General features: G+C 68.3%; 58 protein-coding genes (1 of these 58 only partly in view). 27 read left to right on the forward strand and 31 right to left on the reverse strand.

All coding sequences use genetic code 11. The annotated features are described in order from the left end of the window. Positions 1-6 precede the first annotated feature (6 nt). Positions 7-912: a haloalkane dehalogenase gene (locus MTAB308_RS27155; RefSeq protein WP_077103828.1), complete on the reverse strand. Its 906-nt coding sequence runs from the start codon at positions 910-912 to the stop codon at positions 7-9. Positions 913-1020: 108 nt separating this feature from the next. Between MTAB308_RS27155 and MTAB308_RS27160 the strand changes: the two genes are divergently transcribed. Then, a complete protein-coding gene (locus MTAB308_RS27160; protein ID WP_077103830.1) occupies positions 1021-1746 on the forward strand; it encodes a DUF2652 domain-containing protein in 726 nt (241 codons plus the stop codon). A 52-nt stretch (positions 1747-1798) separates the two neighbouring features. On the opposite strand, the gene MTAB308_RS27165 is transcribed toward MTAB308_RS27160, so the two are convergent. Both MTAB308_RS27165 and MTAB308_RS27170 read right to left on the reverse strand, forming a co-directional pair. Further along, on the reverse strand, positions 1799-2956 hold the full coding sequence (locus tag MTAB308_RS27165) for a MalY/PatB family protein (protein WP_425436360.1): 1158 nt from the start codon (positions 2954-2956) through the stop codon (positions 1799-1801). Between the two features lie 66 nt (positions 2957-3022). Continuing rightward, positions 3023-4117 (reverse strand): NAD(P)H-dependent amine dehydrogenase family protein, encoded by a 1095-nt coding sequence (locus MTAB308_RS27170; RefSeq protein ID WP_077103834.1) that lies wholly within the window; start codon positions 4115-4117, stop codon positions 3023-3025. Between the two features lie 159 nt (positions 4118-4276). On the opposite strand from MTAB308_RS27170, the gene MTAB308_RS27175 reads away from it, so the two are divergent. The 5 genes from MTAB308_RS27175 (at position 4277) to MTAB308_RS27195 (ending at position 9928) form a co-directional block, all read left to right on the forward strand. Beyond that, on the forward strand, positions 4277-5251 hold the full coding sequence (locus MTAB308_RS27175) for an LLM class flavin-dependent oxidoreductase (protein ID WP_077104870.1): 975 nt from the start codon (positions 4277-4279) through the stop codon (positions 5249-5251). A 9-nt stretch (positions 5252-5260) separates the two neighbouring features. Then, a complete protein-coding gene (locus MTAB308_RS27180) occupies positions 5261-6325 on the forward strand; it encodes an NAD(P)H-dependent amine dehydrogenase family protein (protein ID WP_077103836.1) in 1065 nt (354 codons plus the stop codon). A gap of 68 nt (positions 6326-6393) precedes the next feature. After that, complete coding sequence (locus MTAB308_RS27185) at positions 6394-7386, forward strand: LLM class flavin-dependent oxidoreductase (RefSeq protein WP_077103838.1); 993 nt, start codon at positions 6394-6396, stop codon at positions 7384-7386. Beyond that, on the forward strand, positions 7383-8576 hold the full coding sequence (locus tag MTAB308_RS27190; RefSeq protein ID WP_077103840.1) for a cytochrome P450: 1194 nt from the start codon (positions 7383-7385) through the stop codon (positions 8574-8576). The genes MTAB308_RS27185 and MTAB308_RS27190 overlap by 4 nt, the downstream gene beginning before the upstream one ends. Positions 8577-8659: 83 nt before the next feature. Further along, positions 8660-9928 carry an IS30 family transposase gene (locus MTAB308_RS27195; RefSeq protein WP_077099686.1) on the forward strand — a complete coding sequence of 423 codons (1269 nt, stop codon included), beginning with the start codon at positions 8660-8662 and terminating at the stop codon, positions 9926-9928. A 44-nt stretch (positions 9929-9972) separates the two neighbouring features. Here the strand turns inward: MTAB308_RS27195 and MTAB308_RS27200 are convergent, their stop codons facing one another. Beyond that, entirely contained in the window at positions 9973-10758 is a 786-nt protein-coding gene (locus MTAB308_RS27200) for a spirocyclase AveC family protein (protein WP_077103842.1), read from the reverse strand. A gap of 174 nt (positions 10759-10932) precedes the next feature. On the opposite strand from MTAB308_RS27200, the gene MTAB308_RS27205 reads away from it, so the two are divergent. Further along, a complete protein-coding gene (locus tag MTAB308_RS27205) occupies positions 10933-11571 on the forward strand; it encodes a TetR/AcrR family transcriptional regulator (RefSeq protein WP_245831507.1) in 639 nt (212 codons plus the stop codon). Positions 11572-11579: 8 nt separating this feature from the next. Then, on the forward strand, positions 11580-12776 hold the full coding sequence (locus MTAB308_RS27210; protein ID WP_077103847.1) for a cytochrome P450: 1197 nt from the start codon (positions 11580-11582) through the stop codon (positions 12774-12776). Here the strand turns inward: MTAB308_RS27210 and MTAB308_RS27215 are convergent. Then, on the reverse strand, positions 12766-13296 hold the full coding sequence (locus tag MTAB308_RS27215; protein WP_077103849.1) for an AhpC/TSA family protein: 531 nt from the start codon (positions 13294-13296) through the stop codon (positions 12766-12768). The genes MTAB308_RS27210 and MTAB308_RS27215 overlap by 11 nt on opposite strands. A gap of 161 nt (positions 13297-13457) precedes the next feature. Here MTAB308_RS27215 and MTAB308_RS27220 point away from each other — a divergent pair, with 161 nt between their 5' ends. Continuing rightward, the gene (locus MTAB308_RS27220; RefSeq protein WP_077103851.1) at positions 13458-14096 is read left to right on the forward strand and encodes a TetR/AcrR family transcriptional regulator; all 639 of its coding nucleotides are present in this window, start codon (positions 13458-13460) and stop codon (positions 14094-14096) included. Positions 14097-14140: 44 nt separating this feature from the next. Here the strand turns inward: MTAB308_RS27220 and MTAB308_RS27225 are convergent, their stop codons facing one another. The 7 genes from MTAB308_RS27225 to MTAB308_RS27255 form a co-directional block, all read right to left on the reverse strand. Then, the gene (locus MTAB308_RS27225) at positions 14141-15130 is read right to left on the reverse strand and encodes an alpha/beta fold hydrolase (protein WP_077103852.1); all 990 of its coding nucleotides are present in this window, start codon (positions 15128-15130) and stop codon (positions 14141-14143) included. Positions 15131-15265: 135 nt separating this feature from the next. Then, the gene (locus MTAB308_RS27230) at positions 15266-15754 is read right to left on the reverse strand and encodes a lipoprotein LpqH (protein WP_077103854.1); all 489 of its coding nucleotides are present in this window, start codon (positions 15752-15754) and stop codon (positions 15266-15268) included. Positions 15755-15794: 40 nt separating this feature from the next. Next, a complete protein-coding gene (locus tag MTAB308_RS27235; RefSeq protein ID WP_077103856.1) occupies positions 15795-16529 on the reverse strand; it encodes a hypothetical protein in 735 nt (244 codons plus the stop codon). Then, a complete protein-coding gene (locus tag MTAB308_RS27240) occupies positions 16529-16954 on the reverse strand; it encodes a hypothetical protein (protein ID WP_077103858.1) in 426 nt (141 codons plus the stop codon). The genes MTAB308_RS27235 and MTAB308_RS27240 overlap by 1 nt, the downstream gene beginning before the upstream one ends. Before the next feature lie 11 nt (positions 16955-16965). Next, the gene (locus MTAB308_RS27245; RefSeq protein WP_077103860.1) at positions 16966-17826 is read right to left on the reverse strand and encodes an LLM class F420-dependent oxidoreductase; all 861 of its coding nucleotides are present in this window, start codon (positions 17824-17826) and stop codon (positions 16966-16968) included. Next, positions 17823-18605 carry an SDR family NAD(P)-dependent oxidoreductase gene (locus tag MTAB308_RS27250; protein ID WP_077103863.1) on the reverse strand — a complete coding sequence of 261 codons (783 nt, stop codon included), beginning with the start codon at positions 18603-18605 and terminating at the stop codon, positions 17823-17825. Before MTAB308_RS27250 ends, MTAB308_RS27245 begins: the two co-directional genes overlap by 4 nt. Further along, positions 18602-19408 carry an alpha/beta hydrolase gene (locus MTAB308_RS27255; RefSeq protein WP_077103865.1) on the reverse strand — a complete coding sequence of 269 codons (807 nt, stop codon included), beginning with the start codon at positions 19406-19408 and terminating at the stop codon, positions 18602-18604. The genes MTAB308_RS27250 and MTAB308_RS27255 overlap by 4 nt, the downstream gene beginning before the upstream one ends. Positions 19409-19505: 97 nt before the next feature. Between MTAB308_RS27255 and MTAB308_RS27260 the strand changes: the two genes are divergently transcribed. Next, positions 19506-20402, forward strand: coding sequence for a 5'-methylthioadenosine/S-adenosylhomocysteine nucleosidase family protein (locus MTAB308_RS27260; protein WP_245831508.1), 897 nt, complete (start codon positions 19506-19508; stop codon positions 20400-20402). 18 nt (positions 20403-20420) lie between these two features. Here the strand turns inward: MTAB308_RS27260 and MTAB308_RS27265 are convergent, their stop codons facing one another. After that, entirely contained in the window at positions 20421-21263 is an 843-nt protein-coding gene (locus MTAB308_RS27265; protein ID WP_077104872.1) for a sulfurtransferase, read from the reverse strand. Positions 21264-21521: 258 nt separating this feature from the next. On the opposite strand from MTAB308_RS27265, the gene MTAB308_RS27270 reads away from it, so the two are divergent. The 4 genes from MTAB308_RS27270 to MTAB308_RS27285 all read left to right on the forward strand — a co-directional run bounded on the left by MTAB308_RS27270 (position 21522) and on the right by MTAB308_RS27285 (position 23945). Then, complete coding sequence (locus MTAB308_RS27270; RefSeq protein WP_077103869.1) at positions 21522-21851, forward strand: DUF732 domain-containing protein; 330 nt, start codon at positions 21522-21524, stop codon at positions 21849-21851. An 87-nt stretch (positions 21852-21938) separates the two neighbouring features. Next, entirely contained in the window at positions 21939-22391 is a 453-nt protein-coding gene (locus tag MTAB308_RS27275) for a hypothetical protein (protein WP_077104874.1), read from the forward strand. Beyond that, the gene (locus tag MTAB308_RS27280) at positions 22375-23094 is read left to right on the forward strand and encodes a TetR/AcrR family transcriptional regulator (protein ID WP_077103871.1); all 720 of its coding nucleotides are present in this window, start codon (positions 22375-22377) and stop codon (positions 23092-23094) included. Before MTAB308_RS27275 ends, MTAB308_RS27280 begins: the two co-directional genes overlap by 17 nt. Next, positions 23091-23945: a class I SAM-dependent methyltransferase gene (locus MTAB308_RS27285; protein ID WP_077103873.1), complete on the forward strand. Its 855-nt coding sequence runs from the start codon at positions 23091-23093 to the stop codon at positions 23943-23945. The genes MTAB308_RS27280 and MTAB308_RS27285 overlap by 4 nt, the downstream gene beginning before the upstream one ends. On the opposite strand, the gene MTAB308_RS27290 is transcribed toward MTAB308_RS27285, so the two are convergent. Next, positions 23924-25051 (reverse strand): glycosyltransferase, encoded by a 1128-nt coding sequence (locus MTAB308_RS27290; protein WP_077103874.1) that lies wholly within the window; start codon positions 25049-25051, stop codon positions 23924-23926. The two genes, MTAB308_RS27285 and MTAB308_RS27290, sit on opposite strands and share 22 nt — an antisense overlap. A 174-nt stretch (positions 25052-25225) precedes the next feature. Between MTAB308_RS27290 and MTAB308_RS29135 the strand changes: the two genes are divergently transcribed. Then, on the forward strand, positions 25226-25486 hold the full coding sequence (locus MTAB308_RS29135; protein ID WP_157901028.1) for a hypothetical protein: 261 nt from the start codon (positions 25226-25228) through the stop codon (positions 25484-25486). On the opposite strand, the gene budA is transcribed toward MTAB308_RS29135, so the two are convergent. The 8 genes from budA to MTAB308_RS27335 form a co-directional block, all read right to left on the reverse strand. Then, positions 25477-26268 (reverse strand): acetolactate decarboxylase, encoded by a 792-nt coding sequence (budA, locus tag MTAB308_RS27300; RefSeq protein WP_245831510.1) that lies wholly within the window; start codon positions 26266-26268, stop codon positions 25477-25479. The two genes, MTAB308_RS29135 and budA, sit on opposite strands and share 10 nt — an antisense overlap. 10 nt (positions 26269-26278) lie before the next feature. Then, positions 26279-27970, reverse strand: coding sequence for an acetolactate synthase AlsS (gene alsS / locus MTAB308_RS27305; protein ID WP_077103876.1), 1692 nt, complete (start codon positions 27968-27970; stop codon positions 26279-26281). A 26-nt stretch (positions 27971-27996) separates the two neighbouring features. Then, positions 27997-29532: an FAD-dependent monooxygenase gene (locus tag MTAB308_RS27310; protein ID WP_077103878.1), complete on the reverse strand. Its 1536-nt coding sequence runs from the start codon at positions 29530-29532 to the stop codon at positions 27997-27999. Further along, positions 29523-30164 (reverse strand): TetR/AcrR family transcriptional regulator, encoded by a 642-nt coding sequence (locus MTAB308_RS27315; RefSeq protein WP_077103880.1) that lies wholly within the window; start codon positions 30162-30164, stop codon positions 29523-29525. The genes MTAB308_RS27310 and MTAB308_RS27315 overlap by 10 nt, the downstream gene beginning before the upstream one ends. Before the next feature lie 160 nt (positions 30165-30324). Further along, positions 30325-31482 (reverse strand): AAA family ATPase, encoded by a 1158-nt coding sequence (locus tag MTAB308_RS27320; RefSeq protein ID WP_077103882.1) that lies wholly within the window; start codon positions 31480-31482, stop codon positions 30325-30327. Positions 31483-31490: 8 nt separating this feature from the next. Continuing rightward, positions 31491-33083, reverse strand: a complete 1593-nt coding sequence (locus tag MTAB308_RS27325; RefSeq protein WP_077103884.1) for a Na+/H+ antiporter — start codon at positions 33081-33083, stop codon at positions 31491-31493. A gap of 151 nt (positions 33084-33234) precedes the next feature. Then, a complete protein-coding gene (locus MTAB308_RS27330) occupies positions 33235-34284 on the reverse strand; it encodes a DUF5685 family protein (RefSeq protein ID WP_077103887.1) in 1050 nt (349 codons plus the stop codon). A gap of 49 nt (positions 34285-34333) precedes the next feature. Further along, a complete protein-coding gene (locus tag MTAB308_RS27335; RefSeq protein WP_077103889.1) occupies positions 34334-35791 on the reverse strand; it encodes a MauE/DoxX family redox-associated membrane protein in 1458 nt (485 codons plus the stop codon). Between the two features lie 37 nt (positions 35792-35828). Here MTAB308_RS27335 and MTAB308_RS27340 point away from each other — a divergent pair, with 37 nt between their 5' ends. From MTAB308_RS27340 to MTAB308_RS27360, 5 genes are all read left to right on the forward strand, one after another. After that, positions 35829-36737 carry an RNA polymerase sigma-70 factor gene (locus MTAB308_RS27340; protein WP_077103891.1) on the forward strand — a complete coding sequence of 303 codons (909 nt, stop codon included), beginning with the start codon at positions 35829-35831 and terminating at the stop codon, positions 36735-36737. A gap of 4 nt (positions 36738-36741) precedes the next feature. Continuing rightward, on the forward strand, positions 36742-37548 hold the full coding sequence (locus MTAB308_RS27345; protein WP_077103893.1) for an SDR family oxidoreductase: 807 nt from the start codon (positions 36742-36744) through the stop codon (positions 37546-37548). Between the two features lie 71 nt (positions 37549-37619). Further along, positions 37620-38054 (forward strand): protease inhibitor I42 family protein, encoded by a 435-nt coding sequence (locus tag MTAB308_RS27350; RefSeq protein WP_077104878.1) that lies wholly within the window; start codon positions 37620-37622, stop codon positions 38052-38054. 39 nt (positions 38055-38093) lie between these two features. Further along, positions 38094-38573 (forward strand): hypothetical protein, encoded by a 480-nt coding sequence (locus tag MTAB308_RS27355; RefSeq protein ID WP_077103895.1) that lies wholly within the window; start codon positions 38094-38096, stop codon positions 38571-38573. A 49-nt stretch (positions 38574-38622) separates the two neighbouring features. Continuing rightward, a complete protein-coding gene (locus MTAB308_RS27360; protein ID WP_077103897.1) occupies positions 38623-39420 on the forward strand; it encodes a lysophospholipid acyltransferase family protein in 798 nt (265 codons plus the stop codon). Here the strand turns inward: MTAB308_RS27360 and MTAB308_RS27365 are convergent. Beyond that, positions 39417-40181: an SDR family NAD(P)-dependent oxidoreductase gene (locus MTAB308_RS27365; protein WP_077103899.1), complete on the reverse strand. Its 765-nt coding sequence runs from the start codon at positions 40179-40181 to the stop codon at positions 39417-39419. The two genes, MTAB308_RS27360 and MTAB308_RS27365, sit on opposite strands and share 4 nt — an antisense overlap. A gap of 2 nt (positions 40182-40183) precedes the next feature. After that, positions 40184-40594 (reverse strand): DUF1707 domain-containing protein, encoded by a 411-nt coding sequence (locus MTAB308_RS27370; RefSeq protein ID WP_077103901.1) that lies wholly within the window; start codon positions 40592-40594, stop codon positions 40184-40186. A gap of 74 nt (positions 40595-40668) precedes the next feature. Here MTAB308_RS27370 and MTAB308_RS27375 point away from each other — a divergent pair, with 74 nt between their 5' ends. Next, positions 40669-41262 (forward strand): TetR/AcrR family transcriptional regulator, encoded by a 594-nt coding sequence (locus MTAB308_RS27375; protein ID WP_077103903.1) that lies wholly within the window; start codon positions 40669-40671, stop codon positions 41260-41262. On the opposite strand, the gene MTAB308_RS27380 is transcribed toward MTAB308_RS27375, so the two are convergent. Next, complete coding sequence (locus tag MTAB308_RS27380; RefSeq protein WP_077103905.1) at positions 41259-42533, reverse strand: alpha/beta hydrolase; 1275 nt, start codon at positions 42531-42533, stop codon at positions 41259-41261. The two genes, MTAB308_RS27375 and MTAB308_RS27380, sit on opposite strands and share 4 nt — an antisense overlap. A 41-nt stretch (positions 42534-42574) precedes the next feature. On the opposite strand from MTAB308_RS27380, the gene MTAB308_RS27385 reads away from it, so the two are divergent. Beyond that, positions 42575-43003, forward strand: a complete 429-nt coding sequence (locus MTAB308_RS27385) for a hypothetical protein (RefSeq protein ID WP_077103907.1) — start codon at positions 42575-42577, stop codon at positions 43001-43003. A gap of 6 nt (positions 43004-43009) precedes the next feature. Here MTAB308_RS27385 and MTAB308_RS27390 read toward each other — a convergent pair whose 3' ends face one another. Together MTAB308_RS27390 and MTAB308_RS27395 are read right to left on the reverse strand one after the other, a co-directional pair. After that, positions 43010-44083, reverse strand: a complete 1074-nt coding sequence (locus tag MTAB308_RS27390; RefSeq protein ID WP_077103909.1) for a PPE family protein — start codon at positions 44081-44083, stop codon at positions 43010-43012. A gap of 13 nt (positions 44084-44096) precedes the next feature. Beyond that, positions 44097-44906, reverse strand: a complete 810-nt coding sequence (locus MTAB308_RS27395; protein ID WP_077103911.1) for a PE family protein — start codon at positions 44904-44906, stop codon at positions 44097-44099. 179 nt (positions 44907-45085) lie between these two features. Here MTAB308_RS27395 and MTAB308_RS27400 point away from each other — a divergent pair, with 179 nt between their 5' ends. After that, positions 45086-45730, forward strand: a complete 645-nt coding sequence (locus tag MTAB308_RS27400) for a TIGR03085 family metal-binding protein (RefSeq protein WP_077103913.1) — start codon at positions 45086-45088, stop codon at positions 45728-45730. 102 nt (positions 45731-45832) lie between these two features. Beyond that, positions 45833-47314 (forward strand): serine/threonine-protein kinase, encoded by a 1482-nt coding sequence (locus MTAB308_RS27405; protein ID WP_077103915.1) that lies wholly within the window; start codon positions 45833-45835, stop codon positions 47312-47314. On the opposite strand, the gene MTAB308_RS27410 is transcribed toward MTAB308_RS27405, so the two are convergent. Both MTAB308_RS27410 and MTAB308_RS27415 read right to left on the reverse strand, forming a co-directional pair. Further along, the gene (locus tag MTAB308_RS27410; RefSeq protein WP_077103917.1) at positions 47311-48690 is read right to left on the reverse strand and encodes an FAD-binding oxidoreductase; all 1380 of its coding nucleotides are present in this window, start codon (positions 48688-48690) and stop codon (positions 47311-47313) included. The genes MTAB308_RS27405 and MTAB308_RS27410 overlap by 4 nt on opposite strands. Further along, on the reverse strand, positions 48687-49541 hold the full coding sequence (locus MTAB308_RS27415) for a phytanoyl-CoA dioxygenase family protein (protein ID WP_077103919.1): 855 nt from the start codon (positions 49539-49541) through the stop codon (positions 48687-48689). Before MTAB308_RS27415 ends, MTAB308_RS27410 begins: the two co-directional genes overlap by 4 nt. Positions 49542-49662: 121 nt before the next feature. On the opposite strand from MTAB308_RS27415, the gene MTAB308_RS27420 reads away from it, so the two are divergent. Further along, entirely contained in the window at positions 49663-51060 is a 1398-nt protein-coding gene (locus MTAB308_RS27420) for a CehA/McbA family metallohydrolase (protein ID WP_077103921.1), read from the forward strand. A gap of 288 nt (positions 51061-51348) precedes the next feature. Then, positions 51349-52362: a restriction endonuclease gene (locus tag MTAB308_RS27425; protein WP_077103923.1), complete on the forward strand. Its 1014-nt coding sequence runs from the start codon at positions 51349-51351 to the stop codon at positions 52360-52362. A 52-nt stretch (positions 52363-52414) separates the two neighbouring features. Here the strand turns inward: MTAB308_RS27425 and MTAB308_RS27430 are convergent, their stop codons facing one another. Next, complete coding sequence (locus MTAB308_RS27430) at positions 52415-53695, reverse strand: cytochrome P450 (RefSeq protein WP_077103925.1); 1281 nt, start codon at positions 53693-53695, stop codon at positions 52415-52417. Between the two features lie 86 nt (positions 53696-53781). On the opposite strand from MTAB308_RS27430, the gene MTAB308_RS27435 reads away from it, so the two are divergent. After that, entirely contained in the window at positions 53782-54240 is a 459-nt protein-coding gene (locus tag MTAB308_RS27435; protein WP_077103927.1) for a VOC family protein, read from the forward strand. 265 nt (positions 54241-54505) lie between these two features. On the opposite strand, the gene MTAB308_RS27440 is transcribed toward MTAB308_RS27435, so the two are convergent. After that, positions 54506-55445, reverse strand: partial view of a UvrD-helicase domain-containing protein gene (locus MTAB308_RS27440; protein ID WP_077103929.1) — the 3' portion only. 932 nt of this gene lie beyond the right edge of the window; only the last 940 of its 1872 coding nucleotides appear in the window; the start codon falls outside the window, past its right edge — the gene reads right to left on this strand; its stop codon occupies positions 54506-54508.

Below are 55445 nucleotides of genomic sequence, written 5' to 3' on the forward strand. Positions count from 1 at the left end.
GGGCGGTCAGCGCAGGGCCTGCTGCCAGGACACAATGCGGTCGGCCAGTTCCGGTCCCGCGTCCTCCTGGATGAAGTGGCTGGCGTTGATGCGCGCGTGCGGCTGGCCCGCCGCGCCGGGGATGTGCTTGATCAAGGGCCGGTCCGCGCGCCCGAGGATGGGGTCGCGGGAGCCGAAGATGGCCAGGCAGGGCTTTTCCCAGCGGCTCAGGGCCTTCCAGGCCGCCCGGTTGGCCGGGATCGCGGGGTCGTACGGCGAGGTCGGCACCAGCTGAGGGAACACCCGCGCCCCGGCCTGGTAGGTCTTGTCCGGAAAGGGGGCGTCGTAGCCGGCCCGGACCTTGGAGGGCACGTGGCGGACGGTCCCGACGGCGACGATGCGACCGGCGGGAAGCACGGGGGAGTAGCGCGCGAAGGCCCGCCACAGGTAGAAGGCCGGCGGCGTGGGTCGCTCGGCCGTGGGCAGGAAACCGTTCGCCACCACCAGCCGCGCGATCCGGTCGCCCTGCTCGGCGGCGATGCGCAGCCCGATGAGCGAACCCCAGTCCTGCACGAACAGCGTGACGTCCTTGAGGTTGAGGCGCTCGAACCAGGCGGTCACCCACTCGACATGCCGCTGGTAGGTGTAGTCCTCGGGTTGGCTGGGCTTGTCGGAGCGACCGAAGCCGATCAGGTCGGGTGCCAGCACGCGGTACCCGGCGTCGGCCAGCGGCGGAATCATCGTGCGGTACAGGTAGCTCCACGTGGGCTCGCCGTGCAGCAGCACGATGGGCGGGCCATCGGCCGGCCCCTCATCGAGGAAGTGCATGCGCAGCGGCTGAGTGTCGCTCGCCGCCACGTCGAGATAATTCGCTACGAACGGATAGCCCTCCAGGTTTTCGAATCGGGAGTCTGGGGTTCGCAGCACTCGCATACTCGGCTCCTCCGGGGTGGACCCCTGCAAGCCTCTCGCGGCGCGGCGATTTCGTCCAGTGGGAGATTCATTGAGGCGGCAACCGGCAACCACTAAACTTCGCACATCATGGCCATCCGGCGCGCCGTCCTGCTCATCGCCGACATCGGCGGGTACACGCATTACATGAATTGGAACCGGACCCACCTGGCGCACGCTCAGCTAACGGTCGCCGGATTGTTGGAAGCCGTCATCGACGCCGGCAAGGGCCTGAAACTCGCGAAGCTGGAGGGCGACGCGGCCTTCTTCTGGGAGCCGGACGGCAACGCCAAAGTGCTCGTGTGCGAGCGGCTGTCACGGATGCGCGCGGCGTTCCTCGCGCAGCGGGAACGGTTCAAGGCGGACATCGCCTGCGAGTGCGCGAGCTGCGGGCAGCTCGACAATCTCTCGCTGAAGTTCGTCGTCCACCAGGGCGAGGTCGCCGAGCAAAAGGTGAAGCGCCACGTCGAACTCGCCGGGGTGGACGTCATCCTGGTGCACCGGATGCTGAAAAACTCGGTGCCAGTGGTCGAATACGTGCTGATGACCGATCCGGTTGCCGCGTGCCTCGACGACCCGATGCGCGGCCTGTGCAGGCCGCTCGTTCACCACTTCGAAGGAATCGGGGACACGTCGACGCATTACATCGACCTCGCCACGTCGGAGGTGCCGGAAGCGCCGCCGCGGCGCAGCGGCCTCGGCCGATTCTCCAAGACGGTGAAGTTCGAGATCATCTCGCTGCCGTTCCTGCTGGGCATCAAGAAACCCGCGGAAGGTTTCCGCAACCTCGACCCCGCCGAGGACATTCCCGCGTAGCCGTTTTCGGCGAGATCGACGCTGGCGCGAAGAAGTGCGAGTGGGTTGCGCACTAACGTCGATCTCGGCGCCCCCTAGCCTCGAGTGCCCGGCCCATTCGCGAGAGCGCCTCACCGAGAATGGCTTTCGAGGTGGCGAAGTTCAGCCGCACGTGCCCGGTGCCACCGGTTCCGAAGACGTGGCCCGAGCTGAGCGCGACGCGGGCGTGGTCGAGAAACCAGCGCGCCGGCCCGGCCAGATCGGCGACCACCGCCGGCCCGTCGCTGGCCTCCTCGGCAAAACCGAGCTCTCGGCAATCGAGCCAGGCGAGGTAAGTGCCCTGCGGCCATTGATATCTCACGCCGGGAAGGTGTTCGGCGACCAGCTCGCCCAGCAACGTCCGGTTCGCGTCCAGGCCGGCCAGCAGGGCGTCGAGCCAACCGCCGCCGCTGCGGAACGCCTCCGCGTGGGCGATGATCCCGAAGTGGCTCGGGCCGTGGCTGACCTCCTCGGGCATGCGGCGCAGGTCCGCTGCGGCCTCCGGCCCGGCGATCGCCAACGCGGCCTTCAGCCCGGAGAGGTTCCACGCCTTGGAGGCGGACGTCACGGCCAGGGCGTTCTCCGCGCCCGGCACGGTCAGATACGGCACGAAGCGCGCCCCCGACAGGATCACCGGCGCGTGGATCTCGTCGGAGACCACCCGGACATCAAAGCGTCGGGCGAGCTCGGCGACCCGGCGCAGTTCGTCGGCGGTGTGCACCGACCCCGTCGGGTTGTGCGGGTTGCACAGCAAGTAGGCAACCTTGGCGCCCGGAGCGCCGGCGCGCGCGAACGCGTCCTCCAAGGAGCCCAAGTCGATTCGGCCGTCGGCGTCCAGCGGCGCCTCGAGCACCCGGCGGCCGTCGTGCGCGACGAACGCGTAGAACGGGGCGTAGACCGGCGGGTTGACGACGACTGCGTCGCCGCGGTCGGTGACCAGGCGCAGCGTTTCGACGATGCCGAGCATGACGTCGGGAACGATCGCGGTGCGGCCGACCGCCAGGTCATGCCATTGCCAACGGCGCGAGGCGAATTCGCTGACGGCCTCGGCAAGCGCGGTGCCGCAGGGGTATCCGGTGTCGCCGATGTCGATGGCCCGGCGCAGCGCGTCGGCCACCGTCGGCGGCAGGGGGACGTCCATCTCCGCGACCCACAGCGGCAACACATCGTCGGGGTGCGCGCGCCACTTCATGCTGGTGCGCAGCCGCAGTTGGGGCAGCGTGAGTTCCTCGAGTGGGTTAAAGCTCACCCCGGCAGACTAGGTGGCGAACGCGTGCTTTGGAATCGTCAGCGGTAGGTCGACCGAACTCAGCAGCCCCGGTTCCGCGGCAACGACATACGGCACGGCGTTGACGACGCGCATCGCGGTGGCGACCATCGCGCCCGCGCCGGAGGTCATGCCCGCGACCCCGGCCCTGCGGGGGTCCTTCAGCGTGGCCGCCAGGGTGCAGTCGATGTCGGGGTCGCCGGAGATCGTGACGCGGTAGGACAGATCGCCGATCCCGGTCGGCCAGTCCGGGGCGACGTCGTGCGCGAGCCTGGTGACGTGCTCGATGACGATGGCCTCGCGGCCGTCGACCACGCCGATCGCCCGCATGCGCAGCGCCCCGCACGTCCCGGCCTCGACGGTGCCCATCGCCACCTCCAGCGTCCGGTTGGTGACCGCGCGGTCGAAGAATTCGCGGACTTCCTGGACTTCGACGCCGAGCGCGTCGGCGACCAACCGAATCTGGCCCTGCCATTCGCCGGCGATCGCCCCCGGGAAGCCGATCCAGGGCTGGTAGTCGAGCGGCCGGCCGAAACCCAAGGCGTCGCTCATGATGTCGGGGACGCCGTAATCGTCGTACAGGCCGATCTCGAACGCGTGGATCTTCTCGATCGACGACGACTGGGTGGACAGCACCAGCGGCAGGTAGTCGGCGGCGAAGCCCGGTTCGATACCCGACGCGTACAGCGACACCTGACCCTGCTTGGCCGCGGCGGCCAACTGTTCGCGCCACTGCGCGGGCTCGTAGGCGTGCGGATTGACCAGCCGGGTGGTGCTGGTCGTGACGACGTTGATCCCGGCCTCGAGCAGCCTGACGTAATCCGGGACGGCCAGCGCGTCGCGCTCGGGACCGCTGGCCGCGTAGATCACGCAGTCGGGCTTGAGCGCGATCAGCGCGTCCGCGTCGGTGGTGGCGGCCAGCCCGATCGGCTCGCCGTTGGCGAGTTCGCCGGCGTCCCGGCCATCCTTCTCCGGCGAGTGCACCCACACCCCGACCAGGTCCAAGTTGGGTCGGCGTTGAATGGCGCGAATCGCGATCGATCCGATGCCGCCGGTCGCCCACACCACCACGCGGTGAGTCGTCATTTTGTTTCTCCTCAGGGGGCGTGCGCGTCGCGGACACGACGAAAGCCGGGGCGGCCGTTGCTGTTACGTCGCAAGCTAACAGCCGCGGGTCAGCGCGGTCAAGAGTTTAAGAAAGCAGGCACTATCTTAACGAACAAATCTTAGGTTATGGTGCAGCTAGTGTTCACGCTCAGGTTCGACATGCGCGGCCCCGGCCGGGCGGCGCCGGCCGCCGACCTCTACGCCGCGGCGATCGACATGTGCGCGTGGGCGGAGACCCGGGGCGCCGTGTTGGCGGTTCTCTCCGAGCATCACGGTGCCGACGACGGCCACCTGCCCGCGCCGCTCACGTTGGCTTCGGCGATCGCGGCGCGGACGCACACGCTGGCGATCCTCCTTGCCGCGGTGCCGATTCCGATGTGGGATCCCGTCCGGCTTGCCGAGGAGATGAGCGTGCTCGACCTGATCAGCCGGGGCCGGGTGTCCTATGCGTTCGGGGTGGGGCATCGACGCGAGGAATACGAGCACTTCGGCATCGACATGTCCACGCGCGGCCGGGTGGCCGACGAGATCCTGGCGGTGCTGGGCCCGCTGGTGCGTGGCGAACCCGTCGAATACCGGGGCCGAACGGTCCGAGTCACGCCCCCGTGCGCGTCACCCGCTGGGCCGACGATGCTGATCGCCGGCGGCAGCAGGGCCGCGGCCCGGCGCGCCGGCGCTCTGGGCCTGGGGTTCGTCGCCCAGACCGACCTGCCGGGCCTCAAGGAGTTCTACGACGAGCAGTGCCGCGCCCACGGCCACGAGCCCGGAATGATCCAGTTCCCCGTCCGGGGCGCTCCGACAGCGGTTTTCGTCGCTGACGACGTCGACGAGGCGTGGGACACGCTGGGGCCGTACCTGTTGCACGACGCGGTGATGGCGGCATCGTACCGCCCCGGCGACAACTCGGTGGCCAGCATCACCCGCGCCGACAGCGTGGCCGCGCTTCGCGCGGAGAACGGCCCCTACCGCATCCTCACCCCCGGCGAGGCGACCGGGTACGTGCGCGGCGGGCGGTCCCTGCCGCTGCACCCGCTGTGCGGCGGCGTGCCACCCGAGGTGGCCTGGCCCCACCTCGAACGCGCCGCGGCCGCGGCCGCCCGGGCCCACGAGTAAGGAGCGCTTGTGACACGAGTCGTAGTGTGGTCCACCGGCGGGGTCGGGTCGATCGCGATCGACGCCATCCACCGCCGGCCAGACCTGGAACTCGTTGGCGTATGGGTGCATTCGCCCGACAAGGTCGGCAGGGACGCCGGCGAGCTGGCGGGCATCGGGCCGCTGGGGGTGACGGCCACCCACGACGCTGAAGCCCTGATCGCCCTGGCGCCCGACGCCGTGGTGTACGCGGCGAGCGGCCCCGAGCGCGACGGCGCCGCCGTGCCGGACTACCTGCGGCTGCTGTCGGCGGGCATCAACGTCGTGTCGACGTCGTCGACGAGCCTGGTGCATCCGCCGTCGTACTTCGCCCCGGAGTGGCGCGACCAACTCGAGGCGGCGGCCACGTCGGGCGGCGTCTCGTTCTACGCCTCGGGCATTTTCCCCGGTTTCGCCTCCGACCAGCTGGCGTTGCTCATGACGACGCAGTCCAAGAACATCCGCACCATCACGGCCAGCGAGGTCGCGCTCAACGACCATTACCCGGTGGCCGACGTGATGATGGACGGGATGGGCTTCGGCCGTCCGCTGGATTTCGAGCCCATGCTCAAGACACCCGGGTTCATCGAAATGGCTTGGAAAGCACCGATATACCTGATCGCCGGCGGGCTGGGGGTCGACGTCGAGCGCATCAACGGTTCCCTCGACCGCGAGCTGACCGATCGCGACATCGAGGTGGCGTTCGGCACCATCAAGGCGGGCAGCTGCGGCGCGGTGCGCACCCGGGCCGCGGGGGTGATCAACGGACGGGAGGCGATCGTGATCGAGCACGTCATCCGGATGGCCCGCGACGTCGCCCCCGACTGGCCGACGTCGGACTGCGACGCGACCTATCGCGTCGACATCGAAGGGGATCCGGACATTCACTGCGCGATGACGCTCGGGGCGGCCGAGGGCCACGGCGCCGGGCGCGCCGCGATGGCGGCGACGGCCATGCGGGTGGTCAACGCGATCCCGTACGTGGTCGACGCGCCGCCCGGCTTGCTCAGCTCGCTGGATATCCCGACGACTTTGCCGCGGCACGTGTTTGCCTAGGCGTTGACGCGGCTCTCGGCCGCACCGTAGCGTACGTGGACAAATATTAGGTTGGCTAGGAGTTGGGTGTGTTCACGCTGCGCTTCGACATGCGCGCCCCGTCGTGGGGCGCGCCGAAAGTGGCGCTGTACGCCGCCGTGCCCGAAATGTGTGCGTGGGCCGAGGATCATGGCGGCCTGGCCGCGGTGTTCTGCGAGCACCACGGATCCGAGGACGGCTATCTGCCGTCGCCCCTCTTGCTGGCGTCGTCGGTGGCCGCGCGAACCGAGCGGCTGGCGCTGAGCCTGATCCTGATCCTGCCGTTCTACGACCCGGTGCGCCTCGCCGAGGACATGGCGGTCCTCGACATCATCAGCAACGGGCGGGCGTCGTACATCCTGGCGCTGGGGTATCGACCCGAGGAGTTCGAGCATTTCGGTGTTGCGCTGAAGGGACGCGGCCGGCTCGCCGACGAGAAGCTCGAACTGCTGCGCTCGCTGCTCTCCGACGAAACGGTCAGCCGGGATGGACGACGGATCATGGTGACGCCGCGCCCGGAGACCGCCGGTGGCCCCGGGCTCATGTGGGGCGGTGGCAGCGTGGCGGCGGCGCGCCGGGCCGGCAGGTATGGCCTGGGCATGCTGGGCAACGCCAACGCACCCGGCATGCGGGAGGCCTACGAGGAGGCGTGCCGCGAGCACGGTCATACGCCCGGCCCAACGATGTTTCCCAGCCGCGACACCCCGTCAGTCGTGTTCGTCGCCGACGACGTGGACCAGGCGTGGGACGAGCTAGGCGAGCATCTGTTGCACGACGTGCGAACCTATGCCGCGTGGAATCCCGGGGACGAGACGACCGCGGGTTTCTCGCACGTGAGCACCGTCGAGGAGCTGCGCGCCGCGCCAGCGTCGCACGTGATCATCTCGGTGCCGGAAGCGATTTCGCGGGTGCGCGCCGGCCAGATACTCAACCTGTCGCCGCTGTGCGGCGGGCTGCCGCCGGAGGTCGCGTGGCCGTACCTCAAGCGCGTGGGCGACGTCGTGCTGCCGGAGGCCCTGTCGGAGAGAAAGACGGCACTATGACCGGAGCCAGCACCGCCGAGGTTTATTACGACCCGTTCGATTTCGACATCGACGACGATCCGTACCCGATCTGGAGGAGGCTGCGCGACGAGGCTCCGCTGTACCGCAACGACAGGTACAACTTCTACGCGCTGAGCCGCTACGACGACGTCTCCCGCGAGCTGATGAACTTCGACGTCTTCCGCTCGGGTCGCGGCACCACCATGGACATCATCATGAGCGGCATCGAGCTGCCGCCCGGCGTCATCCTCTTCGAGGACCCGCCGATCCACGACGTCCACCGCCACGTGCTCTCCAAGGTTTTCACGCCGCGCCGGATGGAGGCGATCGAGCCGCTCACCCGGGCATTCTGCGTGCGCGCGCTCGACCCGCTGGTGGGCTCGGGCAGGTTCGACTTCGTCGAGAACCTGGGCGCGATGGTCCCGATGCGCACGATCGGCTACCTGCTGGGCATCCCCGAAACCGATCAGGAAGCGATCCGCGACAAGGGCGGCAGCCAGCTCACGCTGAAAAAGGGCACGTTCCGGGCGGTTCCACAGGACTTCCTGGAACACAGCCACGAGATGTTCGCGAACTACATCGATTGGCGGGTGGACCATCCCTCCGATGACCTGATGACGCAGCTGATCAACGCCGAGGTCGAGGACGCCGACGGAACCCGGCGGCTCACCCGGTCCGAGGTGCTGCTCTACACCAGCATGATCGCCGGTGCGGGTAACGAAACGACCACGCGCCTCATCGGTTTCATCGGCCAGCTGCTGGCCGAGCACCCCGAACAGCGTCGCCAGATCGTCGCCGACCCGTCGCTGATTCCCATGGCGATCGAGGAGGTCCTGCGCTACGAAGCGCCCTCGCCCGTGCAGGCGCGCCACGTCGCCCGCGACGTCGAATTACACGGCACGACGGTGCCCGAGGGCTCGATCATGTTGCTGATCAACGGGTCCGCCAACCGGGACGAACGCCGGTTCCCCGACGCCGAGGAATTTGACATCCATCGCGGCGCCACTCATCTGAGTTTCGGTCACGGACTGCACTTCTGCATGGGCTCGGCCCTGGCGCGCATGCAGGCGCGGGTGGCGTTGGAGGAGGTCATCAAGCGGTGGCCGGAGTGGGAAGTCGACTACGCCAACGCGACCAAGGCGCACACCTCCAGCGTGCGGGGCTGGTCGAAGCTGCCCGTCTTCATTTGATCCGCCCAACGTGGAGTTGTGGCGTGGCAAGCGCCCTTAGCTTCAAGGGATGGATGCAACACATCTGATTGAGGAGTGTTGCTGTGCCGCGTCCGCCGTTGAGGTTTGTTGTCCGTCAGTTCTGGGCTCACATCGGTAATGGCTGTAGTGCCGCGGAGGCCGGTGTCGCCGTCGGCGTGTCGGAACGTTCTGGCTATGGCTGGTTTGCTGATGCTGGCGGCGTGAAACCACGGCTATGTGAACCGAAAAGCGTTGGCCCGCGGCCGAGGCTGACCTTCGAAGACCGGGTCGAGATCGAAATTGGTGTCAGGACGAACGAATCGTTGCACTCGATCGGCAACCGGCTGGGCCGGCCGGCGTCGACGATCAAACGCGAGATCGACGCCAACGGGGTGGACAACAGCTACGACGGGCGCAAATCCGGTTATCGGCGCAAGGAAGCCTTCGGGGCGCGCCAGAGCGGCAAAACCGCGCACGTTCAGTATCGGGCCCTCAGGGCCCAAGCACGCTCCGATGAACGTGCCCGGCGTCCCAAGCAGAGCACGCTGGCGGCAAATGACCGATTGCGTCAGGAGGTGCAGACTCGGTTAGACGACTTCCATAGTCCCGGCCAGATCGCGGTGGGGCTGCGGCGGGATTTTCCTGACGATGCGGAGATGTGGGTGTCACACGAAGCCATCTATCAGGCGATTTACGTGCAAGGCCGCGGCCACTTGCGCCGCGATATCCACCGCTGCCTGCGCACCGGGCGGGCGTTGCGCAAACCGCGCAGCATCCCCGGTGAGCGCCGGGGTCGTATCCCCAACATGGTCAACATCAGCGAGCGTCCACCGGAGGTGGCCGACCGCGCGGTGCCTGGCCACTGGGAAGGCGACCTCATGTTGGGCAGCACCGAATCGGGCTCGGCGATCGGCACCCTCGTCGAGCGCAGCACCCGATTCGTCATGCTGTTGCACCTGCCCGACAACCACGGCGCGCTGGCCGTCCAGGACGCGATCGTGGCCAAGATGGCCCAGCTGCCGGCGATGCTGCGCCGCACGTTGACCTGGGACCAAGGCAAGGAAATGGCCAACCACATCGCCATCGCCGCAGCCACCGACTTGGATATCTACTTTTGTGATCCGCACTCCCCGTGGCAGCGCGGCAGCAACGAAAACACCAACGGGCTACTGCGCCAGTGGTTTGCTAAAGGCACTGACCTGTCGGTGTTTCCGGCCGACTATCTGGACTACGTCGCGGCCAAACTCAACAATCGGCCACGCCAAACACTGGACTGGAAAACCCCCGCCGAAGCCCTCGACGAACTACTGTCCAACCCGACCAAACCACCCACTGTTGCATCCATCGCCTGAAAGCGCCGCCCAATTTCCCGCAACAAGTCGACGCTCGGCCCGGATCACTTGGGTTGATTCGGCACGCCCGGGAACAACTGGCCCGTCGGGCCCGCGGTCACCCAACCGCCCAGCTTCGTCACCAAATGCGGCGCGAAAACCGCTCCGTAGAGCAGGTTTCCGATCACAATGACGGCAGCGATCGACAGGAGCGACGACTGCAGACGGCCCGACGACCGTTTATCGGCCCACACCTCGATGACGTTGCGCCCCCGCGAATCGGTGCGTCCCAGCAGGTACGTGAAGACCATCATCTGAATGCCCATCGCGAGCGAGTCGTAGAGCGGGTATTGATGAATGGTTCCCTCGCGGATCGCCAAGCCGGGGATCACCAGGCCGTAATAGAAGACGCCGAGCTTGGCTCCCAGGAACCCGTTGAAGAGGAGCGCCCAGCAGAAGCCGACGACGAGGCCGACGATCAGCAGCGATATCGGCCTGCGCCACTGGAACTTCGCGCTGACCCATTTCCCCAGCGCCGCGCCGGTCACCGCCGGAAACACGAAATAGGAGATGTAGCCGATGGGCACGAACGAGGGCAATCCACCCCACGTCACGTTCAGCGGCCACCAGGACGGCATTCGCGGAATGGCGGGCGGGAACTGGGCGTACATCGCCCAGTCGTAGGGCGCCTCGATCCACGAGAACGAGATCGCCGAGATGCAGACGAGCAGCAGTGGGTGTATCCGGCGCCGGCGAATGCTCAGGTAGACGCCGATCGCGGTGAAGGTGATACCACCGGCCAGGGCGAAGCCGCTGGCCGCCTGCATCAACGGCGTCATCCCGGCGCTCATCGATCGCCCTCGCGTCCGGGGGAGCGGCGCGCTTCGGGGTCGAAGCGCAGCACCAGTCCGAAGATCAGGACGATCAGCCCGAACAGCGTGCCGAGCATGATGACTGCGCCCACGTCCGCGCCCCTTCCCGTATCGGGTTCGGTCCTCAAGATAGTGCATGCTATCTTAAAAGTTGTGCCCCAGCGACCAGCAGCCACCGCGGCCACGCGCCGGCCCCGCGGCGCGCCGCGCAAACTGCTGCTCGAGGCCGCGCGGGGCCTCTTCGCGCGCCAGGACTATCGCAGCACCACCACGCGCGAAATCGCCCAGGCCGCAGGCGTTACCGAGCATTTATTGTTCCGTCACTTCGGTTCGAAGGCGGCGCTGTTCCGCGAGGCCCTCGTGCTGCCCTTCACCACCTTCGTCGACGAATTCGGCCAGACGTGGCAGTCGGTCATCCCCGAGGAGACCAAGGAGGAGGAGCTCGCCGGTCACTTCGTCGGGCAGCTCTATGACGTGTTCGTCGAGCACCAGGGGCTGCTCTTGACGCTGATGGCATCGGAGGCCCTGACCGAGGAGGAGATGGCCGACGCCGGCATCGCCGACGTCAGGCGGGCGCTGACGGTGCTCGGCCGGATCAGCGCCGAGGGCATGCACCTGCGGGGCCTGCGGTCGGATCATCCGGACCTGCCGGCGCACTCCACGGTGGCGATGATCGCCGGCATGGCCGCGTTGCGTTCCACCTACTTCGGGACCAAACAGCCGTCGCGCGAGGTGATCGTCGAGGAGCTCGTCCAGGCGATCCTCCACGGTTTCCTGCACCGAAACGATTGAGGGGCAATATGTTACGTTCGGCCGAGCTGTATTACGACCCATACGACGTCGAGATCGACGACGACCCGTACCCGGTGTGGAAGCGCATGCGCGAAGAGGCGCCGCTGTACTACAACGAGAAATTCAACTTCTACGCGCTGAGTCGGTACGAGGACGTGGCACGCGAACTGCCGAACTGGGAGACCTACCGCTCGGGTCGGGGGACCACCGCCGACATCTTGTTCAACAACATCGAAGTGCCGCCGGGCATCCTGTTGTTCGAGGATCCGCCGCTGCACGACTTGCACCGCCGCCTGCTGTCGCGAGTCTTCACGCCCCGGCGCATGCTGGCCGTGGAGTCCATGGTGCGCGGATTCTGCGTTCGCGAACTCGACCCGCTCATCGGTGCCGGCGGCTTCGACTTCATCGCGGACCTCGGGGCGATGATGCCGATGCGCACCATCGGCTACCTGTTGGGCATCCCCGAGGAGGACCAGGCGAAGATCCGGGATCGCAACGGGGCCTTCATCGAAATGGCCGAGGGGCGCAAGCCCGGTGAGGTCAACCCGAATCTGTTCGCGGACACCATCGCGATGTTCGCCGAGTACATCGAATGGCGGGCCAGCCATCCGTCCGATGACCTGATGACCGATCTGCTGCGCGCGGAGATCGACGAGCCCGACGGCACGCGGCGCCCCCTGTCACGCACCGAGGTGCTGGCCTACACCGCCATGATCGCCGGCGCAGGCAACGAAACCACGGCCCGGCTCATCGGTTTCATGGGACAACTGCTGTCCGACCATCCGGATCAGCGCCGCGAACTCGTCGCCGATCCGTCGCTGATCCCGGGCGCGGTTGAGGAGACGCTGCGCTACGAACCGCCGTCGCCGGTGCAGGCTCGTTACGTCGCCCGCGATGCCGAGCACTACGGCCGCGTCGTCCCGGAGGGATCGTTCATGTTGCTGCTGAACGCGTCCGCCAACCGGGACGAACGCCGATTCGCCGATCCCGACCGCTTTGACATCCACCGCGAGGGCGGCCACCTCAGCTTCGGGCAGGGCCTGCATTTCTGCCTCGGCTCGGCGCTGGCCCGGATGGAGGCCCGGGTGGCGATGAAAGAGGTCCTCAAACGCTGGCCCGATTGGGACGTCGATTACGCCAACGCCGAACGGGCGCACACCGCGAGCGTGCGCGGGTGGGCGCGCCTGCCCGTCGTCACCGGGTGACTCGCGGCGCCATGGCGAGCAAATCGTCGACCGACCACTGGTCGTACGCGTGCTTGCCGTATTTCACCGCGACCACGCGCCCCTCGGCGTCGATCAGCACGTCGGCGGGCAGGCCCAGGTTGCCGTTGGTCGGGTTGGCCGGCATCGGGGCTCGGCGCCTGCTGATCGCGGTGCGGAGGGCATGCCACCATCCCCTGGGCAGCGCGCGCCACGCGCCGGGATTGAGTATCGCCATGGCCGACGCCTCGACGCCGAAGCGGCGGTAGAGCTTCCGGCCGGGATCGCCGATGACCGGGAAGGGCAGGTCTTTCTCGTACTTGCGCAGTTCGGCCGGGCTGGAATGGAATATGACAACCTCCCGGATGCCGGCGGCGCTGATCTCGTCGAGCCGCGCGGTGATTGAGCGCAGGTGCAGGTTACAGATCGGGCAGCCCGCAAACCGCCGAAATTGCAGATGGGTCAACGCGCCTGCGGGATCGGGGACCGCGATCGGTTCGTCGAGGATGCCGGTCAGTTCCAGGTGCGGAAATGGTCACCGGCGCTGAGGCGGGTCATTCCGGACCTGATGGGCTTAGCGGACATGGTAGCTTCCTCTCCGATATTCGTCGTACTATCAGTATGCTCAATATGCGTCTGGTCCGATTAATTCCCGAATCGGGGGTAGGGCATACTGAGAGTCCGATGAATTCCTCCCTCAGCCCGTACCGGTCCCGGTTGCGCGCCGAACAGGCCGCCGCCACGCGCCGGCTGGTGCTGGACGCCGCCACGCGGCTTTTCGTGGAGCGCGGTTACGGCGGCACGTCCATCGACGCGATCGCCGAGGCGGCCGGAGTCGGGCGTTCGACCGTGTTCGCCGCCGCGGGAGGCAAGCCCTGGCTGCTGAAAGCCGCCTGCGACCGGGCCATCGTCGGCGACGACGAGCAGGTGCCGTTCCATCAACGTCCCGAGGCGCGCAAGCTATTCGCCATGGCCGACCCCACGGAGATCGTCGCGGGATATGCCGGCCTGCTCAGCGACGCCCAACGGCGGGTGTCCGCCATCTACGAGGTGGCGCGCTCGGCCGCCGGAGTCGAACCCGAAGTCGGCGAACTGTGGACCGAACTCAGTCGGCAGCGCCTGGCCGGGGCGAAGGAGCTGGCGACCCTGCTGAGCCGCAAAGGGGGGCTGCGCTCAGGCCTGTCCGTCGCGCAAGCCCGCGACATCATCTGGATCTACAACGACCCCGGCCTGCACCACGCGCTGGTCGGTACCCGCGGATGGAGCCAAACGAAATACCGCGACTGGCTGGCCGGGACCCTCAAGAGCCAGCTCCTGGGGTAGCAGCCGTCGGGTACGCCAGCCGCACGCTCGGCAGACGGGAACGTCTAGGACGCGCCTTCGTCCACCAGGACGGCGCCGTCGGGCCGGTTCCCGAGCGTCTGAAGCGGGATCTGTTCACCCTGAGCCGTGAGGCGAACGATCTGGGCCAGCTGCCCGGGAGCGTCGCATTGCAGGTAATGATCGGCGCCGGGCACCAGCCAGTATCGGTTCTTGCCGGGCTTGGTCTTCAGATAGGTCTGCCAGATGTAGTTGGGGACCCGTACGGGCGAGACGTTGTCGTGCAGGCCCCACACCACCGTGGTGTTGACGTGGCTCTTGGAAAGCGCTTCCAGCCAACTGGTTTCGCCCGCGGCGCGCTCGTTGAGGTACTGGATTGTGTCCGGCAGCACGCGGATTCCGTCGTTGTGGGCGAAACACTTTGCCAGCGCCGCGATCTCCGGGTCGTCCGGCGTCCGCCGTGGCATGAAGGTGCTCAGGCCCAAGCCCGCGGCGAGCATCTCCGGCGTGGTCGCCGCCGCGGTGTCGCGCCCCGTCGCGGGGTCGAGCAGGGCGGTCTGGAACGCGGTGAGATTCGACAGCGGGAGATAGATGTTGGCGTTCGTCAGGATGAGGTCGACGGGCACGACGGGTGGCTCTTGGGCCGCCAACATCTCCAGCGCGATCATGCCGACGCTGCTGCCGCGATCGTGGGTGAGCATGCGGAATTCGGACAGCTTCCACACCTGGGTGATCGCGTAGACCAGCAGTCGCGCGTCGTCGTACAGCGAGTAGGCGTGCGGCGCCGGGGGTTTCTCGGACATTCCGTAGCCGGGAAAGTCCAGCACGAACATGTCGAAGTCGTTGCCCAGTTCGCGGGTGAGGGCGAAATAGTCGATGCTCGACGTCGGAAAGCCGTGCACCAGCACCAGCGCGGGGGCGCCGGGTGTGCCGCAGCGGCGGACGAACACGGTGAGTTCCTGCCCGTCGTTGGCGGCGGTGGTCGATCGCCACCGAAGTTCGGTCCCGCCGCTTTGCCACTCCGCGAAGATGTCCAAGCCGCCAGCATGTCAGAGGGGATCGGGGTTCGACAACCGCTTGTCGCTCGGAGGTGGGCAAAACCTCACGTCCCTTCCCCCGGGGTGACGCACGTGACACATGGGGAAACACCCACGACGGCAACGTGTTCGGGCCTATGGGCAGCTGAGGTGAATCCCGAACGTCACCTGGTGGACGTCACCCTGATTCGGCGACGCCCCCTGGCCCGTCCCGGTGATCGTGTAACTCTTCCCGTCCTTGGTGGCCTGCACCTGGGTCGCGGACTGGGGCGCCTGCCAGGGCAGCTGATACTGCCCGGATCCCGTCTTGAGCGAAATGGAGAACCCGTCGACGCTCGGCGGCTTCTCGTCCGACAAGGACAGCGTTACCGACGCCGAATCGTCGCGAACGCTGACGTGGGTGGTCAGATCGCCCGACTCGGCCGGCGGCACCGCCGCGGAGTTGGTGCACTCGACGGCGGCGGTCATGGTGTGCTTGTTGCCGTCCATCATGACGGTCGTGGTTGGCGGGACCGCACTCGAACTCGCGGCCGAAGGCTGACCACCCTTGCTCGAGCAGGCCGGCAGGCCAGCCGCCACCACGAGCAGCGCGGCGGCGGCGCGCACGAGCCGTCGATTGGTCATCTCACTTCTTTCGCTAGGTCGTCAGCAAGGACTATAGGGCTCACTTGCTCGGCCACGCTTCCCAAGTGACCATGGTGCGTAACGGCCCGGCGAATACCGGTCGAACTGCCCCGGACCGCCACCTTGCCTCGATGAGGGGGGCCAGCGCATCGGCGGTGGTGAGCGGGTCGGCGTCGAGGTACACGACGGTGATGTATTGGTGGTCCGTCCGCCATCCGCCGGGCAGGTGGCTCCAACCGGTGCTCGAACCGAAAGTCCAGGCGCCGGCCGCGCCGGGCGTGGCGAGCAGCGCCGGGTAGTGCTCGGCGTGCAGCCATTGCAGCCACTCGTCCGGGCGGCCCGCATCGGGTTCCTCGACGATCAGCACGATCCCGCGGTGCGGCCGAAACGGCACCACCTCGGCGGAGATGAGCGCGCGCGGGGCGGCGTGCCATTGCAGCAGGCGTAATCCGGCGACTTGCAGCGACGGGCGCGTGACGGGGAAGCGGCCGTTTTCCCGCAGCGCGCGGCCGAGCGCGACGAAGTCGTCGAAGGTCTTCTCGACGGGGTCACCGATCAGGTAGTGCACCGCGTTGCCGACCTGTCCCAACGGTCCGTCGGCCGCCAGGCGGCGCTCGAGGTAGTCGCCTTCCGCGATCCAGCGCAACCCGTGGACGATGCCCGGCAGTTGGTATTGCTCGGGCATGTGATCCAGCAGGTGCCAGCGCAGGTAACTGCCGTCGTCGTCGGGCGGGGCGGGCGCGGTGAGGCTGAAAAAGCCTGCCTTGACTCGCATCACGCGTCGGGCCCGGCCACATAGCAGCGGCCACCGCCCGTGGTGAGCAACACCTCTTGAACGGCGGACTTGTCGACGGCCGGGAATTCGAAGCGGTGCACCTGCTGACCCGCGTCGATGTTGGCGTCCTGGGACTCGTTGGTGCCGTCCTTCTTTCGCACCAGCGCCGTGACCTTGTCGGCCTTCGAAATGCTCTGCGGCTCATGGAAGTACCACACCTCGATCCCGCCGCCCGACGCGTCGCGCCAGCCGTCGGCGTAATAGCACCCCGGGTTGCCTTCGGTGTCCGGCGGAGGCGGCGGGCAAACGGATAACCCGACGCATGCCGGCGCGCCGGTGGCCCTGACCGGGGCAGCGGCCGCGCCAACCACCACGCCTCCACAACACATCGCGATGATGGCCAGCGCTCGAATCGCTTTCGACATGAGGGCCCTCTCTAGGCGGACGGGTGCAACTCGGCCAGTGCCTGCAGATTCTCCAGGTAATGCTGCAGCGAGGTATGGGTGAAGATCGCGCTGACGATGGTGGCCCCGTGCGCGGCGATGTCGGCGAGGGTTTCGCGGGTTCGGTCCGGCTCGTTGATCGGGTCCAGGGGCCTCGGGGGCGGTAGGACGACCTCGAAGCCGGGCTTAAGGTCGAAGCGGCCCAACCACTCTCGGACCTGTCGCAGGCTCACGTTGAAGGGGGCCCAGCCGTCGGCCAGGGTCGCCGCCCGGCGCAGCGACCGCAGGGTGCGTCCTCCGACCCAGATCGGGACACGCTGCTGGACGGCGCAGGGATCGACGACCATGCCGCCGAACGAATAGAACTCGCCGTGGTAGGAAGGCTCGGGCACCGACAGCGAGGCGCGAAGCGCCCGCAGGGCGTCGTCGCCGCGCGCCCCGCGGTCGTCGAAGGGCACGCCGAGGAGGTCGAACTCCTCCTTGAGGCTGCCGACGCCGACGCCGACGATGAGCCTGCCGTTGCTGACTTTGTCGAGTGTGCCGTAGCGCTTGGCGATCTCGAGCGGATGGTGATACCCGAGCACCAGCACGTTGGTGGCCAACCCAATCCGTCGCGTGCGCGCCGCGAGATAACCCAGGGTGGCCAGCGGATCCCAATAGCGGGCTCCGCGGCGCTGTTGTTCGGCGGCGGGCAACGCGATGTGCTCGCTGCAGGTCAGGTGGTGGTAGCCGAGTCGGTCTGCGGCTTCGGCGATCTGGGCCAGGTCGTCGATGGACGCCTCTTTCTCCCACTCGCCGCTGATCTGCGGCAACATCGTCACCACCGGGGTGGATATCGACAGACGAGTGCTCATCCCTGCATGTACCCGCCGGCGTCCACGGGTATCGATTGCCCGGTGATGGTTCGGCTCTCGTCGCTGGCCAGGAACAGCGCCAGGTTGGCGACGTCCTCGGGGGAGGAGATGTCTTGCAATGCCACGCCTTTGAGGGACCTGGCGCGCTGGGTCGCGAAGTCGACACCCTGCTCGTCGGCGGTGCGTTGCACCCAGTTGCGAAACAGCTCGGTGTCGATGGCGCCGGGCACAATGCAATTGCACCGAATGCCGTACGGGCCGACCTCGAGCGCGACGGCCTTGGTGAACGCCCGTAGCGACGCCTTGGCGGCGACGTAGTGGGTCTTGCGGACCAGGGCAGAGTAGCTCGCGGTGGAGGAGAAGTTGAGAATGACCCCGCGGCGGCGTTGCAGCATGGACTGATTGAGCACTTCGCGCGTGCACAGCATGGCCGCGGTGACGTCGATGGCGAAGGTGGCGTTCCAGTTGTCCAGCGTCTGCTCCCAGATCCAGCGGTCCTGCCCGGGCGCGGCGGCGTTGTTGCACAGGATGTCGATGTGGCCGAACTCGTCGACCGCCCTCGCCACCATGGCCGCCACGTCGTCCTCGTTGGTCACGTCCGCACGCATCGCGACGGCTCCCGGGCCGGCCGCGAGGGCGGCGTCGCGGACCAACTCTTCGCGCCGCGCGGCGAGCAGCACGCGGGCGCCTTCGGCGACGAACAGCGAGCCCATCACCGGCCCCAGCCCGCTGCTGGCACCGGTGATGATCGCGGCCTTGCCGTCGAGACGGCCCGTCATCGCGGCAACGTTGTGGGACAGCGGGTTTGGAGCCACGCGTGGATCCGCTCGGCCACCGCCTCCCACCCGGGCTCGAGCATCATGTCGTGGGCCATCGCCGGGAAGATCTCCGCCTCGGTGCGGTAGGCGGCCGCGGTCGCGCGGACTTCGCGCTGCGTGAAGACGATGTCGTCTTCGGCGCCCAGGACCAACAGCGGGGCGCTGACCAGGCGGGGCCTGGGCAGATTGAGCACCAGCATCTCGAGCACGAAGCGTGACACGTACTCCTCGTTGAGTTGCGCGGCGTAGCGCGCCACGTCGGCGTGGGGAATCGCCTCGCACAAGAAAGTCTCGCGGGCCAATTCCGGCGTGCCGCCCACGCTCGGCAATGACTTGCCCAGGGCCAGGCTTCGCGCGGTCAGCCACGGGTGCCGTTGGAACCGGTGCAGGAAGAACCGGGCGATCCCGCTGGGCGGCACCGAGGCGAGCAGCGCGGCGGCCGGAGCGTCGTGGGTCTCCAGGTACTTCTGCACCACGAAGCCGCCCATGGAATGCCCGATCACCACGGGCCGCCGGGGCAGGCCGTCGGCGACGGAGGCGACATCGTCGACGAAGTCGGCCATCGAACACAAGCGCATGCTGCCCGGTGCGGGACTGTTTCCGTGGCCGCGCAGGCTCACCGCCACCGATCGATAGCCCCTCGCCGCGAAGAAGTCCAGGAAATGCTCGTCCCAACACCAGGCGCCGTGCCAGGCGCCGTGGACGAAGAGCAGCGGCGTTTTCTGGGAATCGCCGACGGGCCCCTTGTCGATCACTTCCAGCACGCCGCTGAGACTAGCGCGAATAACGACGCGAAATTGCTAAACAAAAAGAACGGTATTGGATATTCGGCCGCGCCCGATGCGCCAAAATCAAGCATTTATGACCGATAGAGAACCGGAGGAACAGCGCACGCTGGTGCTGTCCGCCTTCCCGGCCGAGGCCGATGCGGTTCTCTCGCATACCGTGCTGGACCACGACCCGGTGGTGCGGGCCGAACGCCGGCACTTTTACCTCGGCTCGATCGGCGGCAAGAAGGTGATCGTGGCGATGACCGGCATCGGCATGGTGAACGCGACCGAGACCGCCCGCACCGCCTTCGCCCGCTTCGCCGGCGAGTCAGCGATTGATGCGGTGCTGTTCGCGGGTGTCGCCGGTGGCGGGGCGCGCGTCAACGTCGGGGACGTGACCGTACCGGCCCGCTGGACCCTGGACGGCGGCGCAACATTTCTCCCGGTCGACGCCGGCCTGCTGGCCGCGGCGCGAGCACTCAGCGTCGACCTGCAAACCGTTAATTACCTGCGCCACAACACCCCCCGAGTCAAGCTGGTCGATCTGAAGCGCCGGCCACGGCTGGTGGTTGGCGGCGACGGGTCCAGCTTCGACAACAACAACGGCCAGGCGTTCCCGTGTATCCCGAACGGCGGCGGCGTTTTCGGCTGTCAGCCGCGCAGCGCGCCAGATCGCTCACTTCGCTACACCGGCAACTTCTTTCGGGCGGCCGGGCCCTGGCTGCGAAAGGCTTTCGTCACCAACCTGAACGTCGCCTGGGTTGCTGACCCGGCCTTCGACGCGACGGATAACGAGACGGCGGCGGTTCGAGCGGTCGCCGGCGCGCAGGGGGTCCCATTCCTCGGAATCCGTGGGATTTCGGACGGGGCCGGCGACCCGCTGCGCCTGCCGGGCTTCCCGTTCCAGTTCTTCTTCTACAAGCAGATCGCGGCGGAGAACGCCGCCCGGGTGGCCGCGGCCCTCCTGCAGACCCGGGCCGGGACCTGAATTGACCTCGCCCGCGGGCTATTCGGGCCCGCGACCGACGGGCCGGGCCGGATCCGAACACCATTCCGACCACGACCCGGGATACAGCGCGGCTTGTCGGCCCGTCGCGGCGAGCGCGGCGATCGTGATGGCCGCGGTGACACCCGAGCCGCAGTAGACACCGACGCGGCCATCGATGCCGCGGTCGGACAACAACCGATCGAGCGCGCCTGGCCCGATGAACGTTCCGGCCTCCGACAGGACGGCGCCGCTGGGCAAGTTCTTGGCGCCGGGGATGTGCCCGGCGACCGGGTCCAGGGGTTCGACGTCGCCGCGGAAGCGCTCGGGTGCGCGGGCGTCGAGCAGTGTCACCTCGCCGGTCTGCTCCGCCGTCAGCGTGGGGCGATCACCGTTGTACAGATCATCCTGTGGCACAGTCACATTCCCCGGAGCCGGGTTGACCGGTTCGGTCTCGATTCTGTGTCCGGCCGAGCGCCACGCGGACAGGCCGCCGTCGAGAATGCGCACGTTCCGCAGGCCGGCCGCGGTCAGCACCCACCACGCTCGCGCCGAACCGGCGCGATTCCAGTCGTCGTACACGACGATCGCGTCGTCGTGCCGGATTCCCCACCGGCGCGCGGCCGCCTCCACGCTGCGCCCGGACGGCAGCGGATGACGGCCGCGACCGGCGACGGTGTGGTCGCTGAGTTCGTCTTCGAGCGACACGTACACCGCGCCCGGTAGGTGACCGTCCAGGTAGGCGGCCCTGCCGTCGGGCTCGTCGAGCCGCCAACGCACGTCGAGGATCGCCGGCGGGTCGCCGGTCTCGATCAGGCGTGCCAGCTCCGCGGCCGTGATCAGCACCTCGTCCCGCGCCTGCACGGGCATACCTCCTTGCCGTTTACGGCGAGCCTAGCCGCGGCCCGCTAGGTGAACGCCATCGGAACTCGCGGTGAACTCTTGTTTCGGAAACGAGGTCGCCCCTGCGCCCGCAATTAAACTCATTCAGAACTAAAACTGAACGGCGGATTGAACTTTGGCTTGCGAGGGCCGATAGCGCCTACGGGCTATTGACCACCGACCCGCTCGCGCGCGACGATTCGTTACATTGGGCGTCGATGCTTTGAAAGTGATGGGGAAATGAAGAAGAAAATCTCCGCGTGCGCGTTTGGCGCTCTGCTGGCCGTCGCGTGGGTCCCGGCGGCCGTCGCGCACGCCGACCAGAACGACCAGGAATTCGCCGAGTACCTCTCGTCGCACGGCATCAACCTCGGTTCGCCAGCCCAGGCCGTGAACATGGCGCGCGTGATGTGCCAGGACCTCGATGCGGGCTACACGCAAAAGGACGAGATCGACCAGCTGACCGGATCGCACAAGCTGACCCAGGCGCAGGCCGAGACGTTCATCGGGGCGGCCACCGCGGACTACTGCCCGGCCAAGCACAGCCCCAGCAAGCCCAGCGGCGGGTAAACGCCCGGGGTCCTACCGACCGCCGGTCTGGTATACCGACCACCGGTCTGCTTATACTTCCTGGGCGACCAGGAGGTAGAACGAACGATGAGCGGCTCAGAGTTGTCAAAGGTCCGGACCCGGATGTTCGCGCGGGTGATGGGCCCGTACCTCACCATCGTGCCGAGCACCGTCGCGGTGCGCGGGCATGACATGGAGGTGTTGTTCAACGAATTCAAGGCGAACCCGATGTGGTCGTGGCTCTACGGCGCCATTCTTTTGGCGGGCGGCCTTTTCATCATCGCGTTTCACCAGTATTGGCGCAGCCCCGCGGCGATCATGGTCTCGGTCGTCGGCTGGTTCTTCCTGATCCGCGGCCTGCTGCTGCTGACCGTTCCCCGGGTTTACGACGCGGGCGGCAACGCCATCTACAGTTCGGGTGCGTCGGCGGTGATCTGGGTGTTGTTCGCCTGCCTGGCCTCGGCCGGTCTATACCTGACCTACGTCGGCTGGAAGCCGGAACGCCCGACCGACGATCGAGCGCATGCCGCGGGTAGTTAAGCATCCCGACATCCGGCGAGCGGAACTGCTCGACCGGGCGGCCTTGTTATTCGTGCGCGACGGTTACGACAACGTCAGCCTCAACGACCTCATCGCCGACGCCGGGGTCTCGAAAGGCGCTTTCTACCACTGGTTTCCGTCCAAGGACGCGCTGATCACCGCGTTGGCCGAGCGCAGCGCGAGCGACGCGTTCGCCGCCGTTGAGGACGCCGTCGCCGCCTGTGGGGGCGACGCATTGGCCCGGCTCAACGCGAGCTTGCGCGCGGGTTTCGACGTGAACATGAAAACGGGCGGACCGGAGCAATTGGCCGCGATGGTGTCGCTGCTGCGCCCTGACAATGCGCACCTGTACGCGCGAATCCTGGCGGTCGAGGAAGCGTTGGTCCTTCCGTTGCTGACGCGGCTGATATCCGACGGAGTCGCCGACGGCGTCTTCGATACGTTTGACCCCGAGGGTGTCGCCGACATGATCTACGGCCTTGCGGCGCGCACGAACTCGAACGTCATCGAGGTGTTACAGGCCGCCGACGAATCCGCGCGAGAGGTGGCAATCGACCGCCTGACAACGCGATTCAGGCTGCACGGGCTTGCCATCGACCGCGTCCTCGGGTTGGCGGACGGGAGCGTCACGACACTCACCCGCACGCAGGTCGAGGCGTTGGTCGCGGCGCTGCCGCGAAGCTGGGCGGGAGACGCGCCGTGAGCTTGGCGCTTCCGTCCTTCACCCCCGCGCAGGAGAGCTTGTTTCTCACGCTGGGCGGCAGGGCGCTGGACAGCCGCTTACCGCGACCGTTCCTGGGTGACACCATGGCCGACGAGATCCTGACCAAGGTCGGCTACGACCTTGCCCGGTTTCCCGCGCTGACAACCAAATTCCTCGACGCTCGATCTCGGGTCTTCGACATTGCGGTGCGGGCCAAGACACTTGACGATCTCGTGCGTCGTTTCATCTCCGAGCACCCGGACGCGGTGGTGCTGGATCTGGGCGCCGGCCTGGACACCCGGGTCTTTCGGATTGACCCGCCGCCCACCGTGGCGTGGTACGACATCGATTTCCCCGAGGTCATTGCGGTGCGCTCTCGCGTTGTTTCCCAACGCGCGAACGCTCACAGCATCGGTGCGGATCTCACCGATCCGGACTGGCTCAACGAAGTCCCCGGTTCACGGCCCGCCATGATCGTCGGCGACGGTTTGATCGCTTTCCTCACGCAGGCCGGCTTCGTTGCGCTGCTGAATCGACTCGTCCATCACTTCCCGAGCGGGGAGTTGGCATTCAATCTCTACACCCGCTACGCCATCTGGGCGGTGAGGCACGCTCCGGGCATGTCCGTGATTGCGGGCGGCGTCGTCAATCCCGGATTCAACGATCCCCGTCAGCCCGAGCGCTGGGTCGACGGCGTCAAACTCGTCGACGAAATCTTCCTCACCAGGGCGCCCGAGGTCGACGGGCTTTCGCCCGCGATGCGCGCCACGGCCCGCCTGGCGGCCCCCAGCGCGCGCATGTCCCGGCTGGTAGGCACGGTCGTGGTCCGCTACCGCTTTAAATCCGGCTGAGCGCAGGTCCTCAGCGACGCCAGCATTCCGGCAGCGGCGCGTTCCCAGGTGAAAGTCTCCGCGCGGCGCCGGGCGGAGCTGCGGCGGTGGTGTTCGGGCCGGCCGACCACCGCGCCGACCGCCCAGGCGATGGCGAACGGGTCGTTGTCGGCCAGGGCTCCGCTGTCCGGGGTGACGATCTCGGTCAGCGCCGACGTGCGCGACACCACCGCGGGCGTCCCGCAGGCCAGCGATTCGAGCGCGGCCAGCCCGAAGGTTTCGTGCGGGCCTGGCGCCAGCGTCACGTCGGCGGTGGCCAGCAGACCCGCGACGGTGTGCCGGTCGTTGATGAAGCCGGTGAAGTCGATCGGCAGCCGGGAGGCCTGCCGTTCCAGCCGGGCCCGAAGCGGGCCCTCGCCCACCACCACCAGCCGGGCGTCGACGCCGGCATGGCACAGCGCGCCGAGCGCGTCGATGCTGCGGTCGACGCGCTTTTCCACCGAGAGCCGGCCGCAATGCACCAGCAGGATCTGATGCGGGGCGGCCCAGCGCCGCCGCACCAGGTGCGAATGCCGGCGCGGGTGAAACGTCTGTAGGTCCACGCCCAACGGGACGGTGACGGTGTTCGTCGCGCCGATCCGGTCGAATTCCTCGCGGGCGAACGCCGTCGTGCACACCACGGTGTCGTAGTTGGCGGCCGTGCGCCGATTGGCGAAGTCCGCGAACCGCTCGGCGCTGCGGCGCGGAAGTATCTGGCCCACAAGGCGATCCAGCCGCTCGTGGGAGATCATCACCGTCTTGGCGCCGTAGTCGCGCCCCCACGGCCCCAGCGACCGCAGGGTGAGCCGGTCGGAGACCTCCAGCGCTTCGGGCCGCAGCGCCTTCAACAGCGCCTTGACGGGCCCCGGCATCACCGCCCGGTAGCCCCCGGTGAAGGGAATCAAACGGGCGGGCATCGTGATTCGCACGACGCCCGTGGGCAGCTGCGTACGCTGTGGGCTGCTACCGGGGACGACCAGGTACACCTCGTGCCCGGTGGCGCAGTATTCGGCGCCGAGCCTGTCTATCGCGGTGCGCAGTCCGCCGGAGCGAGGGCCGTAGAAGTTGGCCACCTGAACAACGCGCATACCGTGAGGACACGCGGCGCGCGTGTGCAGTCATCGATGTGGAACCGACGTGTGCCTGAACAGTCCGTGAATTCGTCAACCCCTCGGACGGGTCAGCGTGCGTGACGGCGGGCGAGAATCGCGGCGGTCCCCCGGTCGGCGGGCAGGAAAGCCTCGAGGCGGAGTTCGGACACGGTGACATCCAGCGCGGTGACGAACGTCGAGATCGTTGCGACAAGCCGCACGTCACCGTCGGCGTTCGATTTCGCGCTCGGCGCGTTGCTGCGCGATGACTCTGCGGCGGCGAACCCGGCCGTTGCCCGGTTGTTGGGTGTCTCCGCGGACCAATTCGAGCAGCGAACCGGTATGGCGGCGCACGACTTTCTGCTCGCCGCCACCGGCCGGTCCGATCCGGCCCGCCTGGGGCCGCCCGACGTCGTGAACATCTACCGCTGAGGGGAATCTCCGCCTTTGGGGCCTTCGGCTTTGCCGATCCGCTCGGCGAGGTCGTCTCCGGACAGCTGCGCGCCGAGGAACGCACCGGAGGTGGGCAGGCTCAGGTGCAATTGCGAGGCGCCGCTGACCGCGAGCGTTCCGTGCTCGAGGCTAAAGTCGAGGACATGCCCGCCGGCGGTGCGCTCCTCGTTGAGGAAGTGCAGGTGGTATCCGGCCACGGAGATGCCCTGTTCGAAGTCGGGGGTGCGGAACCCGACCACCGTGCCCGAAACGTCGGTGAACACCGTCTCGGTCTGTTCCTCGGTCGCCTCGGTCAACGGGGGATAGGGCTGTTTCTGCGCCATCACCGTTCGGGTGTGCAGTTCGTCGAAGCGCCCGGTGATCTTGATCGCGTAAATCAGGTTGGCGCTTTGGATTTGGCGATCGATCGCCGCGGTCAGTTCGGCGCGCCCGGTGCGGGTCTGAACCGGGATCTCGAAGTCGCCGTGGAACCGCGTGACCGCAGCGAACGGGGTGCGGTCGGTCGGCGCCGCCCGGGTGGCGGTGCCGTCGGCGCGTAGCCGGTAGCAGACGCCGTCCAGGATGACCATTTCGCCGTCGAGGTGGTTGAAGGTGCCCAGGCCGAAGTCGCCGTGCCGCAGGATGTCGGCGACGGTGGCATCGCCGTCGTAGACGCCGTCGAGCAGGGCGCTGATCGTGGAGAACTGGTACACCTCGTCGTCATGGTGGTGGCCGAGAATGCTTGTGGCCCAATGGCGGAACCGCTCGTAGGGGTTGCTCATCTTTCCCATCTCACTCGAAGGGGTCGTCGTGCAGATGCCCGGCGAGCTCGGTGTTGCGGCTGTAGTCCACCGGGACGTCGATCAGGGTAGGACCTTCCTCGGCCAGCGCCTGGCGCAGGGTGGCGCCGAACTCGTCCAAGGTCGTGACCCGGTAACCGCGGGCGCCGAAAGCCGCCGCGTAGCTGACGATGTCGTAGTCGGCGAGTTGCACGCCGGACTTGCGCCCGTATTTCAGGACCTCCTGGAAGCCGACCATGTCGTAGGTGTTGTCCCGAAAGATGATGTGGGTGAACGTCAGGCCCAGATGGGCCGCGGTCGACAGTTCCTGGGCGGAGAACAGGAATCCGCCGTCCCCGGACACCGACACGACGGGGGTGCCGGGCCGCAGCAGGCAGGCGGCCATCGCCCAGGGCAGGGCGACCCCCAGGGTCTGTTGACCGTTGGAAAACAGCAGGCGCCTGGGTTCGTAGACTCGGAAGTGGCGCGCCATGTAGATGTAGACCGAGCCGATGTCGCAGGCGATCGTGGCGGTGTCGTCGAGTTCCTCACGCAGGCGCAGCACGACCGCGACGGGATTCAGCCCGGGCCCGCTCGGCACGTCGTCGCGCGCGGCGTTGTCGATGTCGGCCAACGCTTTTCGCTGGGTGTCGATCTGGCCACGGTACTCGGCGCTGAGCGTGAGGCCGGCCAGGTTGCCGGTCAGGTCGGCGACGGTGGCCGCGACGTTGCCGAGCAGCTCCAGCGTCGGCTGATAGTGGTTGTCGATGTCGGCGGGCACCGAGTCGAGGTGGATGATGGTGCGCCCCTCCAGCTGGGGGTCGTTGTTCCACTGCACCGGGTCGTATTCGACGGAGTCGTAGCCGATGGTGACGAGCACATCGGCGTGGCCGAGGATGACGTCGCCGGGCTGGTTGCGGAACAGGCCCACCCGGCCCAGGAAGTGATCCTCGAGGGTGCGGGAGATCACCCCCGCGGCCTGAAAGGTCTCCACGACGGGCAGCCCGGTCGCGGCGACCAGGGCGCGCAGCGCCGCGCAGCCGTCCGGGTCGGCGCCGCGGATCCCGACCAGCAGCGCCGGCCGTTGCGCGGCGCGGATCAGTTCGGCCGCCCGGGTGACGGCGTGCGGCGGGGCGGCGCCCAGAGGCGGGATCGGGAGGCGGGCCGTGATGCCCTCAGTCGTGGGGGCGGCCAGCACGTCGGCGGGCAGCACGACGGCGGCGGCCCCGCGCGGCTCGCTGGCCGCGGCGCGAAAGGCACCGATGGTCGCCTCGACGGCATTGTCCGGGTCGTTGATCTCGCCGGTGAACTTGGTGACCGTGCGCAGCATCGCGGCGGCGTCCATCGACTGGTGGGTGCGCTTGAGCCGGTCCTCGCGGCGAACCGCGCCACACAGCGCGACCACCGGATCCTGTTCGGTGGTCGCGGTGAGCAGGCCCGTCGCCAGGTTGGTGGTGCCGGGACCGGACGTCACCAGCACGACCCCCGGGTTGCCGGTGAGCCGGCCGATCGCCCCGGCCATGAACGCCGCATTTTGTTCGTGCCGGCACACCACCAGCTTTAGGCCGCCGTCGACAAGGGCGTCGTAGACGGCGTCGATCTTGGCTCCGGGCACGCCGAAGATGTACTCGACGCCCTGCGCGGACAGGACGTCAACGATCTTCTGCGCGCTGCGCACCGGTGTACCGGGATTCGTGGGGGCCATGCCGCCCAGTCTGGTCGCTGGCGCGGCTATCCGCTCGACTCGGGTCCGAACCAGCGCCGCAGCGCGGCGCGCAGCCGCGCCTCCTCATCCGCCCCGAACGCGTCGGCCGCCCAGGCGACGTAGCCGTCTGGCCGGAGCAGCAGCGCCGCGGCGGGCCGCTCGCCTGTGGTCGCTTCGACGACCTCGACCCGATCGGCCCACCCGCGCGCGGTGGCGCCTGCGCCGCCGCCGAAATCGAGCAGGACCGGGCGCGCGTCGTGCAGCAGTTCTTCGACTCGCCGGCCGTCGGCGAGGGTTAGCGGGGGCACGGGCCGGCCGGACAGCGGGTGGTCGTCGCCGACGTCGTACCGGACGTCATTGCCGGCCAGCAGTTTCGCCATGTGCCGGGCGACGTCGGGAAGGGCAAACAGTTCGCCCATGAGCGTTCGGAGCGCGCCGACTTCCGGGCCCGGCGCCATCAGGGCGGTCTGCGACAGCGAGTGCATCATGACGCGCTCACCCACGGGGTGACGCTCGGACTCGTAGGTATCGAGCAATCCCGCGGGCGCCCAGCCGTTGAGATGGGCCGCGAGCTTCCAGCCCAGGTTCATGGCGTCCTGCAGTCCCAGGTTGAGGCCGGGGCCGCCCATGGCGCTGTGGACGTGGGCGGCGTCGCCGAGCAACAGGACCCGCCCGTCGCGGTAGTGCTCCGCGTGGCGCGTGTTCTGCCCGTTGATCCGGCGCAGGGCGTGCGGCCCCGGGCCTTTCGGTTCCTCGAACGGTAGATCGACGCCGAGGACGCGACGCGCGCTCTCGCGCAGCTCGGCCAGGCTCATCGGTGTGTCCTCGACCGGCGGCCCGAACTCGATGGTGCCGAACAGCGAGCGGCCGGGTTCGAACTCAGCGTAGATCAGCCCACCGCGATCCAACCGCGTGTGGCCGAACGCAATCCGGCCGAACCCGGGCACGTCGATGCCGCCGTCGGCGCGGCGGAGCCCGTCGGGGATGTGCACGTGGGCCAGCCGCCCGACGGTACGCGACGTATAGCCGGGGAAGTCGATGCCCACGGTTTTGCGGACCAGGCTGCGCCCGCCGTCGGCGCCCACGAGATACCCGGCGGCGATGCGGTACTCGCGCTCCGGTGAGGACACCGTCAGCTCAACGGAATTCGGCTCCTGCCGCAGACCGGTGAGCTCGTGCCCCCAGCGCAGGTCCACTCCGAGGTCGCGCGCCCGCTTCTCCAGCAGCCGCACCACCCGGGGTTGCTGGATGGGCAGCGCGTACATCGGGTTGTCGGGCACGCCGAGGAAGTTCAGCGTCATGGCCGCGAAGATCCACCCGTAGACGGGTTGCGGGGGATTGGGGTCGCCGGTGAACTCCTGGTAGAGGCCGCGCATGTCGAGCATCCGAACCACCTGTCCGACAAGGCCGTTGGCCTTGGGCTCCGAGCTGGGTCCGGGCAAGCCGTCCAGCACGACGGGCCTGACGCCGGCCAGCGCCAGCTCGCAGGCCAGCATCAGCCCGTTGGGTCCGGCGCCGGCGATGACGATGTCGGCGCGTTCTTGGTCTTTGTTCAAAGCCATGGTTTTACATCCTTGGGTTCCGGCAGTCCCGCGCGGACGGCGGCGAAGCAGTCGCGGATCAGGTCGGTGATGGCGACCGGCGGGTCGGCCCGCACGTACGCCTCGGCCGCCGCGTCGCCGACCGCGCGCACGACGGCCACCACCAGTCGCGGGTACAGGTCGTGCTCCGGGTCGGTGCCGGTGCGCTCGGCGATCACCTCGAGCCACTCGTCGAAAAGCCGCTGCGGCAAGGCGTTTCGCACCTGCGGGTTCATCAGCAGCCTTCGCACCTCGATGAGCTCTCCGTGGCTCGGCACTTGATTCTCGTCACCGTAGAAATCGCCGAAATCCTCTTCCAGCGGTTCGAGCACCGCGTGCTCGAGCGCCGTCCACAGCGGTTCGTCGGCGGGGCGCTCGCGAAGTGCCGCGATACCGCGGCGCATCCGCTCGGTCTGCCGGTAGGCCAGCGCCTCGTACTTGCCGCTGAAGTAGTTGTTGAAGGTGCGCAGCGACACCCCGGCCAGGCTGGCGATCTCGTCGCGAGTCACGTTATCCAGCCCGCGCTCGAAAGCCAGGTTCAGCGCGGCGTCGCTGAGCGCGCGCCGGGTGTCGGCCTTCTTGCGCTCGCGCAGTCCGGTCGGTTGGTCGGGCATGGGCACCAACCTACGCCAAACGTGCACGGCGGGCAAGATTGCCTGGCAGGCAATCTTTGACTGTGAGGCCACGTCGACGACACGCCGACAAACGGCGCCGTGAGCTCACACCAAAAGCCCTCGGCGCACACTCAACGGCGATGGTGCGGCCTCGCGCGGATTAGCGTTTGCCCCAGTCCCAGCGCGGCGTCGTCAGCAGGTCCTGCCCGGCGATGCGGGTCTCGCCCCACTCCTTGTACAGCTCGATCTCCACCGTGTCGTCGCCCGCGGCTGCCAGCAGCGCGCGGGAATGGGTGACGACGACGACCTGGGTCTGGGCGGCGGCGGTGCGGATCAGCGACGCGAGCGGGCGCACCAGGTCTGGGTGCAGGGAGGTTTCGGGCTCGTTGAGCACCATCAGCGACGGCGCTTGCGGGCTGAGCAACGCGGCGGCCCAGAGCAGGAATCGCAGTGTGCCGTCGGACAATTCGGCAGCCCGCAGCGGGCGCAGCATGCCCCGCTGTTTTAGCTGCAGGTCGAACACTCCATCATGCTCGGCGACCGAGACCGTGGCACCGTCGAAGGCGTCGGCGACGGTGCGGGCCAGGTCGTCGAAGCCCGCCTCGATGATGGTCTGGATCGCGGCGGCCAGGTCGTGGCCGTCGTCGGAAAGCACCGGCGTGCGGGTGCCGACCTGCGGCTGCCGCGCGGGCGCGCCCGGATCGACGCGAAAGGCGTCGTAGAAGCGCCAGCCGCGCAATCGCTCACGCACGGCGGCCAATTCGGGTAGCGCGTGCGGATGGGCGTACTCGGCCAGCACGCTGCGATACGACGGCAGGGACCGGCTCAACTCCTCGAAGCCCCGGCCCGATTCCGCGCTCACCTCGGCGAAATCCCGGGTCCGGCGCACCAGTGTCGTGCCGGCACGCAGCACCGGGCCGGCGAACACCGCCTCCCGCTTGATCTCGGGATCGCGCGCGAAGGCGGACTTGATCCCCGCCATCTGCGGGATTCCGAGGTCGACGAGATAGCCGAAATCGTCTGCCGCGAAACCCATTTCGAGCGACACGGGCCGGGTGCGCACCGTGCCCTGGGCCCTGCCGGTGCGACGGGCGCCGCCGAGCTGCTCGGGGCCCGCCCACAGCACCGACTGCAGCCCGCCCTCGCGGGCCAGCGAGCCGATCACCTCGCCACGGCCGCAGTCGGCCAGCAGCCGCAGCGCGCGGTACAGCGATGACTTGCCGGCGCCGTTGGCCCCGGTGACGATCGACAGCCGCCCCAGCGGCGCGATCACCTCCCGCAGCGAGCGATACCCGCGGATGGCGACCGTCTGCAACACCGGTCGCCCTACTCGTCGTCGGCAGCGTCGAGGAGTTGCACTTCCTCGAGGTCCATCTCGTTTTGCAACTCGCGCAGCACGATGTCGTCGATGAGGTTCTGGTTACGCATGGCGGTGATTTCGCGCCGCTTGTGCTCGAGCACGCCCAGGCGCACCTGTCGCACCTTCTCCTTCTTATTGATGAGATGGCTGTTCGCCGAACCGCCCTCGGTCGCCAGCGTGAGCGCGGCCTTTTCTTCGTATTCCTTTTCCAGCCGTCGCCGCAGTTCGTCGCTGATGCCGACCTCGTCGGCGACGGTCGGCAGCGCGGCGAGGGCGGCTTGGCTGCCCCGGCATCGAGCCAGTTCCAACTCCTGGACGTAGGTGAGATCGTCGGGCATCTTGGCCCACCGGACGACGGCCGGCAGCGTGATCCCTTGAACGAGGACGGTCACCAGGATGACGAAGGTGACGATGAAGATGATCAGGTTGCGGTCGGGGAAGGGCGTGCCGTTCAGTGTGGTGGCCGGGACGGCCAGCGCCGCGGCGAGCGACACGGCCCCGCGGAATCCCGCCCAGGCGATCACGAAACGCTGACGCCAGGGGGCGCGGCGCTCACGCTGAGCCGGCCGGCGGTCGATGAGGCGAATCAGGCCGGTGGTGATCTCGCCCCACACGATGCGCGAAACGATCACCACGCCGGTGACGGCCAGGGCGATGTAGGCGGCGTGGCGAAGGCCTCCGTCGACGTGGGCGATGCCGTGCAGCGCGCCCGGGATCTGCACGCCGACGAACACCCACAGCGAGCCGTTGAGCAGGAAGGTCGCGATGTCCCAGAATCCGAAGGCCGCCAGGCGGGAACGGGCCCGGATCACCAACGGCCCGGCGTAGGCCAGGACCAGCGCCGCCACCATGACCGCGACCACGCCGCTGCAATCGAACGCCTGGGCCAGCAGAAACGCCGCGAACGGCGTCAGCAGGCTCATGGCGCCTTCCTCTTGCGGCGCGTCGATTCGCTTGCGCGCCAGCACCACCAACCCGCCGACCAGCAGGCCGGCGGCGATGCCGCCGAGGTAGGAGAGGACGAACCGGCCGCTCACTTCGAGCGGGCTGATGGCGGACCCGCCGATGGCCACCGTGACACTGCCGGCGAACAGCACCAGGGCGGTGCCGTCGTTGATGAGGCTCTCGGCCTTCAGCACGGTCAGCTGCCGGCGCGGCAGCTTTTTCGCCAGGCCGGCCACGGCGGCGGCGTCGGTGGGGGACAGCACGGCGCCCAGGACGCCCGCCGCGTGGGGGTCCATGCCCAGCGATCGCGCCGTCCACGACACCGCCGCCGCGGTGGCGATCACCAGGGCGATGCTGAGCAGGACGATGACGCGCGCGTTGGCGCGGATCTCGCGGAAGCTGGTGTTCATGCCCTCCCAGTAGAGGATTGCGGGCAGGAACAACAGCAGCACGACCTCGCCGTCGACGTGCACGTGAGCGAAACTCGGGATCAGGCCGAGCAGCGCGCCGAGCGAGATGAGCAGCACCGGGGGACCCACGCGGTAGCGCCGGCCGATGACCGTCCCCACGATGACGGTGGAGACGAGCGCGACGATCAGGACGAGGCCAAACACCTGCCCATCCTGCCGGACGGGTACGACTTGCGCGGCTTGGGGCTTAAGTCACATCCGTCCCATGGGCACCTTCAGGGGAAGGGCAGGTGAACTTCAAACGGATAGCGCGGGCGCTATCAGATTTCGGAATCATGTGGGTGGGCCACGAGGTCTAACAATCGCAGCAGCAGTCGTCGCAGCACTCGCAGCCCTCGCAGCAGCACCAGCGGCCCGTGCCGTCGCCGCCCTTCTTGCGCTTCCCGGGATCGGGGGTCTCGCCCTCGTCCGCGGGCGCACCCGGGCCGGGCTGGCCGCCGAAGTTGATCGGCTCCTGCTGGCCGCGCGGCGTCCCGCTTTGCGCGGTGAAACCGGTCTGGGCGAACGTGCGTTTCACCGCGCGGCGCACCTCGCCGGTCAGCAACCGGTGGGCCAGGCGCCCGTCGGTGAACTCGACGTCGGCCAACGCCAACTCGATGCCCAAGACGGCGTCGTCGCACAGGGTGCGCACCGCTTCGACGGGAGTTGCGGTGGCCGCCAACGGGTTCCACTTCCCGCGCGCCACGTCGTCGCGGTAGTCCTCGACCGCGTCGAGCAGGTGCGCCACCCGGCCGAACAGCTGCCCGACCTCGCGCAGGGGCGCGGCGTTGTCGGGGCGGCCGGCCAGCACGGCGGTGTGGGCGAAGGCCTCGGCGACCGCGGTCTCGGTGGGCTCGGTCACCAGCAGCAGGGGGCTGCCCGGCACCGCGGCCGCTTCGAGCGCGGCCTGGCGGTCCATCGCGGCGACGAGCACGCCGGTGTCGAAGCTCAGGGTGCGGCCGGTGTCGGTGCCCTGGCGCACCCAGCGCTCGGCGATGCGGCGCGCCGCGGGCCGCACTCCGGCCGCGCCGACGATGCCGTCGCGGTCGTCGAGGTGGTCGCGCACCCGCGCGGCGGCCAGCGCCAGCGACACCACCGCCGCCAGCCGCACGCAATCTCCGGTGGCCACGTCGGCGCGCCGCATCCCGCGCAGCGGGCAGCGCCCGGCGTTGCGGCGGGTCGGCCGCCCCCCCGACTGCGCCTCGACCAGCAGGGAGACCACCAACCCGTCGTAGTTGGTGGCGATCCGCGCGAGTTGGCCGTAGTCGTCGCGCAGCGCCAGGCACAACCCGCACAATTGGGCCCGCCAGGCCGCCGCCAGCTCGCCCCCGAGCCGATTACGGCACGGCCGGATGATGCCAAACATGCACAGAAGCCACCCGACGTTCAGCAAACGCGCGCCCCAAACCGCCGAGCTAGGGATGCGACCCGGGACAGGTCCTCGGAAAGTTAACTGGCTGACCGATCTGGTTCATCCCCTTGCGGTATTGGGCCGTCGCCGGCAGGTCCGGAGTGGCGGCCGACCAGATGGTCGACGTGCAGGTGGCGGTCTCGCAGCCGCCGGCAAAGGTCCGCGACTCGCCGGTCGTGACCGTCAGGCATTGGCACTTGGACACGGCGGGATTGGTCGGATCGATCTCGCACTCGACGTCGAGGCAGTTGGCCCACGGCACCCCCGACGGGCAGGTCAGCACACCGAAATTCGCGTTCACGTTGACCGTGGAGAACGCCGAGCGCACCTTGTTGCCCGACTGGGCGCGGTCGCTGCAGTTCCGGAATCCGACCGAGTAACCGTTGACGACGACGCAGTCGCACACCGAGATGCCCGGGTCGGTTTTCGACGGCACGCACGGCGCGGTGGTGCACAGTGCGAAGGTTTGGTTGCACAACCAGGCGCCGTCGACCTCGAAGGCGTCGATGTTGCTCGGCAGGCTGGTTTTGCGGCCCCCATCACAGGCGGCCGCGGTGGCCGCGACGGCGGGAAGCAAGCCCACCGATGCTCCCCGCAGCAGGCCGCGCCGGGTCAGCCCGGGCCGCTGCGCCGCGCGGTCGACGAGCTCGGCGATGGCGCCCGCGCCGCGAGCCGCGTCCACCCTGCGGCCCCCGTCGATGAGCACCGCGCTCGGCGTGGCGGTGATGCCGTAGGCCGCAAACGAGGCCCGCGACTCGTCGACGAGCTCGAGCGGCACGCGGTGGCCGGCGGGGCCGCCGTTGATCAGGGCGACGGTCACGTGCCCGCTCAGGTCGTCTTGCCAGCGGGCCACCTCGGGAAGCAGCGCGTCGCACGCGCCGCAGCCGGGTTGGCTGAAGACCAGGACGAGCGGCCGGCGGTTGTGCTGCAGCTCGTCGAGGGTCCAGACGCGGCCCGCCCGGTCGGGCAGCTCCAACGCGGCCGCGCCGCCGTTGCGTGAGTTCCAGCGCCGGCGCGCGCCGGGCCCGAGCCACAGGATGAGCATGGTCGCCGCGAACGCCGTTGGCGCCCAACCGAAGCGACCGCCCAGGGCGACGGACGCGGCCAGCGCCGCGAAGCATCCGTTCCTGGCCAGCGTCGGCCAGCCCAGCGGGGCGGAGGAAAACCGGCCAAAGCAGTGGCACTCGACCGCGCGGCCGCGGGCGAGGCTGACCAGCGCGGCGACGCTGAATCCCGTGAGGGCGAGCAACGCGGCCCCCGCGCCCGTGCGCGGCTCGGCCACCAGGAGCGCCGCGATGCCGAATTCGCTCGCGATCAGCGCCGGTCCCGCGAATGCCGCAGCCGCCCTTGGCACTCCGAATGCCGTCATCGCCCGACGCGCGCCGCCGCGATCCGACAGCTTCGTCAGCGCGGCGACCGCGAACATTCCCGCCAGGAGCAGTCGCGCCGCCAAGATCGTCATCTGCGGATCGTAGACACTGGCATGGCAGTCTGGGAGGGTGAGCGATCTCGCGGAGGCGTTCGAGTCCCAGCGTCCGCGCCTGTTCTGGTTGGCGTACCGGATGCTCGGGTCGGCGAGCGAGGCCGAAGACGCGGTGCAGGATGCCTACCTGCGACTGCACGGGGCGGATACCGAGGCGATCGAGTCGCTGCCGGCGTGGCTGACCAGGGCCGTCACCAACCTGTGTTTGAACCGACTCACGTCGGCGCGGGCCCGGCGCGAGGTGTACCCCGGCCCCTGGCTGCCGGAGCCGGTCCTCACCGAAGACCGCGCGCTCGGCCCTCTCGAGACCGCGGAGCAACGCGAGTCGGTGTCGATCGCGCTGCTGGGCCTGATGGAGCGGCTCAACCCCACCGAGCGTGCGGCGTTCGTCCTGCGAGAAGCGTTCGCCTACAGCCACTTTGAGATCGCCGAGATCCTGCAAACGTCGGAAGCCAACGCCCGCCAACTGAATCGGCGCGCGCGGCAGCGACTCGGCGAACCCCGGCGGCGGGTTGAAGCCGACCGGGCGCAATGGCGGCGCCTCGTCGACCGATTCCTCGACGCCGCCCGCTCCGGCGACGTGGGTGGACTCGTCGAGCTGTTGACCGCCAACGTGACCTCCACCGCGGACGGCGGCGGCAAGGTGGCGGCCGCGCGCCGCCCGATCTCGGGCCGCGACCGGGCGGCGCGCTACCTGGCGGCCGTCTTCGGCAAGGTGGTGCCGCGGGCGCGGCTGCGGCTGGACGTCGCCGAGGTCAACGGCGAGCCCGCGCTGATGGCCTTCGACGGCGACCGGCTCGCCGGTGTGATGTGCTTCGAGATCGTGGGCGAGCAGATCGCGGCCCTGCGCATCCAGGCGAATCCGGACAAATTGCGGTTTCTTGCCGGGCAGCTGTCACATCCGGCGGGGCTGCGCGGTCCATAAGGGTATGGCGAACCGAGTACTGATCACTGGCGGCACGGGCACCGTGGGTCGCGTCGTCGTCGACCGGCTGACGGCCGCGGGTGCCGGCGTGCGCGTTCTGAGCCGCGGACGGCGCCCGCACCAGCGCGCCGACGTCGAGCACGTCGTGGGCGACGTGGGCAGCGGCGCCGGGCTCGACGCGGCGCTGGACGGCGTCGAGACGATCGTGCACTGCGTCTATCCCACCGAGCACCTGGTGGCGGCGGCGAAACGGGCGGGCTCGCCGCACCTGGTATACGTCTCCATCGTCGGCATCGACCGCATCCCGTTCGCCCTGTACCGGACCATGCTCGCCAACGAGCGCGCGATCGCCGAGTCGGGGCTGCCCTGGACGGTGCTGCGGGCCACCCAGTTTCACGATCTGATCGCGTTCCTCCTGCGCATGCTCGCGAAACCGCCGATCATGGCGCTGCCGGCGGGGCTGAGGTTCCAACCGGTCGACGTGCGCGACGTGGGTGGGCGGCTGGCCCAGTTGGCGCTCGGCGAGCCGGTCGGGCGGGCGCCGGACTTCGGCGGCCCGCAGGCGCGTCCGCTCGACGACCTCGCCCGCAGCTACCAGGCGGTCGCCGGCAAGCGCCGGCCCATTGTGCCGATCCGCCTGCCCGGCAAGGTCTTTGGTGGGATCCGCGCCGGCGGCCTGCTCGCCCCCGGCCACGCGGCCGGCACGATCACCTTCGAGCAGTACCTCCGCGAACAGCTCGGTGCGGGCCGGCTGCCGTACCGCGACGCGATCCGCGCCTACTTGCCGCGTCGCCCGGGGCGTGGTTCCTGACATTCGCGGTGGTGGCGGGCTCGTCGCGAACCTCTTCCAGGCCGCAAGCCATAATGGGGGCGATGACTGTCGTGAAGATCAGGCTTTTGGTGACCGTCGCGATGCTCGTTTCGGCGATCTTGGCGGGGTGCCATTTCGGGTCCAGGAACCCGCCGAACAGCCAGACCCTCGAGGTCCCCATGGACGACGTGCTGAGGCAGGGTGCCATCACGCAGAACGTCACGCTGGCGGTCGGCAACACGCTGACGGTGAAGCTGGGCTCCAATTACTCCACTCCCTACCGGTGGGCGATCGACACGAAGATCGGCGATTCGACGGTCGTCAAACAAACCAGCCACGAGTTCGTGCATCCCTCCTCCGACGCGCTGGGGGCGCCGGGCACGCAGGTGTGGACGTTCACGGCGCTGAAACCGGGGAAGACGACGATCACCACCGCGTACGCGAGCATCGTGGGCAAGAACCCGCAACCGGTGTGCGTTTACACCGCGAACGTGACGGTGCAGTAAACGCTGCGCGCGGGCGGCGCGTCAGGCTACGGTCTGGGTGTGTTTGGCTTTCTTCGCAATTGGTCCGAGATCGGGAAGCTGCCACCAGAGCTGCGCGAAGAACTCGAGGCCGAGGGGGTGATCTTCACCGCCGGCAAGGTCGGCGTGGTCCGGCACTTCAGCGGCCACGTGCCCGGCGTCCATTCGGCGTCGGGCGTTTCGCGCTACAGCGGCGGGTTCGGCTTCAGCGCGGCGCGGATCGTCGCGACCTTTCCCGCGCGCGGCGACGCCAAGCTGCGCTCCATCGATTGCTCGTGGGACACCGACCAGGGTCCGGCGCGGGCGACCATCACAGACAAGGGCCTGCAGATCGAAATCGACTTGCACGGAGTCGATCCCGCCTTTTCCGGCTCGATGAGGCTGAATTACAAAAAGAAGATCCCCGACGACGTGTTGGAAAAGTTGCCGACGACGGCGCTGCGGTTTCGGGTGGAGCCGGTGTTCGTCTATCGCGCGGCGGGCGTTCGTCCCAAGCCTTAGCTGACCAAATGCCCTATTGGCCGCTGGGGAGGCGGCTGAAAATCGGGGCATGAGCGACGTCGACAAATGGGATCGAGGCCTGACCGAGCACGTCGTCGCGCTGAGTCGGCCCATCGTCAAGCGCTATTTCCGTTCCGAAGTCCGCGGGCTGGACAACCTCCCGCCCGGCGCGTCGCTGGTGGTGTCGAACCATTCCGGCGGCTTCACGTCGTTCGACCTGTCGGTGTTCGCCGTCGACTATTACGACACCTACGGCTACGAGCGGCCGCTGTTTGCGCTGGGGTTCGACACCATATTTGCCGGACCGGCCGGTGAATTCCTCAACCGCACCGGGGTGATCCGCGCGACGCGCGACAACGCCGCGAAGGCATTGGCGTCCGGGGCGGTCGTGTTGGTCTTTCCGGGCGGGGACTTCGACGTCTACCGGCCGAGCATGCGGGAGAACGTCATCGACTTCGGTGGGCGCACCGGCTACGTGACCACGGCGATCGAGGCCGGGGTGCCGATCGTGCCCGCGGTGTCCATCGGCGGCCAGGAAGGCCAGCTGTACCTGAGCCGCGGCGCGTGGCTGTCGCGTCTGCTACGGCTCACCAAGTTCGAGCGCAAGTTCTTCCGAACCGACATCCTGCCAATCACTTTCGGGTGGCCGTTCGGGCTGAGCGTGCTGGCGCCGGTCAACGTGCCGCTGCCCACCAAGATCGTCACCGAGGTGCTGAAGCCGATCCACATCGCCGACGAATTCGGCGAGGGCCCCGACGTCGAGCACCTCGACGCGCTCGTGCGCGGGCTGATGCAAAAGGGTCTCGACGAGCTGGCGCGCAAGCGGCGCTTCCCGATACTGGGCTAGGCGTTGGCGGGCCGCAGCATCCGCCCCGCGACGCGCGCCGACAGCCAACCGGGCGCGAGGCGAGCGAATGTGGACGTGAACCGGTTGCGCCACCCGGATACGACGACGGCTTTGCCGCGGTCGAGGGCTCTCAGCCCGGCGGCGACGACGGGTTCGGGCGCGGCGAGGCGCCGATAGATCGCGGTGTGCGAGACGTCTTCTCCCAGCGCGTCGACGAACCCGGTGCGGGTGGGCCCGGGGCACAGCGCCGTCACGGTGACCCCGGTGCCGCGGGTCTCGGCCCAGAGCGCCTGGCTCAGCGACAGCACGAACGCCTTAGAGGCTCCGTACGTTGCCTGGTAGGGGCCGGGCTGAAATGCGATGGTGGAGGCCACATTCAGGATGCCGCCCCGCCCGCGGGCCAGCATGCCCGGAAGCACCGCGTGGGTCAGCCGCACCAGCGCGTCGACGTTGACGGCGACCAGCTCGTGCTCGCGCCGGGCGTCGACCTCCGCGAATGGGCCGTAGGTGCCGAACCCGGCGTTGTTGACGAGCACGTCGACGTCCCGGTCGCCGAGGTGGGCGATGAGGTCGTCGATGCCTTCATCGGTGCCGAGGTCGCCGACGACCAGTTCGGCGTTCTGGTTGATTCGGTGCGCCACCGCCTTGAGTCGGGTTTCGTCACGCCCGGCGAGCACCAGGCTGTGCCCGCGTTGGGCGAGTTGGTCGGCGAAGATGGCGCCCAGCCCGGAGCTCGCTCCGGTGATGACTGCGATAGACATTGCTAGAACCCCGTTTTCGTGAGCGGGCGGACGGCAAGGGCGTGGCTGACGAGCCCGACCGCCGTACCGAGGATGGGCCAGATCGGCCAGAAGTACGTTACGCCGGTGGCGGCCCAGGTGCTGAGAACGGCGACATTCACGGCGAGGAAGGCGGCGACGTGGATGCGCACGCCGTTGCGGGCCGCGGCGGCCTTGGCAGCGCGGTGGCGCGGGTCGGCCCGGCGGATGCGCTCGAGCGGCAGGTCGGCGACGAGCTGCTTGAGCTCGCCGGTGGTCTGCGCTTGGAACGCCGCCTGCACGCGCTGGTCGTACTCGGGCAGCGCCAGGTAGCCCTGCGCCAGCGCCTGGCCGAGGCGCGCGGCCGTCTTCTGCCGGTCGATGTCGCCGGTGCGGCGGGTAGTCGTGGTGGTCATGAGTCCGGTCCCTTGGTGAGATGTGGCGGAATGTGAATAGCATTAACATAGTACGGAATGTTAATGTCGTCAACATGGCACCGAAAACGACCGCGGCGCGGCGGGAGAGCTACCACCACGGCGACCTGAAACGGGCGCTGACCAGCGCCGCGCTGTCGCTGGTGGCCGAGAAGGGGCCCAAGGGGTTCACGCTGACCGAGGCGGCGCGGCGGGCCGGCGTCAGCGCCGCGGCCCCGTACCGGCACTTCGCCGACAAGGCCGAGCTGCTGGCCACCGTCGCCGAACAAGGCTTCGCCGACCTGCACGCGGCGCTGCTCGCGGCCGCCTACGGCGCCTCCGACCCGAAGGCGCGGGTAATCGAACTCGGCCGCGCCTACGTGCGCTGGGCCGTCGCGCATCCGGATCACTACCGGGTGATGTTCGGGTCGGAAATCTCCAAGGCCGACCATCCGGCCCTGGCGGTCGCCGCGGACCGGGCGTTCGGCGACCTGCTCGACGCGATCGCGGGGCTCGTCGACGGTCAGGATCCGCGTGTGGTTGCCGCGCCGCTGTGGGCGCTGGTGCACGGCGTCGCCTCGCTGGCCATCGGCGGCGAGCTGGGCGCGGTCGGCATTGAACAGGACCCGGAGGCGATGATCGCCGGCGTGGTGGACCGGGTGCTCGGTTAGGCCACGTTGGCCTTCAGCTGCGCGGTGTACACCTCTGCCAGGAACTGCTCGACGGCGACGGCGGCATGCGCCGCGCGGGCCGAGCCGAAGATGTCGAAAGCGTGCTGGGTCAACGGCAATTCGGCGTATGCGACGGGCTGGTTGCTGACTTCGTGCAGTTTGGTGGTGAAGGCGCGCGCCTGCTCGACGAAGGCCAGCGAATCGTTTTGGCCGTGCAGCACGAAAAACGGGGGAGCGTCGGCGTTGACGTGATGGATCGGCGACGCGGCGACATATGTCTGCAGGTGCGTCGAGGGCCGCTGCTTGATGATCGATTTGATCAACAGGCCGGGCATCATCGCGTGCAGCGAGTCGTCGAGCCGGGTGAAGTCGTAGATGCCGTAAAACGGCACCGCCGCCTGCACTCTCGTGTCGGCGTCTTCGAAGCCCGGCTGAAACTGCGGGTCGTTGGGCGTCAGCGCCGCCAGCGCCGAGAGGTGGCCGCCGGCCGAACCGCCGGTGATGGCGACGAAGTCCGGGTCGCCGCCGTAGCCGGCGATGTGTTGTTTCACCCAGGCCAGGGCCCGCTTGACGTCGACGATGTGGGCGGGCCAGGTGTTGCGCGGGCTGTGCCGGTAGTTGATCGCCACGCAGATCCAGCCGAGTTCCGCGAGGTGACTCATCAGCGGATGCGCTTGTCCGCGTTTGTTTCCCGTCGTCCAGGCGCCGCCGGGGATCTGGAAGAGCACCGGCGCCTTGCCATGTGGGTCGAGGTCGGGGCGTCGCCAGATGTCCAGGTGGTTGGCGCGGCCGAATTCGCCGTAGCTGATGTCGGAGTCGTGGGCGTAGTCGCGGTAGATCCGCATCATGCGCAGCAGGCCGGGCGCCTTGGCGCTCCCGGCGCCGGTGGGCCGCCGCCACAGGCCCTCGGAGTCGGTGCGCCTGGAGGGTCCCAGGGCGTCGTCGAGCGCCTTGGTGAGCGGCACGTTGGCCTGGTGACCGGCGCGGCTGAAGTTGAGCAGGCCCAGCGCCGAGATGGTCGCCGTGATCCACGCGAGGATCCGCACCGGCCGGTTCAGGCGGCGGGCCGTCAGCGCCAGCCCGCCGAGCTGGCTGGCCATGGTCTGCAGCGGCAATTCGGTGACCACCAGGCCGAACATCCACGAGAACAGCGACGGGTATCCGGTGCGCGCCAGCGGCCGATACGCGTTGAGGGTGGACGCGGCGGTGACCGCCGTGACCACCAGCGATGCGATTTGCCGCAGGTGGTGAACGAGCCGAGCTTTCTGCATACGGCCACCTTACGAGGTGGAAAAGGGAGTAAAACCGGTACATGGACCTCACGCACGCGATTGCCCCGGTCGCGGTCCTGGTCGCCATCGTGGCTGTCGGCCCAGTGGCGCCGCCCGCGTCAGGCGCCCCGGAGATGATGGGCCATTACGTCTTCACGGAGACCAAGGCCGGCCACAATTATGTGACCGATTGGAACGTCAACCCCTGCGGCGAGGGATGCATCGACATCAAGGCCGGGAATGGAATCAGCCGGGCGCAATTGGTCGACGGCCGATGGGTGCTCGACATGTTCGACAACGTGCGGTGCGCGGACGGCGTGCGGGTTCCCTACGCCGCGAACGCCCACATCATGTGGGATCCGAATACCCTGGCCGGCACGGATCAGCAGGTCTACACGCAGGCGGCCTGCGGTCAACCGGCGGGATACACCGAAACCAACCCGATCCAACTCAGAGCGACGCCCCCGTGACCCGCGTTAGGCGAGGACGGTTTTGGGCATCACGGTGGGTTTGAACCCGTAGCGCGGGCCGCCGAAGCCTTGGGATGTCCCGGCCATGGCCATCGGCATCCCGGCCGGCACCGCCGTCATCGGGGTGGCTTCCTCCGGGGTGACGGCCCAGCCCGAGCCGGCCGAGGCGGTGGGGCTCGCCGCCCGCGCGGCGGCGGGCCAGCTGGCCGGCACCGACAGGCCCCCGACCGTGGACGCCTGACCCAAACCCGCCAGCACCGGCGTCCCACCGAAGCCGGTGGTGGCGGCCGGTGTTACCGCTATCGCGGGCGCGCTGGTGGTTGCGAGTGCGGTCGCGGGGGCCGCGTTGATGGTGCGGCTGAGCAACACCGAGTTCGGGATGGTGTTCATCACCCACCAAGAGATGCTGTTCACCAGCCCGTTGATGCTGTTGGCCACGATCGGGTAGCCGAGGATGGGCGTCGCCTGGGCCGGTACCGCTGCGGCCGGGGAGGCCAGTGCGGCAACGGCATTGGGCAAGCTGGAGATGGCCTGCATCAGCCCGGCCTCGGCGGCCGGGCTGGCCGCCGGCGCCGGGGGCGTCAACGGGTTCAAGATCCCGGCGATCGCCGACGCCGCCGCGTAGCCGTACATCGCCGCGGCGTCCTGGGCCCACATCGCGGCGTAGTGGGCCTCGGTCGCCATGATCGCCGGCGTGTTGACGCCCAGGAAGTTGGTTGCGACGAGCGCCGCCAACTGGGCTCTGTTGGCGGCGATCACCGGCGGCGGCACCGTCGCGGCGAACGCCGTCTCGAAGGCGGCCGCGGATGCCGTGGCCTGCGACGCCGCGCGCTGGGCGTGCCCGGCGGTGACGTTCAGCCACGCGACGTACGGCTGGACCGCCGCGAGCATCGACGCCGACGCAGGCCCCTGCCACTCGCCGGTGAGCTCGGTGATGGCCGACTCGTATCCAGCTGCCGTGGAAGCCAATTCGGCCGCCAGGCTATTCCAGGCCGCCGCGGCGGCCATCATCGGCGCCGTGCCCGGGCCGGCGTACATGCGTGCGGAGTTGATCTCTGGGGGTAGCGCTCCGAAATCCATTGCTCATCCCTTCCTAGACGCCCGTCGGGCGGGCCATCACGGTGGGTTTGACGCCGTAGCGCGGCGCGCCCAATCCGGCGGCCTTCCCGGCCGTCGCCACCGCGGGGACGGCGGCCGGCACGGTTGTCGCGGGCGCGCTTTGGGGCACGGGGGCGGTCCAGCCCGCGGTCGTCACCGCGCCGGGGCTCGCCGGCCCCGTGTCCGCGGTCCAGCTGGGTGGCAGCGCTTGGCCCAGGCCGGGCGCTGCGGGAAGGGCGCCCAGGCCAGCCGGGGCCGTCGGCGCCGGTGCCCCCGTCAGGACTGTTCCGTCGGCGCCGGCCGGTGTGACGGCGGCGATTTCGCCGGTCTCGTTGGCGGCGGGAAGGATGCCCCCGCCGGTCATGCCGAGCAGGTCCGATGTGGCGGAGCCCCAGTTACCGAACCCGATGTCGACGATGTTGGCGAGGGCGCTGCCGGGTGGCGACTCGGCTTGCGCCGCGTTAGCGGCGGCGCCGAAGAGGCCCGAGATCTGTTGCGAGAAGGGCGAAGCGGTGGCCACCGAGTTGAGGGACTCGGTGGTCGTGTACGCACCGGAGCTGGCCCCCAGGGTGTTGACGAACAGCTCGTGAATGGCCGTGGCTTGGTCGTTGATCGACTGGTACAGGCTGCCGTATGCCGCGAAAATCGTTGCCTGCAAAGCCGATACCTCGTCGGCGGCCGCCGGAACCACACCGGTGGTCGGGGCCGCCGCGGCCGCGCTCTCGGCGGCGATCGCCGAGCCCAGCGTTTGCAACTTGCCCGCCGCGTAGGTCATCGCTTCGGGCTGTGTGATCACAAAAGACATCAATGCCTCCTCAGGTGGATTTGAGACGAATTGGGTCCGCCGTCCTCGCTTGGGACGGAGCCGCTGTCCGGAGCCGGCGACGCATCATGTCAGGCACCCCGGTTTTCATGTTCCAATGCGGGGCAACCCCGCTCAAGGTTTTTCGGCCATCTCGTTCGGTAAGCGGATAGCCTTCATCTGTGGCTGGTGTTCGGTTGGATGCCCAAGAGCGCGTGGAGCTCTGCGACGTTTTCGACGAGCTAGGCCCGTCCGTTCCCACGCTGCTCGACGGCTGGACCGCCCACGATCTGGCAGCCCACCTGGTGTTGCGGGAGCACGACTTCGTCGCCGGCCCCTGCATGGTCCTGCCAGGGCCCTTCGAACGGTTCGCCGAGCGGCGCAGGGCTCGGTTGGCCGGGCGTTCGGACTTTGCGGGGCTGGTCGCGCGGATCCGGTCCGGCCCGCCCGTCGGTTTCTTCCGCATCGGATGGGTGCGTGACATGGCGAACCTCAACGAGTGCTTCGTCCATCAGGAGGACGTGCGCAGGGCCAACGGGCTCGGGCCGCGCAGTTTGACACCCGCCATGGATGCCGGGTTATGGCGAAACGTTCGCCGCGGCGGCCGCTTCCTCAGCCGGCGGCTGCGCGGGTGCGGGCTCGAGGTCGAGTGGGCCGCGACCGGCGAGCGGGCGACGGTCCGGCCGGGTTCACCCACGGCGCTTCTCAGCGGGCCGCCGGGTGAGCTGCTGTTGTACCTGTTCGGACGCCAGGCCGCCGCGCGGGTCGAGGTGAGCGGGCCGCCCGAGGCCGTCGCGGCGGTGCGTCGCACGCACTTCGGCATGTGAGCCGGCGCAATTCCGCGCGGTCCTGGCCACGCCGTTATCCGCACGCCCGATGTGGGAACCCTGGTGCAGGCCGCCCGTCCCACGCACCGAAAGGATCGTCCATTGGTTACGGCGTACCGCCGCGCCCGCCCGGGCACCCGGTTCGGGCCCTACGACCTGCGATCGCTGATCGGCGCGGGCGGAATGGGCGAGGTGTACCGGGCCTACGACACGCGGAAGGGCCGGATGGTCGCGCTCAAGCTGCTACGCCCCGAGCTGGCCGCCGACGCGGGTTTTCAGCAGCGCTTCCGGCGGGAGTCCCAGGTGGCGGCGCGGCTGCAGGAACCGCACGTCATCCCGGTGCACGACTTCGGCGAGATCGACGGGGTGCTCTTCATCGACATGCGCCTGGTCGACGGCGGCAGCCTGAAGGACCTGCTGCGCGAGCGGGGCGCGCTCGAACCCGGCCAGGCGGCGGCGATCGCGGCGCAGGTGGCGGCCGCGCTCGATGCGGCCCACGCCGACGGGCTGGTGCACCGCGACGTCAAGCCCGAGAACGTGCTGCTCACCCGCGACGACTTCGCGTACCTGGTCGACTTCGGGCTCGCCCGGGCACACGGCGACCCCAGCGTGACGGCGGGCGGACCGTTGATCGGGTCGTGTGCGTACATGGCGCCCGAACGATTCAACGGCGGGCCGCTTGCGCCGCAGACCGACGTCTACTCCCTGGCGTGCGTGCTCTACGAGTGCCTGACCGGTCAAGCCCCGTTCGAGGGCGCGGAGATTTCGCAGCTGATCAGCGCGCATCTGTTCTCGCCGCCGCCGCGGCCGAGCATCATGCGCCGGGGGATCGACAAGGCGTTCGACGACGTCATCGCCCGTGGCATGGCCAAGGACCCGGCCGCGCGGTTCGCGACCGCGGGCGAACTGGCCAGAGCGGCCTTCGGGCAGCCGCCGTCGGCCCCGCCGCCGCAGACCCGCTCGGCCCCGCCGCCGTCGCCGTCGCACACCCGGCCGTTCACGGCGGTCTACCCCAACCCGGACGACACCGGTTACAGCCCGTACCCGCCGCCCGCGCCGGGACCCCCGCGGCCGGCCAACCCGGTTGTGCGCCGGGCTCCCGTCGTCGTGGCCGCGGGAGCGGCGATCCTGCTGGTGGTCGCGGCGGTCATCGCGGCGATGGTGATCTTGTTCGGCAACCGCGGCGGTTCACCCCCTTCGACGGCATCGGGGGCGCCCCCGGCGCCGTCGACGACGAAGACGCCGTCGCTGTCCCAGCCCGTCCAGGGCGCCGACGGCCTGGGCTTCGTCGGCCACACCGCCCGATGCGAGCCCGGCAACCCGCCCGCGGCGGTGGTGCGAACCGCGCAGTCGCTCGCGGTGGTATGCCAAAGCGCGCCGGGCAGTTTCTATTACCGCGGCGAGCGGATACGGGACGGCGCCCACATCGAGCTGACCGACGCGGTGCGCTCCGCGGACGGATTCGACGTGACCAATCCCGACAACGGGGTTCGCTACGAGGTGCGCCCGGACCGGCTCCGGATCATCAGCAACGGTCACGTCGACTCGTCCGAGCCGGCGCTCGAATACGCTTCGGCTACTTAGGTTTCGCCGAACAGCACGTCAGGATTGAGGATGCCGGCCGGGTCGAAGCTTTGCTTGATGCGGCGCATCAGGTCGACCTTGACCGCGTCTTCGAGCTGGAGGAAGTACGGGGTCTTCGCGCGCCCGAGGCCGTGTTCGCCGGAGATCGCGCCGCCCAATTCCATTGCGAGCGCGAAGATGTCGGTCATCAGCTTCTTCTTTTTCTGCGGGTCCTTGCAGATGATGGCCAGGTGCACGTTGCCGTCGCCGGCGTGCCCGCAGCCCGCCGCCGCGCCGCCCGCCTCGGCCGCCAGGCCCCGCGCGCCGGCCAGGAACTTCGGCATCGCGGAGCGCGGCACCACGGTGTCGATGATGTCGTCGGCGCCGATCGCCTTGGCCGTCCAGAACGCCTTCTCGCGCGCCTCGATCAGCTTGCGCGCCGAAAGCCCTTCCAGCACATAGGCGTCGACGGCGCCCAGCTCGACCACCAGCTCGCCGGCCCGTTCGACGTCCTCGTCCAGCCGCTCGGCGGTGCGGTTCTCAAGGGCCACAACCAGATACGCCTGGCAGCTGTCGCGCACCTGGTCGGGGACGCCGAGCTCCAGGTTCTGGGTGTGGACGAGCGCGGCCATCGTCATGTTGTCGATGTATTCGAGGATGTAGGGCGCGAGCCCGCTCGCCAGGACCCTGGGCACCGCCTCCATCACCTGGTCGAAGTCGGCGAACGGGGCGAGCACCGTGGCGGCGTGCTCGAGGCGCGGGTACAGCTTGACGATCACCTCGGTGGCCAGGGCCAGGGTGCCCTCGGAGCCGACGATCAGCTGGGTCAGGTCGTAGCCGGTGGACACCTTGGCGATCTTGCCGCCGGTGCGGATGATCTCGCCGGTCGGCAGCACCGCCTGCAGCCCGAGCACGTTGTGGCGGGCGATGCCGTACTTGACCGCGCGCATCCCGCCGGCGTTGGTGCCGACGTTGCCGCCGACGCTCGACGACAGCTCGCCCGGCTGCACCATGTAGTTCAGCCCGGCGTCCATGGTCGCGGCGTCCAGCTCGGTCAGCGTCACCCCGGGCTGGACGACGGCGACCTGGTTGGTGGTGTCGACCTCCAGGACCGCGTTCATCCGCTCGAAGGAGATCACCAGCCCGTCCGCGCGCGGGATCGCCGCGCCGGACAGGCCGCTGCCCGAACCGCGGGCGGTCACCGGGACCTTGTTTTCGCTGGCGGCTTTCAGAAGCTGCGAAACCTCTTCCGCGGTAGCCGGTTTGGCGACGTACGCCGGGCGTTGCGGCGCCGTCGTCAACACCTCGTCGTGCCAATAGTCCTCGGGGATGGCGTCACCGGTCAGCACGTTGTGCGAGCCGACGATCTCGGCGAACCGCGCCGTCAGGTCGCTCACGGCTGCTCTAACAAGCGCAGCGGATGCAGGCCGTCGACGTTGCCGACGAACGGCGGGTGGATGCTGTAGCCGATCATGCGCTGAATGTCGTCGGAGACCGTGCGGGCGGCGTCGCGCGGCATCGAGAGCGTGTACGCCTCCATCGGTCGCAGCCACGGTTGGCAGTATTGCGCCGTGATGGCCAGCCGCGCGTCGGCGGTCGTGTTGGCGCCGCCGCCGTGCCACAGGGTCCCCACGAACAGTACGCACGAGCCGGCCGGCATCACGACAGGCACCGCGGGATCGTCCGGCCCCGGCGGACGCCTGCCCCAGCGATGACTGCCGGGCAGCACCACCGTGGCGCCGTTGTCGGCGGTGAAGTCGTCGATCGCCCAGATCGTGGCGGCGGCGAGAGGATCCCGCGGCCGCGGGATCGGGTAGAACCCGTCGTCGTGGTGGGGCAGCTGTGGGGACTCTCCGGGCTGGATGTTGATGGCCTGCAACGCCGAAAGCAGGTAATTGGGCATCAGCAGGCGATCGAGCACCGCCAGCACCCGGGGATGATCGACGAGCCGGTCACACACCCGCGTCCGGCTCAGCACGCTGTAGATGCGCTGGGTGCGCCGCCCCTCGAAGGAGTTGCGCCCGGTATGGGAGAGCATGGGGCCGACCGTTTCGCGGATCTGCTCGCACTCGTCGGCGCCGAGTAGGTTCTCCCAGATGACGTAGCCGTCGCGGTCGAGGGCCGCCATGTCGGCGTCGACGATCGCGGGGTCGACGGCCGCGCCGCCGCTCGGCGTCCATTTGTGCCGGCCCGCCAAGTCGCTTTTGAGGTCGTCCAGCGTCGTGACCGGCTCGTCATCGATGCTCATACGTCAATCATGACTGATCATCCAATTGACAGGGGCCCGATGGCGGGAGTTCGCGTCGACGTTACGGGTGATTGCTCCCGGGTGCGGGATGCTGGGTTCGTACCGATCGGGGAGGACGGCTGTGAGCATCGCGACCGAGCAGCGCGAAGCCCAGGCGATTCACCTGTCGTTTTCGGGCCGCTTCGGCTTCGGCATCGACCGGTGGGCGTACCTGCCGTTCGAGGTGCCGCTGGGCGTGCAGCGAATCCGGGTCACCACGTCGCATGACCGCTTCGCGGTGGGCGGGCCGATCCGAAACATGTTGGATCTCGGCATGTTTGGGCCTGCTGGCCACGACCTGGGTAATGCGGCCGGATTCCGGGGATGGTCGGGCGGGGCCCGCGACGGCTTCGTGATCTCCGCCGGCCACGCCACTCCGGGTTACCTGGCGGGCCGTATCGAGCCGGGCCTGTGGGCGGTCGCCCTCGGTCCGGTGGTGCTGAGCCCCTGGGGAATGGCCTGGGAGGCGCGCGTCACCCTGGAACGCGGGCAGCCCGGCCCGGACAGCGGTCCCCTGATCGCACATCCGGCCCCGCCCGTCAGCCGTGCCGGCTGGTACCGCGGGGACCTGCACCTGCACACCGTGCACTCCGACGGCCAGCGCCACCCGCGCGAACTCGTGGCGGCCGCGCACGAAAGCGGGCTGGACTTCATCGTCTCCACCGACCACAACACCACCTCCGCCAACCGGGAGTGGCCTTCCTGCCGCGCCGGCGGGCTATTGGTGATCCCCGGCGAGGAGGTCACCACCCGGCACGGGCACTGGCTGGCCGTCGGCCTGCCGCCCGATGGCTGGGTCGACTGGCGATACGCGCCGCGCGACGGGGTGTTCCCGCGCTTCGCCGGCGAGGTTCGCGAGGCCGGCGGCCTGGTGATCGCCGCGCACCCCGCGGCGCCCGTGCCGGGGTCGTTGTGGGAGTTCGGGTTTGAGCACGTGGACGGGCTCGAGGTGTGGAACGGCCGGTGGAATCTCGACGACGAAGTGTCGCTGCGCATTTGGCAGCGGCTGCTGTGTGAGGGCCGGCGGGTGGTGGCGGTCGGCGGCAGCGACTCGCACGCCCATCGCCAGCCGGTCGGTTCGCCGCAGACGGTCGTGCATGCGCGCGAGCTGTCGGCGCCCGCTTTGGTGGAGGGTTTGCGCCGCGGCCGTTCGTACATCGCGCGATCACGTGCTGTCACAGTGGAACTCACCGCGTCGTGTGCGGGCCGCGGCGCCGGTCCCGGTGAGACGCTGCGGGTGCCGCCCGACGCGCCGGTCGCCGTCACCGCGATGATCACTGGGGCCGCCGGAACCACCGCCAGTTTGATCACCGCCGAGGGGTGCGTCGGCCGGGCGACGGTGACCGGGCCGGCGCGGACCATGTTGCGCTGGGAAGTCGACGCCGCTTCGGCGCGTTTTGCACGGCTGGAGATCCGCGAGGCGGCGCGCCGCCCGCTCGGCGCGATGGTCGCGCTGACGAACCCGGTGTGGCTGGCATAAGCGTGGCGTCACGTAGCGCGATGACAATAAAACGAGCTTCATTGTGGGACAACGGGCCCGATATCCAGCAAAACAGCTGCCACCGCGCTGGGGAGGTCAATTCGATGCGGCTTCGGCTCCCGGTCAACGGCTCGAATCATTCGCTTAGCGCGCCCTACATCCGGGCTGCGGCTTGTATCAAAGAGTATTGGCACTGCGGTTATAGTGCTGCTCGCCGGCACTTACGGTTCACGCCATGCTAGACGGTGTGCCAGGCGTACAGTCGGATGCCGACGAGAGGGTCCTTGCATGGCTGTGTGGATCGTCAAGGGTGGATCCCAAGGCGAGTTTGAGGAACGCTTCCTGGCTCAAAGGTTGGTCGGGAAAGGCGGCAACCTTCCAGATCTTTCCGATGTCCAGTCAGTCGAAGATCTTCGGGCGATCTTCGAAGAGTTCACCCCAGACGCCACGAAGAGTCAGGTCGCCAACCACGTGGGCCAATTTTGGTCACTTGTGCGCCGCATGGAGAAGGGCGAACTCGTGGTAGTTCCGCTAAAGACGACCGGCACCGTCGCGATCGGACGGATCGACGGCGACTATCAGTACCGAGTTGACCTTGGGGAATCTCTACACCATGTACGACCCGTGCGATGGATAAACACTGAGGTTCCACGAGACGCATTCGATCAGGACCTGCTCTATTCGTTTGGCGCGTTCATAACAGTGGGACGGGTCCAGCGGGAACGTGCAGAGGAAAGGATCCTCGCCGCCACAGAGCGGCAATCGAAACCCGCGCTGAGTTCGGCCGCCGATGGCGCAGCGGTTGCCACAGCCGTCGAGGAGGCGCCAGACGTCGAGGCCGTCGCACGTGAGCAAATCCGCCAGTTCATCAGCGCTCACTTCGCTGGTCATGACCTCGCTCGGCTTGTTGGCGACATTCTGAAAGGGCACGGGTTTATTACAATGCTCAGTCCGCCGGGGGCAGATCAGGGCGTAGACATCCTGGCGGGACGTGGACCGATCGGACTCGATAGTCCCCGGGTAGTTGTTCAAGTCAAGACGGGCCAAGCTGGGATCGAAGAGTTCAGATCATTGCGCGGACTGGTCCACTCCCGCGCCGCCGATCAAGGAATGCTGGTTGCATGGGGCGGCTTCAAAGGAAGCGTTCGGACGGAGGCGAAGCAGGACTACTTTAAGGTCCGCCTGTGGGACGCTGAGGACCTCTTGACAGCCCTATTCTCTGTGTACGATCGATTGCCGGCGAGTGTTCGGTCCGAGCTTCCGCTCCAAAACATTTGGGCGCTAGTCCCTTCATCAGAATAATTTTGCTGGGTAGCACGTTGGGCGTCGACGCCTAATCGTGGCGAGTGCGCGCTCAACCTTGTGTATCGTGCCGGGTGCCCGTGCGCCCCGTCTTTCCAGGAGTGAACGTGACTGGGAGCTTGCCCAGGCCGGTCATGCTCGGGTTGCCCAGGTATTGGTGGACGTTGTCGACGTCGACTTGGTAGTCGGGGATGCGTTCGAGGACCGCCCTGACCATCACCTCAGACATCAGGCGTGCCAGGTGCGAGCCGATGCAGCGGTGGGGCCCGAGCCCAAAGGCCAGGTGGCGGTTGGGTGTTCGGTCCAGGATGATCTCGTCGGGTTTTTCGAATTCCTTTTCGTCGTGGTTGGCCGACAGCCAGCTGATGACGACTTTGTCGTTCTTGCGGAGGTGTTGGCCGTTGAGCTCGACGTCTTTCGTCACGGTGCGGCTCAGGGTTTGGTTGACCGAGAAGTAGCGCAAGAATTCGTCGGTGGCGGCGCGGTAGAGCTCCGGGTGGTCGATGAGTTGTTGGCGCAGTTGCGGGTGGGTGCCCAGGTGCAGCAGGGTCAGCGCGGTCTGCGACGTGGTGGTGTCGACGCCGCCGGCGATGAGGTTCCAGAGGATGTTGAGCAGCTGTTCGTCGGTGAGACGCTGGCCGTCAAACTCGAACTGGATGAGGAAGCTGGTCAGGTCGTCTTCCGGTTTGGCCCTTTTGGCCGCCGCGTACTCGATGACTTCTTGCATCATGGCGGGGACTTGGGAGATGGCGTTGAGGTACTCGTCGCTGTCCTGGGGCATGGCCATGACGGAGTGGAAGAGGTTGGCGTAGAGGTGCCAGTTGTCGAGGGGCAGGCCCATCAGCTTCATGGTGAGGATGGCCGGGACCGGGCTGGCGTAGTCGAGGACGAGGTCCATGTGTCCGTCGGCGATCTTCTGGTCGAGGAACTCGTGCGCTTTTTGTTCCATGAAGGGCTTGAGTGTCTGGACGGCGCCGGGGGAGAGGAACGGCGCCAGCGCGTGCCGTAGGGCGAGGTGGTAGGGGCCGTCGATTTCGCCGATGCCCAGGGCCGGCTGGCCTTCGGGACGGGGGACGCCCATCTCGCCCTGGTAGTCGACGCCGTCCTCGGCGTTGGGCTCGTACTTGTGGGCGAAGGTGTCGCCGTCCCTTGCCGCTTGGCTGACGGCCTCGTAGCTGCTGAGAAACCAGAATCCGTCGTAGTTGGTGTTCCAGGCGACGGGGCATTTGCGCCTCAGGTCGGCGTTGATGGCCAGCTCGTTGAGGTTGTAGTCGTCGGAGTGATGGTCGAAGTCGACGGCGGCGTCGGCGCTGACGTCGGGACGGGTTGTCATCTGAGAAGTCCTCCACCGCGACGTGAGCTGGGCTATTTACGCTATCTTTGCATTATTACGCGCTCGGGTTCTTAAGAAAGGCCGCGATGGGTAGTCACCGGACGACCTTCAACCATGTCGGATTGTGTGTCTCCGATCGCGAGCGGTCTCGGCGGTTCTACGAGAACGTGCTCGGGTTTCAGTTCTGGTGGGAGCTTGATCCGCCCGACGGCCCGACCGCCCAGCTTGTGCAGCTCCCCGAGCCACTCGGGGTGCATGCAACCTACTTGGTGCGCGACGGGTTTGTCCTCGAACTCATGGACTACTCGAAGCGTCAAGTTCACGCCGGGTCAGAACGAGTCATGGATCAGATTGGGCTGACACACATCTCGTTTTCGGTGTCGGATCTCCAGGGCGCGTTGCAGAAGGTCGGGGAGTTCGGGGGAGCGGTGGTCGACGGGACGGTGACGGAAGCGATGGCGATGATCCGCGATCCCGACGGGCAGTTGCTGGAACTGCTTTCGGATGCGTGGCTTTCGGCACTGCCCGCTCGGCCATTCCGTTAAGGATGGATAATCGCGATTAAACATTGCCCGCCGACCTGACGCGGTATGCGTGCTTGCGCTCACGAGACACATACATTGCGATGACGGCTTCGATGTCATCTCCGTTGTATCTCGTCCAGGCTGTAGGGATCACCAGATTCACCTTCCGAAGCTAGCTCCAGCGTTACCATTGATGGTCAGCCACGTGGCTTGGCAATCGATACGGAGCAATCACGCTTCATCAGTCCACTCGCAGATGGGGGGCTGTGCGGCGAGATCGCAATGGTCACAGATCTTCGAGTGTGAGGACGTCGGCGTGGCTAGCCAACGCCGACTGTCGCGCGATCTCGGCCGCTTTGGCGGCATCGGTTGCGAAGAGGACTACGGCAACCGCCTGCTTTGCGCGTGAGACGCACACGTAAAACAGTCGCCGCGTCCGCTCAATCGCCGAATCCCTTCCCTCGGCGCGGTTCTTGAGGTCGGTATCCGACAACGGCTTCAACCCGAGCAGTTTGTCGTATGAATACAGGTTGAAGTTGCCCTCGTCGTCGTCGAGAACGACCACCACTCGATCGAATTCGGCGCCCTTGGTGCCGTGTTGTGTGGAGTAAGGCGATTCCTGTTTGACGTAGGCCTCGTAGCCGTTCAGCTCGGCGAAGGCGCACTGCACCATCGCTTCGAGGACGCTGCGAGTCTGGTTGTCGAGGACGACGTCGCGGTGCTGACCGTCAGGATGTAAGAAGGCATCCACGCGAGGATCCAATTCGATTAGTTGATGCTCGGAGGCGAAAGTCAACAGTTCCCCGAGGGACGTGTTGGGCTGACCGCTGACGAGTGCTCTGAGCTTCGTCACCGCTGCGCGGCTTGTGGCGAGGTCGGCCCGCAGTCGAGGTGAACCCTGCACGTCTCGGAGTACGGGGCTGTGCTGCCTGAGAACTCCCAGGACCTCGGGTGAGCTGGGGTGGTCGGCTGCGCAGAGTGGAACGATGACATCACGAAATGGTTTGAGCGGCCATGCAGTTCCGTCACTAAACGACTCATCGAGACTTGCTGAACCGTTGTCGTGGAACGCTGCGTAGAGAGCATCGAAGCCGAGTCGGCGTGCGGCCATCCGGTGGGCGATCATCAACACTTTGGATCCGCCTTGCGATGCGCTGCGTGTCCAGTTGCCCGACTGGCTATGGTAGTCCAGCCATGCTCGCACCCGCTCGAGGTTCTGGCTGCGA

This window comes from Mycobacterium terramassiliense (genome assembly GCF_900157385.1).
GTDB lineage: Bacteria > Actinomycetota > Actinomycetes > Mycobacteriales > Mycobacteriaceae > Mycobacterium > Mycobacterium terramassiliense.

Excerpts from the sequence above, each read along its gene's own strand:
- MTAB308_RS27155 (WP_077103828.1), bottom strand. The coding sequence starts at position 912 with ATGCGAGTGCTGCGAACCCCAGACTCCCGATTCGAAAACCTGGAGGGC.
- MTAB308_RS27160 (WP_077103830.1), top strand. The coding sequence starts at position 1,021 with ATGGCCATCCGGCGCGCCGTCCTGCTCATCGCCGACATCGGCGGGTAC.
- MTAB308_RS27165 (WP_425436360.1), bottom strand. The coding sequence starts at position 2,956 with ATGAAGTGGCGCGCGCACCCCGACGATGTGTTGCCGCTGTGGGTCGCG.
- MTAB308_RS27170 (WP_077103834.1), bottom strand. The coding sequence starts at position 4,117 with ATGACGACTCACCGCGTGGTGGTGTGGGCGACCGGCGGCATCGGATCG.
- MTAB308_RS27190 (WP_077103840.1), top strand. The coding sequence starts at position 7,383 with ATGACCGGAGCCAGCACCGCCGAGGTTTATTACGACCCGTTCGATTTC.
- MTAB308_RS27200 (WP_077103842.1), bottom strand. The coding sequence starts at position 10,758 with ATGAGCGCCGGGATGACGCCGTTGATGCAGGCGGCCAGCGGCTTCGCC.
- MTAB308_RS27210 (WP_077103847.1), top strand. The coding sequence starts at position 11,580 with ATGTTACGTTCGGCCGAGCTGTATTACGACCCATACGACGTCGAGATC.
- MTAB308_RS27220 (WP_077103851.1), top strand. The coding sequence starts at position 13,458 with ATGAATTCCTCCCTCAGCCCGTACCGGTCCCGGTTGCGCGCCGAACAG.
- MTAB308_RS27230 (WP_077103854.1), bottom strand. The coding sequence starts at position 15,754 with ATGACCAATCGACGGCTCGTGCGCGCCGCCGCCGCGCTGCTCGTGGTG.
- MTAB308_RS27235 (WP_077103856.1), bottom strand. The coding sequence starts at position 16,529 with ATGCGAGTCAAGGCAGGCTTTTTCAGCCTCACCGCGCCCGCCCCGCCC.
- MTAB308_RS27240 (WP_077103858.1), bottom strand. The coding sequence starts at position 16,954 with ATGTCGAAAGCGATTCGAGCGCTGGCCATCATCGCGATGTGTTGTGGA.
- MTAB308_RS27245 (WP_077103860.1), bottom strand. The coding sequence starts at position 17,826 with ATGAGCACTCGTCTGTCGATATCCACCCCGGTGGTGACGATGTTGCCG.
- MTAB308_RS27250 (WP_077103863.1), bottom strand. The coding sequence starts at position 18,605 with ATGACGGGCCGTCTCGACGGCAAGGCCGCGATCATCACCGGTGCCAGC.
- MTAB308_RS27260 (WP_245831508.1), top strand. The coding sequence starts at position 19,506 with ATGACCGATAGAGAACCGGAGGAACAGCGCACGCTGGTGCTGTCCGCC.
- MTAB308_RS27270 (WP_077103869.1), top strand. The coding sequence starts at position 21,522 with ATGAAGAAGAAAATCTCCGCGTGCGCGTTTGGCGCTCTGCTGGCCGTC.
- MTAB308_RS27275 (WP_077104874.1), top strand. The coding sequence starts at position 21,939 with ATGAGCGGCTCAGAGTTGTCAAAGGTCCGGACCCGGATGTTCGCGCGG.
- MTAB308_RS27280 (WP_077103871.1), top strand. The coding sequence starts at position 22,375 with ATGCCGCGGGTAGTTAAGCATCCCGACATCCGGCGAGCGGAACTGCTC.
- MTAB308_RS27290 (WP_077103874.1), bottom strand. The coding sequence starts at position 25,051 with ATGCGCGTTGTTCAGGTGGCCAACTTCTACGGCCCTCGCTCCGGCGGA.
- budA (WP_245831510.1), bottom strand. The coding sequence starts at position 26,268 with ATGAGCAACCCCTACGAGCGGTTCCGCCATTGGGCCACAAGCATTCTC.
- alsS (WP_077103876.1), bottom strand. The coding sequence starts at position 27,970 with ATGGCCCCCACGAATCCCGGTACACCGGTGCGCAGCGCGCAGAAGATC.
- MTAB308_RS27310 (WP_077103878.1), bottom strand. The coding sequence starts at position 29,532 with ATGGCTTTGAACAAAGACCAAGAACGCGCCGACATCGTCATCGCCGGC.
- MTAB308_RS27315 (WP_077103880.1), bottom strand. The coding sequence starts at position 30,164 with ATGCCCGACCAACCGACCGGACTGCGCGAGCGCAAGAAGGCCGACACC.
- MTAB308_RS27330 (WP_077103887.1), bottom strand. The coding sequence starts at position 34,284 with ATGTTTGGCATCATCCGGCCGTGCCGTAATCGGCTCGGGGGCGAGCTG.
- MTAB308_RS27335 (WP_077103889.1), bottom strand. The coding sequence starts at position 35,791 with ATGACGATCTTGGCGGCGCGACTGCTCCTGGCGGGAATGTTCGCGGTC.
- MTAB308_RS27345 (WP_077103893.1), top strand. The coding sequence starts at position 36,742 with ATGGCGAACCGAGTACTGATCACTGGCGGCACGGGCACCGTGGGTCGC.
- MTAB308_RS27360 (WP_077103897.1), top strand. The coding sequence starts at position 38,623 with ATGAGCGACGTCGACAAATGGGATCGAGGCCTGACCGAGCACGTCGTC.
- MTAB308_RS27365 (WP_077103899.1), bottom strand. The coding sequence starts at position 40,181 with ATGTCTATCGCAGTCATCACCGGAGCGAGCTCCGGGCTGGGCGCCATC.
- MTAB308_RS27370 (WP_077103901.1), bottom strand. The coding sequence starts at position 40,594 with ATGACCACCACGACTACCCGCCGCACCGGCGACATCGACCGGCAGAAG.
- MTAB308_RS27375 (WP_077103903.1), top strand. The coding sequence starts at position 40,669 with ATGGCACCGAAAACGACCGCGGCGCGGCGGGAGAGCTACCACCACGGC.
- MTAB308_RS27380 (WP_077103905.1), bottom strand. The coding sequence starts at position 42,533 with ATGCAGAAAGCTCGGCTCGTTCACCACCTGCGGCAAATCGCATCGCTG.
- MTAB308_RS27385 (WP_077103907.1), top strand. The coding sequence starts at position 42,575 with ATGGACCTCACGCACGCGATTGCCCCGGTCGCGGTCCTGGTCGCCATC.
- MTAB308_RS27390 (WP_077103909.1), bottom strand. The coding sequence starts at position 44,083 with ATGGATTTCGGAGCGCTACCCCCAGAGATCAACTCCGCACGCATGTAC.
- MTAB308_RS27395 (WP_077103911.1), bottom strand. The coding sequence starts at position 44,906 with ATGTCTTTTGTGATCACACAGCCCGAAGCGATGACCTACGCGGCGGGC.
- MTAB308_RS27415 (WP_077103919.1), bottom strand. The coding sequence starts at position 49,541 with ATGAGCATCGATGACGAGCCGGTCACGACGCTGGACGACCTCAAAAGC.
- MTAB308_RS27425 (WP_077103923.1), top strand. The coding sequence starts at position 51,349 with ATGGCTGTGTGGATCGTCAAGGGTGGATCCCAAGGCGAGTTTGAGGAA.
- MTAB308_RS27430 (WP_077103925.1), bottom strand. The coding sequence starts at position 53,695 with ATGACAACCCGTCCCGACGTCAGCGCCGACGCCGCCGTCGACTTCGAC.
- MTAB308_RS27435 (WP_077103927.1), top strand. The coding sequence starts at position 53,782 with ATGGGTAGTCACCGGACGACCTTCAACCATGTCGGATTGTGTGTCTCC.